Annotated in this window: 56 protein-coding genes and 1 tRNA gene (2 of these 57 only partly in view); 17 read left to right on the top strand and 40 right to left on the bottom strand. The window is 45.3% G+C overall.

The window, feature by feature from the left end:
* Positions 1–301, bottom strand: the beginning of a protein-coding gene (locus D0X99_RS03445; RefSeq protein WP_147392180.1) for a hypothetical protein. It extends 374 nt beyond the left edge of the window; the window shows 301 of its 675 coding nt (coding positions 1–301); its start codon is at positions 299–301; its stop codon lies beyond the left edge, outside the window.
* A gap of 345 nt (positions 302–646) precedes the next feature.
* Here D0X99_RS03445 and D0X99_RS03440 point away from each other — a divergent pair, with 345 nt between their 5' ends.
* Together D0X99_RS03440 and D0X99_RS03435 are read left to right on the top strand one after the other, a co-directional pair.
* On the top strand, positions 647–1,036 hold the full coding sequence (locus D0X99_RS03440) for a VOC family protein (protein ID WP_119476227.1): 390 nt from the start codon (positions 647–649) through the stop codon (positions 1,034–1,036).
* Positions 1,037–1,102: 66 nt separating this feature from the next.
* The gene (locus tag D0X99_RS03435; protein WP_119476226.1) at positions 1,103–1,345 is read left to right on the top strand and encodes a VF530 family protein; all 243 of its coding nucleotides are present in this window, start codon (positions 1,103–1,105) and stop codon (positions 1,343–1,345) included.
* A gap of 90 nt (positions 1,346–1,435) precedes the next feature.
* Here D0X99_RS03435 and dnaN read toward each other — a convergent pair whose 3' ends face one another.
* The 5 genes from dnaN to D0X99_RS03410 all read right to left on the bottom strand — a co-directional run bounded on the left by dnaN (position 1,436) and on the right by D0X99_RS03410 (position 6,962).
* Positions 1,436–2,560 (bottom strand): DNA polymerase III subunit beta, encoded by a 1,125-nt coding sequence (gene dnaN, locus D0X99_RS03430; RefSeq protein WP_119476225.1) that lies wholly within the window; start codon positions 2,558–2,560, stop codon positions 1,436–1,438.
* A 117-nt stretch (positions 2,561–2,677) separates the two neighbouring features.
* Positions 2,678–4,366, bottom strand: coding sequence for a gliding motility-associated ABC transporter substrate-binding protein GldG (gene gldG, locus D0X99_RS03425; RefSeq protein WP_119476224.1), 1,689 nt, complete (start codon positions 4,364–4,366; stop codon positions 2,678–2,680).
* Positions 4,363–5,082: a gliding motility-associated ABC transporter permease subunit GldF gene (gene gldF / locus D0X99_RS03420; RefSeq protein WP_119476223.1), complete on the bottom strand. Its 720-nt coding sequence runs from the start codon at positions 5,080–5,082 to the stop codon at positions 4,363–4,365. Before gldF ends, gldG begins: the two co-directional genes overlap by 4 nt.
* A gap of 85 nt (positions 5,083–5,167) precedes the next feature.
* A complete protein-coding gene (gldA, locus tag D0X99_RS03415; protein WP_119476222.1) occupies positions 5,168–6,079 on the bottom strand; it encodes a gliding motility-associated ABC transporter ATP-binding subunit GldA in 912 nt (303 codons plus the stop codon).
* Between the two features lie 181 nt (positions 6,080–6,260).
* The gene (locus D0X99_RS03410) at positions 6,261–6,962 is read right to left on the bottom strand and encodes an SDR family oxidoreductase (RefSeq protein WP_119476221.1); all 702 of its coding nucleotides are present in this window, start codon (positions 6,960–6,962) and stop codon (positions 6,261–6,263) included.
* A 264-nt stretch (positions 6,963–7,226) separates the two neighbouring features.
* Between D0X99_RS03410 and D0X99_RS03405 the strand changes: the two genes are divergently transcribed.
* Together D0X99_RS03405 and D0X99_RS03400 are read left to right on the top strand one after the other, a co-directional pair.
* Entirely contained in the window at positions 7,227–8,519 is a 1,293-nt protein-coding gene (locus D0X99_RS03405; RefSeq protein WP_119476220.1) for an amidohydrolase, read from the top strand.
* A 134-nt stretch (positions 8,520–8,653) separates the two neighbouring features.
* Positions 8,654–9,940 carry an amidohydrolase gene (locus D0X99_RS03400; RefSeq protein WP_119476219.1) on the top strand — a complete coding sequence of 429 codons (1,287 nt, stop codon included), beginning with the start codon at positions 8,654–8,656 and terminating at the stop codon, positions 9,938–9,940.
* 76 nt (positions 9,941–10,016) lie between these two features.
* On the opposite strand, the gene D0X99_RS03395 is transcribed toward D0X99_RS03400, so the two are convergent.
* Both D0X99_RS03395 and D0X99_RS03390 read right to left on the bottom strand, forming a co-directional pair.
* Positions 10,017–11,114 carry a DUF4249 family protein gene (locus D0X99_RS03395; protein ID WP_119476218.1) on the bottom strand — a complete coding sequence of 366 codons (1,098 nt, stop codon included), beginning with the start codon at positions 11,112–11,114 and terminating at the stop codon, positions 10,017–10,019.
* Positions 11,107–13,524, bottom strand: coding sequence for a TonB-dependent receptor (locus tag D0X99_RS03390; RefSeq protein ID WP_158587671.1), 2,418 nt, complete (start codon positions 13,522–13,524; stop codon positions 11,107–11,109). The genes D0X99_RS03395 and D0X99_RS03390 overlap by 8 nt, the downstream gene beginning before the upstream one ends.
* Positions 13,525–13,624: 100 nt before the next feature.
* On the opposite strand from D0X99_RS03390, the gene D0X99_RS03385 reads away from it, so the two are divergent.
* Complete coding sequence (locus tag D0X99_RS03385) at positions 13,625–14,092, top strand: hypothetical protein (protein WP_158587670.1); 468 nt, start codon at positions 13,625–13,627, stop codon at positions 14,090–14,092.
* On the opposite strand, the gene D0X99_RS03380 is transcribed toward D0X99_RS03385, so the two are convergent.
* Positions 14,089–14,907 carry a purine-nucleoside phosphorylase gene (locus tag D0X99_RS03380; RefSeq protein ID WP_119476215.1) on the bottom strand — a complete coding sequence of 273 codons (819 nt, stop codon included), beginning with the start codon at positions 14,905–14,907 and terminating at the stop codon, positions 14,089–14,091. The two genes, D0X99_RS03385 and D0X99_RS03380, sit on opposite strands and share 4 nt — an antisense overlap.
* A gap of 97 nt (positions 14,908–15,004) precedes the next feature.
* On the opposite strand from D0X99_RS03380, the gene D0X99_RS03375 reads away from it, so the two are divergent.
* Positions 15,005–15,529 carry an NADPH-dependent FMN reductase gene (locus D0X99_RS03375; protein WP_119476404.1) on the top strand — a complete coding sequence of 175 codons (525 nt, stop codon included), beginning with the start codon at positions 15,005–15,007 and terminating at the stop codon, positions 15,527–15,529.
* Positions 15,530–15,532: 3 nt separating this feature from the next.
* Here D0X99_RS03375 and ftsZ read toward each other — a convergent pair whose 3' ends face one another.
* The 16 genes from ftsZ to D0X99_RS03295 form a co-directional block, all read right to left on the bottom strand.
* Positions 15,533–17,167, bottom strand: coding sequence for a cell division protein FtsZ (gene ftsZ / locus D0X99_RS03370; RefSeq protein WP_233553636.1), 1,635 nt, complete (start codon positions 17,165–17,167; stop codon positions 15,533–15,535).
* Positions 17,168–17,276: 109 nt separating this feature from the next.
* Positions 17,277–18,584: a cell division protein FtsA gene (gene ftsA / locus D0X99_RS03365; protein WP_119476213.1), complete on the bottom strand. Its 1,308-nt coding sequence runs from the start codon at positions 18,582–18,584 to the stop codon at positions 17,277–17,279.
* A 9-nt stretch (positions 18,585–18,593) separates the two neighbouring features.
* Positions 18,594–19,349, bottom strand: a complete 756-nt coding sequence (locus D0X99_RS03360; protein ID WP_119476212.1) for a cell division protein FtsQ/DivIB — start codon at positions 19,347–19,349, stop codon at positions 18,594–18,596.
* A complete protein-coding gene (gene murC / locus D0X99_RS03355) occupies positions 19,346–20,752 on the bottom strand; it encodes a UDP-N-acetylmuramate--L-alanine ligase (RefSeq protein ID WP_119476211.1) in 1,407 nt (468 codons plus the stop codon). The genes D0X99_RS03360 and murC overlap by 4 nt, the downstream gene beginning before the upstream one ends.
* Positions 20,749–21,858, bottom strand: a complete 1,110-nt coding sequence (murG, locus tag D0X99_RS03350) for an undecaprenyldiphospho-muramoylpentapeptide beta-N-acetylglucosaminyltransferase (protein ID WP_119476210.1) — start codon at positions 21,856–21,858, stop codon at positions 20,749–20,751. The genes murC and murG overlap by 4 nt, the downstream gene beginning before the upstream one ends.
* Positions 21,859–21,869: 11 nt before the next feature.
* A complete protein-coding gene (locus D0X99_RS03345; RefSeq protein ID WP_119476209.1) occupies positions 21,870–23,045 on the bottom strand; it encodes an FtsW/RodA/SpoVE family cell cycle protein in 1,176 nt (391 codons plus the stop codon).
* A complete protein-coding gene (gene murD / locus D0X99_RS03340; RefSeq protein WP_119476208.1) occupies positions 23,042–24,397 on the bottom strand; it encodes a UDP-N-acetylmuramoyl-L-alanine--D-glutamate ligase in 1,356 nt (451 codons plus the stop codon). Before murD ends, D0X99_RS03345 begins: the two co-directional genes overlap by 4 nt.
* Before the next feature lie 7 nt (positions 24,398–24,404).
* Positions 24,405–25,616: a phospho-N-acetylmuramoyl-pentapeptide-transferase gene (gene mraY, locus D0X99_RS03335; RefSeq protein WP_119476207.1), complete on the bottom strand. Its 1,212-nt coding sequence runs from the start codon at positions 25,614–25,616 to the stop codon at positions 24,405–24,407.
* Between the two features lies 1 nt (position 25,617).
* Positions 25,618–27,081 (bottom strand): UDP-N-acetylmuramoyl-L-alanyl-D-glutamate--2,6-diaminopimelate ligase, encoded by a 1,464-nt coding sequence (locus D0X99_RS03330; protein ID WP_119476206.1) that lies wholly within the window; start codon positions 27,079–27,081, stop codon positions 25,618–25,620.
* The gene (locus D0X99_RS03325) at positions 27,082–29,190 is read right to left on the bottom strand and encodes a penicillin-binding protein (RefSeq protein ID WP_119476205.1); all 2,109 of its coding nucleotides are present in this window, start codon (positions 29,188–29,190) and stop codon (positions 27,082–27,084) included.
* Entirely contained in the window at positions 29,187–29,570 is a 384-nt protein-coding gene (locus D0X99_RS03320; RefSeq protein WP_119476204.1) for an FtsL-like putative cell division protein, read from the bottom strand. Before D0X99_RS03320 ends, D0X99_RS03325 begins: the two co-directional genes overlap by 4 nt.
* Complete coding sequence (rsmH, locus tag D0X99_RS03315) at positions 29,567–30,478, bottom strand: 16S rRNA (cytosine(1402)-N(4))-methyltransferase RsmH (RefSeq protein ID WP_119476203.1); 912 nt, start codon at positions 30,476–30,478, stop codon at positions 29,567–29,569. Before rsmH ends, D0X99_RS03320 begins: the two co-directional genes overlap by 4 nt.
* A 5-nt stretch (positions 30,479–30,483) precedes the next feature.
* Positions 30,484–30,918: a division/cell wall cluster transcriptional repressor MraZ gene (gene mraZ / locus D0X99_RS03310; protein WP_119476202.1), complete on the bottom strand. Its 435-nt coding sequence runs from the start codon at positions 30,916–30,918 to the stop codon at positions 30,484–30,486.
* A 405-nt stretch (positions 30,919–31,323) separates the two neighbouring features.
* Positions 31,324–33,246 carry a M56 family metallopeptidase gene (locus D0X99_RS03305; RefSeq protein ID WP_119476201.1) on the bottom strand — a complete coding sequence of 641 codons (1,923 nt, stop codon included), beginning with the start codon at positions 33,244–33,246 and terminating at the stop codon, positions 31,324–31,326.
* 2 nt (positions 33,247–33,248) lie between these two features.
* On the bottom strand, positions 33,249–33,617 hold the full coding sequence (locus tag D0X99_RS03300; protein ID WP_119476200.1) for a BlaI/MecI/CopY family transcriptional regulator: 369 nt from the start codon (positions 33,615–33,617) through the stop codon (positions 33,249–33,251).
* A gap of 112 nt (positions 33,618–33,729) precedes the next feature.
* Positions 33,730–34,530, bottom strand: a complete 801-nt coding sequence (locus D0X99_RS03295) for an SDR family NAD(P)-dependent oxidoreductase (RefSeq protein WP_119476199.1) — start codon at positions 34,528–34,530, stop codon at positions 33,730–33,732.
* 111 nt (positions 34,531–34,641) lie between these two features.
* Here D0X99_RS03295 and D0X99_RS03290 point away from each other — a divergent pair, with 111 nt between their 5' ends.
* From D0X99_RS03290 to D0X99_RS03280, 3 genes are read left to right on the top strand one after another with little or no spacing between them, the layout of a single operon-like run.
* The gene (locus D0X99_RS03290) at positions 34,642–35,751 is read left to right on the top strand and encodes an alkene reductase (RefSeq protein WP_119476198.1); all 1,110 of its coding nucleotides are present in this window, start codon (positions 34,642–34,644) and stop codon (positions 35,749–35,751) included.
* A 52-nt stretch (positions 35,752–35,803) separates the two neighbouring features.
* Positions 35,804–36,568, top strand: coding sequence for an NRDE family protein (locus D0X99_RS03285; RefSeq protein WP_119476197.1), 765 nt, complete (start codon positions 35,804–35,806; stop codon positions 36,566–36,568).
* Between the two features lie 6 nt (positions 36,569–36,574).
* The gene (locus D0X99_RS03280) at positions 36,575–37,552 is read left to right on the top strand and encodes a YpdA family putative bacillithiol disulfide reductase (protein WP_119476196.1); all 978 of its coding nucleotides are present in this window, start codon (positions 36,575–36,577) and stop codon (positions 37,550–37,552) included.
* A 49-nt stretch (positions 37,553–37,601) separates the two neighbouring features.
* Here D0X99_RS03280 and guaB read toward each other — a convergent pair whose 3' ends face one another.
* The 4 genes from guaB to D0X99_RS03260 all read right to left on the bottom strand — a co-directional run bounded on the left by guaB (position 37,602) and on the right by D0X99_RS03260 (position 41,688).
* Complete coding sequence (gene guaB, locus D0X99_RS03275; protein WP_119476195.1) at positions 37,602–39,080, bottom strand: IMP dehydrogenase; 1,479 nt, start codon at positions 39,078–39,080, stop codon at positions 37,602–37,604.
* A 142-nt stretch (positions 39,081–39,222) separates the two neighbouring features.
* Positions 39,223–39,993, bottom strand: coding sequence for a hypothetical protein (locus D0X99_RS03270; RefSeq protein ID WP_119476194.1), 771 nt, complete (start codon positions 39,991–39,993; stop codon positions 39,223–39,225).
* Complete coding sequence (locus D0X99_RS03265) at positions 39,986–40,423, bottom strand: ABA4-like family protein (protein ID WP_119476193.1); 438 nt, start codon at positions 40,421–40,423, stop codon at positions 39,986–39,988. Before D0X99_RS03265 ends, D0X99_RS03270 begins: the two co-directional genes overlap by 8 nt.
* Before the next feature lie 77 nt (positions 40,424–40,500).
* A complete protein-coding gene (locus tag D0X99_RS03260; RefSeq protein WP_119476192.1) occupies positions 40,501–41,688 on the bottom strand; it encodes an RsmB/NOP family class I SAM-dependent RNA methyltransferase in 1,188 nt (395 codons plus the stop codon).
* A gap of 98 nt (positions 41,689–41,786) precedes the next feature.
* Between D0X99_RS03260 and prmC the strand changes: the two genes are divergently transcribed.
* The gene (gene prmC, locus D0X99_RS03255; protein ID WP_119476191.1) at positions 41,787–42,647 is read left to right on the top strand and encodes a peptide chain release factor N(5)-glutamine methyltransferase; all 861 of its coding nucleotides are present in this window, start codon (positions 41,787–41,789) and stop codon (positions 42,645–42,647) included.
* Between the two features lie 64 nt (positions 42,648–42,711).
* Positions 42,712–43,101, top strand: a complete 390-nt coding sequence (locus D0X99_RS03250; RefSeq protein WP_119476190.1) for a DoxX family protein — start codon at positions 42,712–42,714, stop codon at positions 43,099–43,101.
* A gap of 701 nt (positions 43,102–43,802) precedes the next feature.
* Here the strand turns inward: D0X99_RS03250 and D0X99_RS03235 are convergent.
* Positions 43,803–43,875, bottom strand: a tRNA-Met gene (locus tag D0X99_RS03235).
* 67 nt (positions 43,876–43,942) lie between these two features.
* Here D0X99_RS03235 and era point away from each other — a divergent pair.
* The 4 genes from era to D0X99_RS03215 all read left to right on the top strand — a co-directional run bounded on the left by era (position 43,943) and on the right by D0X99_RS03215 (position 47,111).
* A complete protein-coding gene (gene era, locus D0X99_RS03230) occupies positions 43,943–44,836 on the top strand; it encodes a GTPase Era (protein ID WP_119476187.1) in 894 nt (297 codons plus the stop codon).
* 2 nt (positions 44,837–44,838) lie between these two features.
* Complete coding sequence (gene der / locus D0X99_RS03225; protein ID WP_119476186.1) at positions 44,839–46,152, top strand: ribosome biogenesis GTPase Der; 1,314 nt, start codon at positions 44,839–44,841, stop codon at positions 46,150–46,152.
* 76 nt (positions 46,153–46,228) lie between these two features.
* On the top strand, positions 46,229–46,423 hold the full coding sequence (locus tag D0X99_RS03220; RefSeq protein WP_119476185.1) for a PG1828 family lipoprotein: 195 nt from the start codon (positions 46,229–46,231) through the stop codon (positions 46,421–46,423).
* Positions 46,424–46,487: 64 nt separating this feature from the next.
* A complete protein-coding gene (locus tag D0X99_RS03215; protein ID WP_119476184.1) occupies positions 46,488–47,111 on the top strand; it encodes a SprT-like domain-containing protein in 624 nt (207 codons plus the stop codon).
* A 7-nt stretch (positions 47,112–47,118) separates the two neighbouring features.
* On the opposite strand, the gene scpB is transcribed toward D0X99_RS03215, so the two are convergent.
* The 4 genes from scpB to D0X99_RS03200 all read right to left on the bottom strand — a co-directional run bounded on the left by scpB (position 47,119) and on the right by D0X99_RS03200 (position 51,091).
* On the bottom strand, positions 47,119–47,679 hold the full coding sequence (scpB, locus tag D0X99_RS03210; RefSeq protein WP_119476183.1) for an SMC-Scp complex subunit ScpB: 561 nt from the start codon (positions 47,677–47,679) through the stop codon (positions 47,119–47,121).
* A gap of 2 nt (positions 47,680–47,681) precedes the next feature.
* Positions 47,682–48,065 carry a TraR/DksA family transcriptional regulator gene (locus D0X99_RS03205; protein ID WP_119476182.1) on the bottom strand — a complete coding sequence of 128 codons (384 nt, stop codon included), beginning with the start codon at positions 48,063–48,065 and terminating at the stop codon, positions 47,682–47,684.
* A 262-nt stretch (positions 48,066–48,327) separates the two neighbouring features.
* Entirely contained in the window at positions 48,328–48,498 is a 171-nt protein-coding gene (locus tag D0X99_RS20370) for a hypothetical protein (protein WP_158587669.1), read from the bottom strand.
* A 70-nt stretch (positions 48,499–48,568) separates the two neighbouring features.
* Positions 48,569–51,091 carry a lamin tail domain-containing protein gene (locus tag D0X99_RS03200; protein WP_119476181.1) on the bottom strand — a complete coding sequence of 841 codons (2,523 nt, stop codon included), beginning with the start codon at positions 51,089–51,091 and terminating at the stop codon, positions 48,569–48,571.
* 157 nt (positions 51,092–51,248) lie between these two features.
* Between D0X99_RS03200 and D0X99_RS03195 the strand changes: the two genes are divergently transcribed.
* The gene (locus tag D0X99_RS03195) at positions 51,249–52,238 is read left to right on the top strand and encodes an aspartate-semialdehyde dehydrogenase (RefSeq protein ID WP_119476180.1); all 990 of its coding nucleotides are present in this window, start codon (positions 51,249–51,251) and stop codon (positions 52,236–52,238) included.
* Positions 52,239–52,279: 41 nt separating this feature from the next.
* Positions 52,280–53,425: a class I SAM-dependent methyltransferase gene (locus tag D0X99_RS03190; RefSeq protein ID WP_233553635.1), complete on the top strand. Its 1,146-nt coding sequence runs from the start codon at positions 52,280–52,282 to the stop codon at positions 53,423–53,425.
* Positions 53,426–53,441: 16 nt separating this feature from the next.
* Here D0X99_RS03190 and D0X99_RS03185 read toward each other — a convergent pair whose 3' ends face one another.
* From D0X99_RS03185 to carB, 6 genes are all read right to left on the bottom strand, one after another.
* Entirely contained in the window at positions 53,442–54,050 is a 609-nt protein-coding gene (locus D0X99_RS03185) for an alpha-ketoglutarate-dependent dioxygenase AlkB family protein (protein ID WP_119476178.1), read from the bottom strand.
* Positions 54,026–54,274 (bottom strand): Ada metal-binding domain-containing protein, encoded by a 249-nt coding sequence (locus tag D0X99_RS03180; RefSeq protein WP_119476403.1) that lies wholly within the window; start codon positions 54,272–54,274, stop codon positions 54,026–54,028. Before D0X99_RS03180 ends, D0X99_RS03185 begins: the two co-directional genes overlap by 25 nt.
* Positions 54,275–54,289: 15 nt before the next feature.
* A complete protein-coding gene (locus D0X99_RS03175; protein WP_119476177.1) occupies positions 54,290–55,003 on the bottom strand; it encodes a 2OG-Fe(II) oxygenase in 714 nt (237 codons plus the stop codon).
* Between the two features lie 10 nt (positions 55,004–55,013).
* Positions 55,014–55,862, bottom strand: coding sequence for a methylated-DNA--[protein]-cysteine S-methyltransferase (locus D0X99_RS03170; RefSeq protein ID WP_119476402.1), 849 nt, complete (start codon positions 55,860–55,862; stop codon positions 55,014–55,016).
* 138 nt (positions 55,863–56,000) lie between these two features.
* Positions 56,001–56,255, bottom strand: coding sequence for a DUF4834 family protein (locus tag D0X99_RS03165; RefSeq protein ID WP_119476176.1), 255 nt, complete (start codon positions 56,253–56,255; stop codon positions 56,001–56,003).
* Between the two features lie 26 nt (positions 56,256–56,281).
* Positions 56,282–57,671 carry the final stretch of a carbamoyl-phosphate synthase large subunit gene (gene carB, locus D0X99_RS03160; RefSeq protein ID WP_119476175.1) on the bottom strand. It continues 1,430 nt past the right edge of the window, so only the last 1,390 of its 2,820 coding nucleotides appear in the window; its start codon lies beyond the right edge, outside the window — the gene reads right to left on this strand; the stop codon is at positions 56,282–56,284.

Genomic DNA, 57,671 nt, shown 5'->3' with positions numbered 1-57,671 from the left:
GAAAGCCAATCGTCGCTAAAAGATTTTGCTTTCTGAACTCTTGGTAAGTGTAAAATTCTTTAGTGGTATTTGTGGTGTTGTTGGTTGTCTGGTATCCCAATCTTGACCTTAAAAACGCTGGTTTTTCCCCGCTTGGATTGATCCAATACCTACCAAAAAGAGAATAGGCGGGAAGCGAATTCTTGTCAAAAAGAGAAAGAACATCCAAACCCACCTCCAATCGGGAGGAATTTGGGTTTTGTTGGGCAGTTAAAGGAAGGGCCAATAAACAGCACCAAAGAATTAATAATTTGAGTTTCATATTCGAGACTAACGCTTAATCAATTATTTTACCTATACATTTATCTATTTTACTAAGATTCATTTTTTCTGATCCCGAAACAGGGAGATACATCCTCAAGATTTTCTTTGTTTTTCATTCCTTGCCCAAAACCTTCCAAAGATCATTCTTTAAAAAATAGCCGTAAATACCCTATTTAGGGTATATTTTAGGATTTTCGTTAATTTTTTGAACCCTAGACTGCATCCAAATTAAGCATTGGAAGGAACGTTTGTCACTAATTGAAATCAGGTTTTTGCCCGGCTTAGATCTGATTCCCATGTAGGTCTGCTTTTTCCGTTTCGTCATATCTCTTACTTTTGATCCATGCCCCAGCAACTCGGCCAACTTTCCCTCCTTGTCAGAGATTACGATGAAGCAATTCGCTATTACACCGAGGTATTGGATTTTGAACTCCTGGAGGATACAAAGATGAGCGAAACCAAACGTTGGGTGAGAGTTTCACCTCCGGGTTCGACCTGCCACCTTCTTCTCGCGAAAGCCGCCAACGAACCACAGGAAAAACAGATCGGCCTTCAGGCCGGTGGTCGGGTATTCCTTTTTCTTTACACCGATGATTTTTGGAGAGACTATAACAAATACACTTCCCGTGGGGTGGAGTTTATCCGGGAACCTGCCCAAGAGGCCTATGGCACAGTTTCCGTCTTCAAAGATCTATATGGAAATTTGTGGGACCTGATCGAGCCGAAGCAATGAGTAATAACCAATTGATAATAAATTGTGAGCAGTAACCAATAATCAATTCTCAATAACTCTTTTCCTTTGGAACACCAACCCAAAAATCCCCTTCACGGACTTCGACTTGACACCATTTTGGAGCAATTGGTAGCGCACTATGGTTGGAAAGAACTCGGAGAGCGCATTACTATCCGTTGCTTCACCCACGATCCCTCGATCAAGTCGAGCCTTACTTTTCTGCGAAAAACCCCCTGGGCCCGAGAACGGGTGGAAGGATTGTATCTGAAAATGTTGAGGGATTTAAACAAAGAATTAAAACACAACTGATTTCAATTGGAAATATTTTTACCCAATTCAACAACGAAAAAAGCCCGAATCGACGATCCGGGCTTTTCATTTTATGGTTTGTGGTTAAAATTATACGTAGTTATTAAGCATCACCGGCATTACCAACATCAGGATATCTTCGTTGGCGTCCTGCTCAGCAGGAAGGATCAAACCTGCTCTATTGGGTGCACTAAATCTCAGACTTACTTCTTTGCAAGAGAGGTTGTTCAGCATCTCCACTAGGAATTTGGCATTGAAGCCGATTTCGATGTCCTCACCTTCGTGATCGCAGGACAATCTTTCATTCGCCTCATTGGAGAAATCCAAATCTTCAGCTGAAATCATCAATTCGCTACCGGTCAGTTTCAATCTTACCTGATGGGTGGTCTTGTTGGCATAGATCGCGATACGTCTGAGTGATCCCAGCAACTCCAATCGATCGATGTTCATTCGGTTTGGATTGTCCACCGGGATGACGTTTTCATAATCCGGGAACCGCTCGTCGATCAGACGGCAGATCATTTTGATGTTGTTAAACTTGAAGTAAGCGTTGGACTGATTGAACTCCACAGTCACTGGCACGTTTTCGGAAGGCAAAGTGGACTTCAACAGGTTCAGCGCTTTTCTTGGAATAATCAGACTGGCACCGTTTGGAGAAGCCACGTCCACTCTTCGGTACCGGATCAGTCTGTGACCGTCAGTCGCTACAAAAGTCGTATTGGTCGCGCTCAGGTTGATGTAAACCCCAGTCATAGCAGGTCGGAGTTCGTCGGAACTCGTTGCAAAAATGGTATTGGAGATGGCAGAAGAAAGCACTTCAGTAGACATATCCACCGTGGTGGCATTGTTTACAGTCGGGATTTTAGGGAAGTCAGTAGCATTCTCACCTGCCAATCGGTAACGACCGTTGTCCGAGCTGATTTCCACGGCATAGGTATCGTGGTCAATGCTGAAAGTCACCGGCTGCTCCGGAAGGTTTTTCAGCGTTTCGATCAGAATTCGTGCAGGTACTGCAATATTTCCATCCTCCTTTGCCTCCACATGAAGCTGAGTCATCATGGACGTCTGCAAATCAGAAGCTGTAATGGTCAAAACAGAGTCTTTGATCTCAAAAAGGAAGTTTTCCAAAATGGGAACCACCGGATTGGTAGTCACGACACCGTTGATGGCCGAAAGCTGCTTCAGCAAAGCAGAAGAGGAAACAATAAATTTCATATAGTAGGGCTTAGTATTAGTTTAAATCCAATGGGGTAAATTTATAAATAAAATGCTAATTCGAGGGGTCAGAAATGGCTTTCCCGAAAATTTTCTAGGGTTAGTTTTTCTGGCTAATCAGCCTGTTTTTTTTGAATATCGAATCTTCCTGAAATAAACAATAACCCCTCCTAAAATGCTCAAAATCAGAACAGGAAGCACCACGTTTACTCCTTGCCAATAGCTTTTTTGAGCTGCAATCTTCACTTTGTCCAACGGGCGTATTTGCAAAGTCCGGTTACGAGCAGCGATGATTCCTTCCGGATCACTGAGGTATTGGACCAGATTCTGAAGTAACTGCTTGTTGGCATAGGTCGTCTGGGCAAAAGGATCCTCTCCTAAAATCAAGGGTTGTTTGCCTTCCAGGTTAAGTTGGCTTTGGAAGACCGAACCATCACCAAAAACCACCACTTTTCCGCTTCCGCTTTCTTTAAAATCAGCTTTGGAGAATCCATCGGGAATAAATCGGTTTTTAAAAAGGGAGGTAAATTCTCCTTCGAGCAAATATGCCAAAGGCAGATTTTTCAGGCCAAATTCTTCGACATTAGGTTCCTGCTCAATTTCCGAAAAAGCCACCCGTGCTGGAGCAGGCAAAATCCGCTCATACTCCGATCCGAAAATAAGAGGAGTCTTGATTACTCCTTCTGCCAAAACGGTATCCAGGCTGCTGGCAAATCGGAAATTGACCTGATCCAAGGCTTTGGTAATCGGATGTGGATTTACCCTTCCTGCATTGAAATAGAACGGCCAAGGCAGCGGTACAATTTGCTCCTGATTCCCAAAATTCCCACCCATCACCGGGATATAGCTGAAATTCAAATCCTGAATCAGGTCTTTGTTGATCCGGATCCCGTAGCGGAAAAGCAAGCGGTCCAGTTCATTTTCCAATGGAAAAGAGAAAGTACCTTCTCCCCCTGCCTGTGTCATATCCACATCAACTCCTTCTGCTGCGACTACGAGATTCCCTCCTTGAAGCACATATTGATCCAGTAAGTATAGCTCACGCTCCGTGTAGCTTTGCTTTGGCCCCAAAATAAAAATCGTGGAAAATGAGCTGAGATCCTGGACAGTCTTGGCTTGATCCATTGGAACCTTGAAGACTTCATAGTTGCCGTCCAGTGCTTCTACCACCCCAAACCCTTCATCCTCGGAAAGCTCCCCGTGTCCGATAATCATGGCAATTGCACCCTTTTCAGGATTCACCAATTTTCGGATCGCATTGCTGAGTTCAAACTCCAGATTTTCGATCGAAGTATTCAAAATTTGATCAGGGGACATTCCCCGTTCCCCTTTTAAAACCAAAGCTCCGGTTTCAAATTCATCGTCACTGACCAAAACTCCAGGAAAAATCAACTGGGCATTTTGGCCGGAATTCTGATTGACAAAGAGGTTAGTCGGATTGATCCCATAATCCGCCAAAGTGTAAATGAAATCTTCCTGTAGGGAATCCACGACCGTGAGTGGATCGAAATAGGATACGGTTATTTTTTCCGCCGAGTAGGCATTGAAGGTTCGGACAGTTTCCTCAATGGATTTCTGCAGGCGGCGCATGCCTCCCGGAAGATTTTCTCCAGTCAACAAAATATCCACATGAAGCGGGCGATCGATGGTTTCCAAGAGTTCCTTGGTGGCGGGATGCAGCGAAAAGCGCTTTTCTTCGGTGAGATCGATCCGGAAACGGAGAAACTGACCCAGCAAAACAAAACCTGTCAGCCCAAGTATCAGGATCAAAAATGGCTTGGCGGTATGGATTCCGATTTTTTTCATTTATTTCTCAATGCCAATACTGATCCTCCCAAAAACACCCAAATCATCCCCAAAAGGAAAAATAAATCCCGGCTGTCCACCACCCCGCGACTGAGGCTGTTGTAGTGGTAACTCAGACTCAATTCTTCCACGAGGTAGGAAACTTCCCCGGTCAGCAATTCTGCCAAAGCCGTAAATCCAAAATACAGGACAAAGCAAAGAAACACACCCAAGACAAAAGCGACCACTTGTTGCGAAGTCAATGCGCTGGCAAAAAGTCCAACCGCTGCAAAAGCTGCTCCGATCATCAGCAAACCAATCCAACTTCCAAAAAAACCTGCCAAATCCAGATTTCCCACCGGATCTCCCAGTTGAACAATACTGTAGGCATACAACAACGTGGGTAAAACTGCCAGAAAAACCAAGGCTAATAGAGCCAGGTATTTAGCCAGGATAATCTGAATCAAGGAAAGCGGAGCAGTCCGAAGCAATTCCCAGGTTCCGGTCTTCCGCTCCTCGGAAATTGCCCGCATGGAAATCGCGGGAACCAAAAACGTGAATACATAAGGCGTATAGGAAAAGAGTGCCTCCAAATCCGCAAAACCATACTCCAACACCGAACTCTCCGGAAAAACCCACACGATCAACCCCAAGGCAACCAGAAACAAGGCCAAAACCAGGTAGCCGGTCAAGCTCCCAAAAAAGGCATTGATCTCTTTCAAAAACAGGCTTTTCATCTGGTTAAGATTTGATTATCAATGGTCAGATGGAATCTTGCATCTTTGAATTTCACAAAGTTTGGTTTGGTAGATCCGCTCGATTTCATGCGTTTTGGGTGATTTCTCTAAAGAGTGTTTCCAGATTTTTCCTGGATTGCGTTAGGCTTTTTAGGCTTAAGGAACGGTCGGATACAAGCAGCATCAGGGCCTTTCGGGTTTCTACCGGATCCTCCGTTTCAATCACTAATTCCCGGTCACCTTTCCCTCCAAATCTCACCTGTCCCAGGGATTCAAACCAAGCCAGTTCCATTTTTTCTTCGGTTTCCAAAATCAGTTCGGTTTTCCCCGATCCAGCCTGAAGTTCAGAAATAGGACTGGCAGCCAGAATTTTGCCTTTATTGATGATCACCACATCCTGACAGATTGCCTCCACCTCCTGCATGATGTGGGTGGAGAAAATCAGGGTTTTATTTTCCGCTATTTCCCGGATCAGATTGCGAATGTCCACGAGCTGATTGGGATCAAGACCTGTGGTAGGTTCATCCAAAATCACCACCTGAGGATCATGAATCAAGGCTCGGGCAAGTCCAACACGCTGTCGGTAACCTTTGGAAAGCTGCCCGATTTTCTTGTGCTGCTCCGGAGAAAGGCCTGTTTTTTTGACCAGTTCATTGACTCTTTCCTGGACGACGGCCGACTTCATCCCATAGAGCCCACCAGAAAATTCCAAAAACTCCCGCACGTACATGTCCAGATAGAGCGGGTTATGTTCTGGCAGGTAGCCGATTTTGGGACTGACTTTCTTTGGACTTTCAAGGGCATTTTCCCCCAGAATTTTAACTTCCCCCGAATCGGCAGACAAATAGCCGGTGATGATTTTCATGGTCGTGGATTTTCCGGCGCCATTGGGACCAAGAAAACCCAAAATTCTGCCGGGTGCAGCCGAAAAGCTCACGGCATCGAGTGCTTTTTGAGTTCCGTAAAGTTTACTGAGACGGGAGACTTCGAGTGACATAAAAAGGAAGGACCAAAGAGAAAATCACCCGCATGGCAGGGGCAAAGTCCCCTTTGGTCAGGCTGGACAAAAATAGGGAATGAGGCTTGAAAGGCAAGGTTTCAGTTAGGAGTTTTCAGTGAACAATTGGCAGACCTGATACCTGCCAACTGATTACTGCCCACAGCTAACTGCCTTCTGATCATTGCTTCTTCCCTTTTGGTCTCAGCGGTCGGCACTCCACATCTGCGATGAAGTAGTTGGGGTGGGTTTCCAGGGTCTGCACGATAGTTTGAGCCACATCGATCGGACGCATCATATTTTCATGCGCCTGCATTCCGGGTATGTTGTCAAAGAAATTGGTCTGGATCGAGCCGGGATAGATCGTGGACACTTTGATTCCAAAATTCCTCAACTCCATGTACATCGAATGGGAAATTCCCCTCACGGCATGCTTGGTTCCCACATATCCGGCAAAGTTGGCTACTCCGTTGAGCCCGGCAATGGAAGCAACATTGACAATATGCCCCTCATCAGCGGCTTTCATGGCAGGAACGAGCCGTTTGCTCACATAGAAAATCCCATGCACATTGGTGTCAAACATGGACTTCCAGTCTTCCGAACTCATCGTCTCAAAAGCCCCGGCCACACCGAAACCTGCATTATTCACCAGAATCCGGATATCCGAACCCAACTTGGCGACTGTTTCCTGATAGGCTTTTTCAACCTGAGCCTCCTGAGCGACATCACAGGTGAAAAAGTGGAAATTGTCATGCGCAAATTCGGGCTTATTCCTTCCCCAACCGGCGACTATCGTTCCTTTTTCAAGTAAAAGTTTGACCAATTCCAGTCCGATTCCTTTGCTTACCCCGGTCACCACCGCGATTGTATTTTTGAGCTCCATAGATTTTGCTTTCTTTTCTTAAAGGAAAAAACTCAGGAAGAGTTCTCCAAAAGGTGATTTTCTTCCGCCAATTCCATTTTTTATACTTGCCCAAAAGCTAATTTCATGTGTTTAAACTTGTTTTTTATTCGCCACATAGCCTGTCCCGAACTTGATTCGGGAGAGTGCCCTGGATAATCATCCCTGTGCGTGAGAAGCTTTTTCTCATGGGCATTTCATACCTTTAAGGAATTCCGAAAAACTATCCATCAACCAATTTATCGAATGAAAAAATTCATACTTCCCCTTGTTTTGCTCAGTGGAGTGGCCCTTGGACAAACCAAACTTCGCCCCGAAATAGATAAAAAAGCAAGCTCCATCGAGACCAAAGTCATCGAATGGCGGCGTGACATTCACCAGAATCCGGAACTCGGAAATCAGGAAACACGAACTGCAAAAAAGATAGCGGATCACCTTCGGTCCTTGGGAATTGAAGTGCAGGAAGGGGTAGCGGTAACCGGCGTTGTGGGTGTACTGAAGGGCGGAAAGCCTGGCCCAACCGTCGCGCTTCGTGCAGACATGGATGCCTTACCTGTAACAGAGCGAGCTGACCTTCCCTTCAAATCCACCGTCACCACTACCTACAACGGACAGCAAACCGGTGTCATGCATGCCTGTGGGCACGACACCCACGTGGCCATCCTAATGGGAGTCGCTGAAGTCCTTGCCAGCATGAAAAACGAACTGCAAGGAAATGTCAAATTCATCTTCCAGCCCGCCGAGGAAGGCATCTACGAACCCGGAGTCACCACTTGGGGTGCCAAGCAAATGGTGGAGCAGGGTGTGATGAAAGATGTGGATGCGATTTTTGGGCTTCACATTTCTTCCCAAACCGAAGTCGGAAAAATCGGCTACCGCTCCGGCCCAGCACAAGCAGCAGTGGATAATCTCGAAATCATTGTCCACGGGACACAAGCACATGGCGCATCGCCTTGGTCAGGGGTCGACCCGATTGTGACCGCTTCCCAGATCGTTACCGGCTTGCAGACTATTCTTTCCAGAAGTGTCAATGTCACCCAAAACCCAGCCGTGGTGACCGTAGGCGCCATTCATGGCGGTATCCGACACAACATCATTCCTGAAAAAGTAGAGATGATCGGCACCATCCGAACCTTCGGCGATCAGCAGCAGGAACTGGTCCATCGCCGCATCACGGAGATTGCCACCAACATTGCAGAAAGCGCAGGTGCCAAAGCTGAGGTAAACATCACTAAGCTGTATCCTACCACAGTCAACGACCCAACGCTCACTGCAGCTATGGTGGCGACAATGGAAGCAGCCGCAGGCAAGGATAACATCAACTACAATCCGCCGGTAACAGGCGCGGAAGACTTCAGCTTCTACCAGCGTGAAAAACCGGGATTATTCATTGGTTTAGGAGGCATGAAAAAAGGCGGCGACCCGACCAAAACTCCTTCCCACCACACCCCAGACTTCTACATCGATGAAGGTGGATTTGTCCTGGGCATGAGAGTGCTGAGCTACTTTGTGGTGGATTACATGGGGATGAAAAAATAGGTTTCAAAAAACAGTTTCGAACCATAAGTAAAAACGCTTCCTAAAGGATATCAGGAAGTGTTTTTTATTTTCATCCCAAGGTTTTCCACATATCTGGCTCATTTACTTACTTTTGGTTGCAACCAATTTCACCCATGAAAAAAATTATCCTTCCCCTGCTGTTGATCTCTGCTTCCGCAGTGGGTCAATCTAAGCTTCGCCCTGAAATAGACAAAAAAGCCACTGCCATTGAACCAAAAGTCATCGAATGGCGGCGCGACTTCCATCAGCACCCTGAGCTCGGCAATCAGGAGGTTCGCACCGCCAAGATCGTCGCCGATCACCTGAGGGCGTTGGGCATGGAAGTCACCGAACAGGTGGCTGTCACGGGAGTAGTCGGGGTATTGAAAGGCGGTAAACCAGGACCTATGGTCGCCCTCCGCGCGGACATGGATGCACTTCCTGTGACCGAGCGGGTGGATGTACCCTTCAAATCCACAGTTACCACCACCTTTGCCGGTCAGCAGACGGGCGTCATGCATGCCTGCGGACACGATTCCCACACCGCCATCCTGATGGGCGTGGCTGAAGTCCTTGCCGGAATGAAAGATCAACTGGAAGGATCGGTTAAGTTTATCTTCCAACCTGCCGAGGAAGGAGTAAGCGATGTGGACATGGCTGGCGCTGAACTCATGGTAAAAGAGGGCGTGATGAAAGACGTCGATGCCGTTTTTGGACTTCATATCTGGGCGCAGGTGGAAGCCGGAAAAATCGGTTACCGACCGGGTCCGACCATGGCTGCCGTGGATATTTTGGGAATCAACGTAACCGGTACCCAAGCACATGGGGCATCCCCCTGGTCCGGAGTGGATCCAATCGTCACCTCTTCCCAGATTGTGACCGGACTACAGACCATCCTTTCACGCAGTGTCAATGTGACTGAGAATCCTGCCGTGGTAACTGTAGGTTCCATCCATGGTGGTATCCGTCACAACATCATCCCGGAAAAAGTAGAAATGATCGGTACCATACGAACCTTCGGAGACGATCAGCAGGCTTTGGTTCACCGCAGAATCAATGAGATCGCCACCAATATCGCCGAAAGTGCGGGAGCAAAAGCCGAAGTCAACATCACCAAGCTTTACCCCGCCACCGTAAACGACGAAGCCTTGACTGCTAAAATGGCCCCAACCATCGAGGCTGCTGCCGGAAAAGGCAACGTGGTCATCATGGATCCAATGACAGGTTCGGAGGATTTCAGCTTTTTCCAACGGGAAAAGCCGGGCGTATTCATCTTCCTAGGTGGCATGAAACCGGGAGCTGACCCACTTAAAACTCCTTCCCATCACACTCCGGATTTCTACTTGGACGAAAGCGGCTTCACCCTTGGCGTGAGAGTCCTGAGCTACTTTGTGGTGGATTACATGGGGATGAAGAAATGATCAGACCATAGCATATAGACGAAAGTCAATAGAAAACCCCTCCTGAAGGATTTCGGGAGGGGTTTCTTTTGTTATCTCATTGATCAAACCACCACTTCGGCATCACATTGGTACTGTTGGGAAAGGCATTGCAGCTTAGGCAGGTAGGCTTGTACTCTGTGGCCCGCTTGCCAGGGATATATGCACAGATTTCTTCCAAAAAGAAAGGGACATCGGCCCTGGTGGTGTAGATCCGGGTCACATTTGCTTTTGCTACTTCAAAATAGCCCAAAACCACTTCCTCGGGATCATTGACATTAAATAGGTTTCCTCGAATCGGTGCCGGTGGTGTGTCAAAAACCGACCCGGTGTTGTTGACCAATTCCCGGACTTTTCGCCAATACTCGTATCCCTGTTTGTCAATGCTCAGCTGTCGTACATTGAAGTAATGCCGACTGAGGAAGGATTGGTCCACCAGGCGCTTGGCCAGAATCTGGCTGCTTTTCCCACCGGGTTTATTCAGCAAATCTCCGTTGACCAAGGTAATCCGCTCCGCATCCGACACTTCAAACACATAACAGGGCGGAGGCGGTGTATTAAACGGGTTTGGGAAAAAGGTCAAATCCCAAAAGTATGCTTCATCCACTGCCCAACGCAGGTAATACCCTCCCACTTGTTCAGGTAAAGTTGCTTCCGTCCGAATCACCACTTGGGCAGCTTCCGGATTATCATCCAAGCGCGTCCGCTCAAAGCTAAAACTCAGGTCATCGGCACCGATGACTTCAGGCATTTTCTGCGGAGTGGAGCGATAGGTTTTATTGGCAACTTGTATTTCAAGAAAATAGGTCAATCCCTCCCGAATCGCATAATCTCCCTCCAATTCATATTGTCCTGGCTTCACTTCCCGGTAAAGCCAACTCCCATTTACTTCCGGAGCGAGCAGATACACCTGCGCATTCTGTACTGGGCGAGGCTTATCATCCAAGGTAAAGTACCCCCCGGAAAAAAGCGGCTGCCTGGCCTTGGAAGTAGTCTCCGACAACAACACAGTGTGCTTTTCGTCCAAATCCGTAAAAGTACCCGAGACAATTAAACGCTCGGTTTCCGGTTTCTCGAGTGGGAACGTGATCTGCTCCACACAGGAATTAAAGGCCAGTAAAACAGCCAGAAGTCCGATAATTCTTAACCTATTCATCACCACCTCCCCATTGAATGCTGTAGGTAATTGACGGAAAAATCGATCCCAAAATCGCCAGTCGATACGGCCTCAACTGTTGAGAATCCCCGTCCTTTTGCCAAAAAACCGAGTAAGCATTTTTCCTTCCCAGCAAATTGTAAATGCTGAAATTCAGGCTATCCCCCTTTTTGGAAAAGACCTTTTCCACAGTGTAGGAAACATCAACACGGAAATAATCCGGGATTCGATACTGGTTTCGGGCGGAATAATCCGGCACGACCAAGCCTCCGTTTAAAATATAAGAGGCATTGACTGCGCTGACCGGTCGGCCGGTGGAATAATTAATCGACAGATTGAAGAGACCACGAGGATACATTTTCCGACTCAGGATAAAATTGACTTCATGTGGTTGATCATAGTTGGAAGGAAACCACTCATTGCTGTTGATTTGCTCTTCTTCAAAGGAACTTTGGGATCGGAAAAAAGAACGTGAATAGGTGTAAGCCAGCCATCCGGTCACCACTCCCAGGTTTTTCTTGATCAAAAACTCAGCGCCATAAGCCTCTCCCTCCCCAAAAACCAACTCAGTCTCCATGTGAGGATTGAGAAAAATCTGTGCAAAATTTCGGTATTCGACCTGATTTACACTGGTTCGGTAAAAAGCATCAATGGAATATTCCCAACTGTTGTCTTTGGAGTTTTTGAATAATCCCAAGGAAAAATTATCCGACCGCTGCGGAGGGATGTAGGTAGAACTCAACTGCCAGAGGTCTATGGGTGTCGGCCCGAAGGTGTTGGAAATGGACTGGATGTATTGGAAAAGTCGGGCATAGCTAAGCTTTAGCGACAAACTAGAATTGAGGTTTTGTCTCAGGGAAAACCGAGGTTCCAATCCTGAATAGGATTTGATTTTTCCGGAGTTATAATACGTCTCTCCGGTGATTTCACCTTCTTCAATCGGGGAATTGGGATTGTATTGGTACACGGTATCGGGGCCCAACTGGGAATAACCGGAATACCGAAGTCCGGCCACAAATCCGGTATTTTCCCCCAACTCATACTCAGCGGAAAGGAACCCTGACAGTTCTCTGCCCCTTTCTTTTCCGACCTGCTCTTCCTGGATCGCGGATTCCTCATTGTAGGGTGAAATCCGTTCAGGCTTTCCCCGGTAATAGATTCCCTCCAGTCCTCCGGTGACCGCCAAGTTCTCATTTGCCCAAGTGGCGGAGATTTTACCTTGCTGGTAGCGCATCCCGTTTTGAACCCGGGCAGCATCTACGCCCTCGGGATCATAAAAGGCATTGTCAAAGTTGCCATCAGCCAGCAATCCAGTGATGGAAATTTGCTCACCCAAAATTCCTTTGTACCGAAGTGAACTGATCCGGTTGGCCCAATCGTAGCCAAACTGGTCAGAAAACTGAAAGTCATCTCCCGTTACCAGGGTGTTTGATTCCAGTTGATGACCGTTGGCAATTTCCCAGTTCAGGCCTAGGTATCCGTCGTAAAAATTCAGTTTGCTGTTTTGGATATCCAGATCTCTGGCTTGATTAAGCAGCCAATTGACATTGGAAAGTCGACCGCCAAAAATGAGGGAAACCTTGTCTTTCAAAACAGGCCCTTCCACCAGAATTTTCCCATTGGAAGTCCCCAATCCCAGTTGTCCCTGCCAGCTTTCCTTGCTTCCAGGTCTCATCAAAATGTTAAGAGCCGATCCCGCCCTTCCTCCAAAAGTGGATGGGAGATTGCCTTTGTAAAGTGTAAAAGTCTCCGTCACATCCGTGTTGAAACCCGACAAGAACCCAAGTGCATGATTGGAACTAAGCACCAAGGCCTCGTTCATCAAGAGCAGATTTTGGTCAGCCTTGGCACCACGAACGTTGATTCCGGAAGTTCCCTCTCCCATGGAACTCACTCCAGGCAGGAGCTGGAGTCCTTTGAAAATATCTGCTTCGCCGAGAAACGCAGGGATGGCTTTCAATTCGCGCGTGGTCAGTTTGGTAACCCCGGTAATTGGATTTCTTACATTCCGGTCAGGTTCATCAGACATCACGACCACCCCTTCGAGTTCAAAATTTTTCTCCTCCATTTCCAGGTTGACCACCCCATTTTCATAAAGCAGGATTCTGGTGAAAACCGGGATGTTGGAAATGTGACGAAAGGCCACCCTGTGATCTCCGGGAGCCACCATCACAAAGTATGTCCCAAACTTATCCGTACTGACTCCTGTAAACAGCCCATCCACATGAATACCCACTCCCTGAATCGGATCGCCACTGTCTTTGGAAGTGATTTTACCAGTCAACACATAGGATTGGGGATGATTGCCTTCCATTTTTCCAAAAGAAAAAGTCAGGGAATCAGTTTGGCCAAATCCGGAGAAAACAGAAATGAAAAAAAAGAAAAATACGCCGGCACAAAATCTCATCATAGGACTTTCAAGAAACTTAATTTTTTCAAAAAATTGCAATACAAATTGATAAACGATCCAAAACCTTTCACGTTTTCTTAAATCAAAAACGTTTGAAAAAATGAAAAAGCTACCCTTCATCATGCTGTTAGTGGCACTTTTTGCCGGATGTAAAGAGGAAGAAGAACCCCAGGCAGATGCTTTTATCTTCGGAAAATGGAACCTCCTCTGTGAAAGCAACTGCATTCAAATCTACAAATTGGACAAAGGGAAATTGTATGTGGACAATATGAATTCCTTTCGGGATGCACCTATCATTACCTACAAATCAACCCCACTCGGGAATGAATTCGCTACGTTGGCCCAAGACCTGAGAACAGCTTTTCCAGAATCGTATCTGCTTCCGAGAGGCCTTGATTTTATTGCATGCCCGGACTGCGCCGAGCAGGGTGGCTATTACCTTGCTTTTGAAAACGAGGACGGTGTTCTGTGGTGGCAAGTTGGAAATATCCCAGAGATCTGGCCGGAAGAAATCAAACCTTTTATGCAGAAGTTGATCACAACGATGGACCAACTTCCTGAAAATTAAAGCTGGGCGACCAACTCCCTCATGATTAAACTCATGACGGGTTCGGCTTTACCGGCTGCCTTGATCACATCCTCGAGGGAAACTTTGTGGATTCTGCCTTCAACGCCCAAGTCGGTGATTGCCGAAATCCCAAATACTTCCATTCCTGAGTGTCGTGCTACCAACACTTCCGGCACGGTACTCATGCCTACCGCGTCACCGCCAATTATGCGCAGGTACTTGTATTCGGCAGGAGTTTCCAGATTGGGCCCTTCCACCCCACAATACACGCCGGTATGTAGGTTGATTCCCTCTTTCTTACCGATTTGAAGGGCTTTTTCAATCAGTCTCCTGGAATAGGCGTCACTCATATCCGGAAATCTAGGGCCCAACTCGTCGAAATTTTTACCACGAAGTGGGTTTTCAGGGAATAAATTGATGTGATCAGAAATGATCATGACTTCTCCCACTTCCTGTGCAGGATTCAATCCTCCACAGGCATTGGAAACCAACAGCGTACTGACTCCAAGCTTTTTCATCACCCGTACCGGAAAAGTCACTTCCTTCATCGAATAACCCTCATAGTAGTGGAATCTGCCTTTCATGGCGACCACTTTCTTCCCGGACAAGGTGCCAAAAATCAATTTTCCCGAATGGCTTTCCACCGTGGAAACAGGAAAATGAGGGATGTCCTTATAGTCAATTTCCAACTCGGTTTCGATTTGGTTGCCGAGGCTTCCCAGTCCGGTTCCTAAAATTATCCCGATGGAAACAGAAGTAGGATTCAACTTTTGAATGAAAGTGACCGCTTCTTGAATTTGCTTGAGGTAGTCCATGATTTTTGGCTGATTTACGGGCAAAGATAGAATTTTGGATCAGCCTTAGAACTTTTCACCCTACTTGCTTGTAATAGGAGTCAGAAAAACCACCCACATGATCAAAATCATCGTCGGCACCAACCGCAAAAACTCCGTATCCAAAATCGTCGCGGAATTGTATCAGTCCATTCTACTGGAAAAAGGTCAGGAATCTGAAATTCTGGAGCTGGCTCACTTGCCGGCAGATTTTGTCGAAACTGCCCTGTATGAAAACAACGGGAAGAATGCCGGTTACAATGCTTTTCATGACCGTGTCAAAGAGGGGAAAAAGTTTGTGTTCATTGTCCCTGAGTACAACGGTTCTTTTCCCGGCGTCCTGAAAACATTCATCGACGGGATGACCTATCCGAATACCTTCCGGAATAAAAAATGTGCTTTGGTGGGAATTTCATCCGGAATAGGCGGGGGTGGCATCGCATTGAGCCACCTCACCGACATCTTCCATTATCTGGGTATGCATGTCCTCGCTCTCAAGCCGAAGCTTGCCAAAATCGAGCAAAATATGTCAGATAACCTGCTCACCAACAGGCTTTATGTGGACTTACTGCAAACCCAGGCAGACATGCTGCTTGAGTTTTAGGACTTAGTCCACATTGTCATGCAGAAATCTGTTATTGCCGAGAATCTCGTTCTCGTCATTCAGATTGTACTTGCTGATGGCAGGCTCTGAACTGTGCTGTGGTTCATTGAGTACCACGTTCTTGCGCTGATAGGCAGGTACATTCATTTTTTCTTTCAAATCTTCCGGACTAGGGTTAAAAGCTCGGTTGCCCTTCAGTTTTTCAAACCGCTCGTGCGCGCGCTGAATCGCCTTTTGCTTCATTTGCTCATAGTAATCGTTGGCAAATACCTGTGGCATTGGCTCAGATTCCTTTGGAAGTTTTTCTACTTTGCTATCAGCTTGTTCGTAAAGGTTGTGAACGATTTTTTCAGGCTCAGCTGCTACAAAAGTCGGCTCGGATTTTTCTTCCTGAATCGGATTCACATGGAATACAAACTCATCCTTTTCCTCTTCAACAGGCTTGGCTGGTGCTGATACAGGCACCTTTGGCAGGTTGAAAGTATAAGTGGCCCCACCGGAAATCGGTTCTTCTTTCACTTGCTGGCTCTTTCCTGAATCAAGGTTGATTACAGTTTTTACTACTTCCGGAGTAGGAACTGGGGTGCTGGCAACGGGATTTGCAAAAGCAGAAATCGGAGCAACGAATTCTCTGTTTCTTGGCTTTTCAGAAAGCTTATCCATTTCGAAACCTGTAGCAATTACTGTTACGCGGATGGCTTTGCCCAATTCCGGATCGATACCCTGACCAAAAATCACTTCGGCATTGTCACCGGCTTTCTCCTGGATGTATTCCGTGATTTCGCTCAATTCGTCCATGGAAAGTTCTTCTTCCTCACCGGACATGATGGAAAGGAGGATTTTCTGAGCACCCTTAATGTCGACATTGTTCAGCAATGGAGAAGAGATCGCAGCACCTGCAGCACGAATGGCACGGCCTTCACCTTCTTCTGTTGAGGAACCCATTACGGCTGCACCGGCGTCTTTCATCACGGTCTTCACGTCTTCAAAGTCGACGTTTACATCCTGGTGGATGGTGATGATTTCAGCGATGGATTTTGCAGCAGTAGTCAGGATATCGTCTGCCTTGCTGAAGGCGGTACGGATAGCCAAGTTACCGTAGATTTCTCTCAGTTTGTCATTGAGGATCACGAGCACGGTATCGCAGTTTTCTCTCAAGGACTCAATACCCGCCTGAGCTACGGCCATTTTCTTTTTACCCTCAAACATGAACGGGGCAGTCACGATACCTACCGTCAGGATGTTAAGTTCTTTGGCAATTTTAGCCACCACGGGAGCAGCACCGGTTCCGGTACCCCCACCCATTCCGGCAGTGATGAATACCATCTTGGTATTGTCCGCCAGGAGTTCACGGATTTCATCCTGGGATTCGAGCGCAGCACTTCGGCCTTGCTCCGGGTTGGCACCTGCACCGAGACCTTCGGTCAAGTTGGCGCCCAACTGCAATCTCAAAGGCACCGGACTGGACTTCAGGGCCTGAGCATCGGTATTGACCACGACAAATTCCACATCTTTGATTCCTTGGCCATACATGTGGTTTACGGCGTTGCTACCGCCGCCACCTACACCAATGACTTTGATGATGGATTTTTGGTTTTTTGGGAGGTCAAATCTGTAATCTTTCATGTTATCTGACATATTTTATGGTTTGGTGAATATTTTTTGGTTGTTGATTTTTCTTGAAAAAAGGGTAAGGAAGGAAGTAATCCGCAAGGCTGATTACCTCCCCAATCATAAGCCCTAGTAATTAGTATTCTTCTCCGACGTCATCGGAGATCAATGTTTTTAGCCGATCGGTTATTCCTTTGAAGAAGTTGTTGGCAATAGCTTCCCGCTTGACCATAATTTTGGGTTTGGCTCCCGAATTGGCTTTTCGCTTTAGATAGCCTTCCTCCCGGTTGTCCAGGGATTTGAATCCTGCCAAAACCAGACCCACAGAAGTGGCGTACATGGGGCTTTTTACATCTTCGATGACGGACTTGCCCAGATGCTCATTGGGGAATCCAATGCGGGTATCCAAACCAGTCATGTATTCGAACAGCTGAGAAATACACTGCAGCTGTGATCCACCGCCGGTCAGTACAATCCCGCCGGCCAGTTTTTTGTAGTAGCCACTTTGCATGATTTCGTTCTGGACGATTTCAATGATTTCTTCCATTCGGGCCTGAATGATGGAAGCCAGATTACGGATGGAAATTTCTTTTGCCGCACGTCCCCGGAGCCCAGGAATTGATACGATCTCATTTGGATTTGCCTCTTCAGCGATTGCTTTTCCGAATTTGGTTTTGAGCAGTTCGGCCTGATTCTGCATCAGCATGCAGCCTTCCTTGATGTCTGAGGTGATGATATTTCCACCCAAAGGAATCACAGCCGTATGTCGGATGATGTTTTCGTAGAAAATCGCAATGTCAGTCGTCCCGCCACCGATATCAACCAGGCAAACTCCCGCTTCTTTTTCGTCGTCACTCAGGACGGAAAGAGAACTCGCCAAAGGCTCGAGAATCAGTTGCTTGGATTCCAGATTCGCTCGCTTGACGCATTTGTTGATGTTGTGAATGGCGGTAGTTTGTGCAGTGATGATGTGGAAATCCGCCTCCAATCGGGTACCGGCCATCCCAACGGGATCCTTGATACCTCCTTCATAGTCGACGGTATAGTCCTGCGGCATCACGTGGATGATGCTGTTACCCGGAGGCACGACGATGTTGTGCATGTCTGCGGACAAACGCTGCACATCTTCCACCGTGATTTCATCCTCGGTGGGCTGACGCATGATGCTTCCGTGCATGATTTTGCTCTGAATGTGCTGTCCGGCTATTCCGACAATGACCTCCGCGATGTCCACATCTGCCATATTGGAGCAATCTTCGACGGCTTTTTGGATTGCGTTGACAGTCTTCTCGATGTTGGTCACGATGCCGCGATCCACTCCATCAGAAACTGCCTTGCCCATACCAAGCACTTCGAGTTTTCCAAATTCATTTTTGCGTCCGATGATCGCGCAGATTTTCGTTGTCCCAATGTCCAGACCTACGATTAGTTTGTCGTTTTCCATATCCAAGCTTTATTCACAAACAATTTGATTTTTAAACTTCACGCTGATTCGCTCATAAGCATTCCAGCCTTTTCTCGGTAAAATCTCCTGATAGAGCACATCGATTCGTTTGAATTTGCTCTCAAAATCATGGGCATCTCCAAACTCAATCACCTGCTTTCCGACCTGCTGGTGCAGACGGATGTCGTCCTTTTTATTGATTTCCAACTCAGTCACCTGAGCACTCCAAAACTCATCTTTGGTAATGAACTGGATCAAAGGCATCAGTTCCGGCATGGCATTCACGCTTCCCTGATCCATCAACTGCTCTGCGTATGCCCCTTCCAAAATCAGCACGCGGCTGGTGTAAGTCGGAGAGGTAGGGATGATCAATCCTTCCGTAGTAATGTAGCCGTCAGCTGCCATCGGTCGGGCAATCCGTGCGATTGGCTCGTGTTGTTGGATGCTCACCTTCAAAATTCCTTTTTGCTCGATGGACGCCTGTACCGACTTAATGAACGGATGACCCGCAAGTCGCTTTTCCACTGCTGCCAATGGAACTTCTGTAGCTGGCAGACCTGCTTTTAATTCTGGAAATGCAGAGCTGATGATCTGTTCGACTTCTTTTTCCTCAACGAAATACACGCCGCTTACTGCCTCCAAATCAATCTCCAATCCCTCATAGGTTTTGAGTTGGGATTGCTTTTCCACAAAGCCGATGAACCCTACCAAAACGAGGCAGAGGGTCAAAAATCCAAGCACTTTTTTCAATTTGGTCTTGTTCATGCTTCCCCGGATTTAGTTCGTGAATTCGTCCAAGCAGCAATGCCCGGCACCAATCGATCAATATCTCCTGCTCCCATGGTCACGAGGACTTGGGGCTGGGATTCCTTCAGGTAGTCCATGACCTGAGCTTTGCTGATGAGCGTCTTTTTATCCGCATGAATTCCCTCAAGTAGCATGGAAGAGGTAACACCTTCAATCGGAAGCTCACGGGCCGGATAGATATCCAACAGCACCACCTCATCTGCCAACGAGAGACTTTCAGAAAATCCGGGTGCAAAATCCCGAGTTCGGGTAAATAGGTGAGGCTGGAAAATCACAGTCAGGCGGCTGGCCGGATACATCGCCCTAACAGAACTCAGGCAAGCCTTGATCTCCTCCGGATGGTGGGCATAATCGTCTATATATATGTGGCCCGGTACTGAGGAATGAATCTCAAACCGGCGCTTCACCCCGCGGAAAGATTTGATTCCGGTACGGATTTGATCCTCGGTTACTCCGTGATCCACGGCAATGGCGATAGCGGCCAAGGCATTTTCCACATTGTGGAAACCCGGAATGTGCAACTCCAGTCCTTTGATTTGGACCTTGGTGCCGATGTAGTCAAAAAGGAAAATTCCAGGCTTGGCAATGATATTTTCCGCATGAATGCCTGAAGAGCGCAAGCCATATTCTCTGATTCCAGCGCTGATGCCCAGATTTTCACCCAACCGGTACCAAGCATGGGTCTGGATGTAGAGCTTGCCTTTTCGGTCCAACAACTTGATGAAATCACGGAATCCGTTTAGGATCGTGGCCTCGTCACCGTAAATGTCCAAATGATCCGGATCAGCACTGGTGACCACAGCTTCGTTGGGATGAAGTCGAAGGAAAGATCGGTCAAACTCATCCGCTTCAACCACGACGAGCGTGGCTTCTTTTGATTTGCCAGGCAGAATCAGGTTGCTGTTATAGTTCTGGGTAATGCCACCCAGGAAAGCTGCCACAGGTTTGCCCGCTGATTTTAGGAGGTGAGCAACCAAGGAAGAGGTACTTGTTTTTCCGTGGGTTCCGGCAACAGCGATAGTATAGAAATCCTTGGTAATCATACCCAGGACTTCAGATCGTTTTTTCAATTGATAGTGCGCCTGGAAGAAATTCAAAAGCACACTGTCTTTTGGAATAGCCGGGGTCCAAACCACCAAAACCTCATCTGGATTGGTAGTGAATTCAAAAGGAATATCTGCCGCAGAATCTGTGAAACTGATCAGCATGCCTTCTTTTTCCAGCTCTTCAGTCAAAGGAGAAGGAGTCTTGTCGTATCCCGCTACAGGATAGCCCTCATGACGGAACCAACGCGCCAAGGCACTCATGCCTATGCCGCCGATCCCGAGGAAGTACACCTTATTTATCCCTTTGAATGTCATTTGACCAGTTTTTCCAGTTCGCTTACAATAGCCAATGCCGCATCCGGCTTAGCCAACTTTTTCATGTTATTTCCAAGTGCAGCTGCCAACTCGGCATCTTGCATCACTTCATCTACTTTGATTTTCAATTGGCCCACCGCTCCTGAATCCCGGAGCAGCAAAGCTGCCTGATGATTCACATAGGCCATGGCATTTTTGGTTTGATGATCCTCGGCCACATTGGGAGATGGGATAAAAATCACCGGCTTTCCTACCAAGCTGAGTTCAGACACCGAAAGCGCACCCGCTCTCGACACAATCACGTCCGCTGCTGCATAGGCCAGATCCATTTCTCGGATGAATTCTCTCAAATGGATATGCTTTAGTCCGGACTCTTCCAGCTTAGACAGCATGTCTTTGAAATAAAACTTGCCACTTTGCCAGAGTACCTGATAGCCTGATTTCTCAAGCTTCTCCATGTCTGCAAGCACCGCTTGGTTGAGTGTACGAGCTCCCAAAGAGCCGCCCAAAACCAGAATCGTCTTGCGGTCTGCTGCCAATCCAAAATGTTCGAGCGCTTTTTCCTTTTTCCCAGACAAATCCAGAATGTCCTTTCGTACCGGATTGCCGGTGATTCTGATTTTGCCTGCCGGGAAAAACTTCTCCATACCCGGATAGGCCACACAGATGGTGGTGGCTTTTTTGGAGAGGAGCTTATTGGTCAACCCTGCATAGGAATTTTGCTCCTGCACCAGGGTAGGAATTCCTTTGCTTTGCGCAGCGTAAAGAACCGGGCCGCTGGCATAACCACCGACTCCCACTACCGCATCCGGACGGAAGTCCTTCACGATTTGTGAGGCAATTCGAAGGCTTTTCAAAAGCTTAAACGGAAAGCTCAGATTGTCCAAAGTCAGGCTGCGCTGAAGTCCTGCCACCGGCAAACCTTTGATCTCATAGCCTGCTTCGGGGACCTTTTGCATTTCCATTTTCCCGAGCGCACCCACAAACAGTACCTCACTGCCCGGATGCTTTTCCTTCCAGGCATTGGCGATGGCAATGGCGGGATAAATATGTCCCCCGGTGCCTCCACCGCTGATGAGAATTCGATATGTGTGCTGAGCGCTAATGGTTTTTGGGTTTATGCTGTTCGTAATCGGTTACTGCTTACTTCAGGCTGTGCACTTACCTCATCCGAGTGGTCTCCGCGACTCACACTCAGGATAATCCCCAGTGCTGTTCCGGTGAAAACCAAGGATGTTCCTCCCATACTCAGAAGTGGAAGTGGCAAACCTGTAATCGGCCCTAATCCCACAGCCACGGCCATATTGACCAAGGCTTGGATGACTAGGGCAAAACTCAATCCTGCGGAAAGCAAGCCTCCGAAGGCTTTATTGGAATTGGCCACGATGCGCATTCCTCTATAGAGAAGTGCGAGGTAGAGGAAGAGCACAGTCGCTCCGCCCACCAGGCCGTATTCTTCGATTATGATGGCGTATATAAAATCGGAGTAAGGATGCGGCAGGGAATTACGCTGTTCACTGTTTCCCGGACCTTTACCGGTGACTCCTCCGGTGGCAATAGCGATGTAGGATTGCTCTGCCTGAAAAGGAATCTTGCTATCGTCCTCCTTGGATTCCCAGAATGCCTCTATTCGTGACCAGAAAGTTTCGCCTCTTTGACCTGTGAAAACCGCAATGGTTAAACCCATCACCCCAACCATAACTACCAAAGCAAGGTATTTTACCGGCACCCGGCCGATGAACATGATCAATAAACAAGTGATTAAGAGCAGGATCGCTGTGGACATATTCGCCATTCCGATCAGCGCACAGATGAATCCGATGGAAAGAATGATTGGTAGGAATGTCCCTGTAAAATCCTGGATGTTGTTCTGACGCTTTGCCAACATCGCGGCAAGTGCAGCAATTAGGGAGAGCTTTGCCAAATCCGACGGCTGGAATGCCTGATTGATCACCGGAATGGTCAGCCAGCGGTTGGCGTCGTTGATATTTGATCCAAAGGCATAGGTAAAGGCCAACAGTGGAATCGACAAGTACATAAAAAGACGGGCATAAAGCGCATACTTTCTGTAAGGCATCTTGTGCGCCAGCCACATAACCACTAAGGAAATGAACACCAGGAAGGAATGACGGAACAGATACAGCTCGGTATTTCCACCTGCTGTTTTGTAGGCAAGAGTCCCGGTAGCAGAATACACCACCAGAATGCTGAACAAAGACAGCAAAATCACGATCGCCCAGATGATGGGATCGCCCTTAAACTGCTCGTCTATCCATGCCTTTAGCGTAGTCATGCTTCTTTTTTAGCTTTTAATTCCAATACCGCAGCGCGAAACTGCTCTCCGCGGTCTTCATAGTTTTTGAATAAGTCGAAACTTGCACAGGCCGGCGAGAGCAGAACCACCTCGCCTGATTTGGCCAAATCCTGACCCCAACTCACCGCTTCGCGGATATCCTGTGTTTCTTTGATCACTGGAATGATTCCGTTGAAAGCTTTCTTCAGCTTTTCATTGTCTTTGCCCAAGCAGATCAAAACCTTGACTTTACCGTCATTTACCAAGTCATTCAGGACTGAATAATCATTACCCTTGTCTACCCCTCCGGCTATCCAGATCATCGGATCGGTATAGCTTCCCAGAGCGTAGTAGGTGGATTCGACATTGGTTCCTTTGCTGTCATTGACAAATCGTACTCCGTCCACCGTGCGGATCAGTTCCATCCGGTGGGGTGCATTCTTGAAAATTTTATACCCTGCGATCAGTTGCTCCTGGGTCAATCCAGCCATCAAGGCTGCTGTACCGGAGCAAAGTGCATTCAAAATGTTATGCTTTCCTTGGATAGAAAGTCCGGAAACCGGAATGCTGGCTCGTTTTCCATTGGCGGAAATCTCCAACGTATTTCCATCGCTGTATCCACCTTTTACCTGCTTTGAAGCGAGCGAAATCCAGTGCAGATCCGCTTTTGGTTTTTTCAATTCCAAGCCCTTTTGAGAAAGCGGATCTTCCAGATAGAAAATAGACTTTTCCCGATGAGTCATGTTTTTGAACAGGCTCATCTTGGAGAGGATATAATTTTCGATTTGATAGTCGTAGCGGTCCAGGTGATCCGGGGTAATGTTGGTCAGAATAGCCACTTCCGGCTTGAAGCGTTCAATTCCGTCAATCTGAAAACTCGAAATCTCAATCACCCACCAGTCGTGATCCTTTTCCACCAGTTGTGCGGCCCAACTTTGACCTACATTTCCTGCAAGTCCTACATCAAGCCCTGCCTCTTTCAACAGGTGGTAAGTCAACAAAGTGGTGGTAGTCTTTCCGTTTGTACCGGTGATGGCTATGACTTTTCCAGCACTGTAATGACTTGCAAATTCCAGTTCATCAATGACCGGAATTCCTTCATTCATCGCCTTTTTCACCAAAGGAGCCTTGGTTGGAATACCCGGACTTTTAATGATCAGGTCTGAGGAAAGGATCTTCTGCTCGTCATGTCCTCCCTCTTCAAAACCAATCCCGGCAGTCTTCAGAGCAGCTTTTCTTTCCTCCGAAATCTGCCCCATATCAGATACCCAAACTCCATAGCCTTCCTTTCTGGCAAGCAATGCTGCTCCCACTCCACTTTCTCCAGCTCCAAGGATGGCAATCTGTTTCATTTTGACTTTATCTCAGTTTGAGGGTTGCGAGTGTAATTACTGCCAAAAGGATCCCTACAATCCAAAACCGGGTGACGATCTTGGCTTCATGGATTCCTTTCTTTTGATAATGATGATGCAAAGGTGACATCAGGAAAATCCTGCGCCCTTCGCCGTATTTCTTTCGGGTGTATTTGAAATAACTCACCTGAATCATGACACTGAGATTTTCGACCAAGAAAATCCCGCACATGATCGGAATAAGCAGTTCCTTACGAAGTGTCAGTGCCAAAACAGCTATCACACCACCCAACATCAGGGATCCTGTATCACCCATGAAAACCTGAGCCGGATAGGCGTTGTACCACAGAAATCCGATACAGGCACCGATAAATGCCGAGGCAAATATTACCAGCTCCCCGGAATTGGGGATATACATGATGTTCAGGTATTGGGAGAAAATGGCATTACCGCTCAGGTAAGCAAAAATCGCAATAGCCAATCCGATGATGGCTGAGGTCCCGGCCGCCAATCCGTCTATTCCATCCGTGATGTTTGCCCCGTTGGACACCGCGGTGATGATGAAAATCGCCACCAAGATATAAAGGACCGGAACCATGGACTCACCCATGAAACCCAGGATGTGTTCGTAATCCAGTTCGTTGTTTTTGACAAAAGGGATGGTGGTTTTCAAGGCCTTCACATCCTGGAAAGACGGCGTCTCCACCACTCCCTCCTCGATGGAAACCGGGGTGGAAAATTCCCGGATCACCACGTCATCATGGTAATAAAGTGTGGCGCCTACAATGATTCCAATGCCTACTTGACCTACAATCTTGAATCTTCCTTTCAACCCTTCCTTATTCTTGCGGAATACCTTGATGTAATCGTCCAAGAATCCGATCAGACCCAGCCAAATGGTGGAGATGAGCAAAAGGATGATGTAAATGTTATTCAGATTGGCAAAAAGAATGGTTGGGATCAAAATCGCCGCAATCATCATAAGACCTCCCATGGTAGGAGTCCCTTTCTTTTGAGACTGCCCTTCCAAACCCAAGTCACGGACTGTTTCTCCGATTTGTCTATTGCGGATCCAATCAATGATTTTGTGACCAAATGTGATTGTGATGATCAGGGAAAATACTGCCGCCATTCCCGCACGGAACGAGATGTAGCGAAACACGCCCGTTCCCGGGATGTCAAGCACTCGATCTAAGTAGTCAAAAATGGGATATAGCATATCAGGTATTAGTCAGTTGTTCTAAGATTTCGGATACTACTTCCGCATCATCAAAGTGATGTTTCACCCCTTTGATTTCCTGGTAATCTTCATGTCCTTTTCCTGCAATCAGAATGATGTCTCCCTTCCGGGAAAGCATAACTGCTGTTTTGATAGCCTCACGCCGGTCTTCGATGGTCAGTGTTTTTCTGACATCTGAAGGACTAACTCCAGCCTGCATATCCCGAAGGATATCCATTGGCTCCTCAAAACGGGGGTTATCAGAAGTGAAAATGGCTTTGTTGCTTTCAGTCACTGCGATTTTTGCCATGACAGGACGCTTGGTCTTGTCACGGTTTCCACCACAGCCTACCACAGTAATGAGTTGTTCATTTCCTGTTCGGACGCCGTTGATGGTTTTCAATACATTGTCCAACGCATCCGGCGTATGGGCATAATCGACGATGGCTGTGATTCCACCGATCGAAATCCGATCGAAACGCCCTTTTGCCCCACGGATTCCGGAAAGCGTTTGAAGGACTTCATCCTCATCCTCTCCCAGGAGCACAGCTACTCCGAGTACACCAAGCAAATTGTAGGCATTGAAAGCTCCGATCATCCGGAACCAAATCTGTTTGCCATGGATATCCAGTTCCAGACCCTCTAGGGTATTGGAAAGGATTTTTGCTTTGAAATCAGCGGAAGTTTTGAGTGCAAAAGTCTGATGAGTGGCCTTGCAGTTTTGGAGCATCACCGATCCTCGCTTATCATCCCCGTTTACCAGAGCGAAAGCATCCTTAGGCAACTCATCAAACAGCTTTTTCTTGGCCTTGATGTACTCATCAAAAGTCCCGTGATAATCCAGGTGATCGTGGGTAATGTTCGTAAATACCGCTCCAGCCAATTTCAACCCAGCAATCCGCTCCTGCACTATCGCATGTGAGCTTGCCTCCATGAAGCAATGTGTGCATCCTGAATCAACCATTTTGCGAAGCAGTGCCTGAACACTGACAGCATCCGGAGTGGTATGCGTAGCTGGGATCACCTCGGAATTGATTTTATTTTCCACGGTGGAAAGCAATCCGGTGCTGTAGCCCATCACTACAAAAAGCTGGTGCAAAAGCGTCACAGTGGTGGTCTTGCCGTTGGTTCCAGTGACGGCTACGACCTTGATTTTTTCCGAAGGATTGTCAAAGAAATTGGAAGCCATGATCCCCAAAGCCTTGGCAGAGTTGACCACCTGCACGTAAGTAATTCCCTCCTGAATAACTTCCGGAAGTCTTTCGCAAACAATGACGGTGGCTCCTTTTTCGAGCGCTGTGGATATGAACTCATGTCCGTCGACCTGAGTACCCGGAACTGCAACGAAAGCACTCCGCTCCTCCACTTTTCTGCTGTCAAAGACAATACCGCTCACCCTACGCTCCATGTCACCAATGGTCGAGGTTAGCGATACTTTGTATAAGATGTCCTTGAGTACTTTCATTTATCCTAATACCAGATTAATAGTTGCATTTGGGGTAAGTGGGGTACCGGGTGTCAGCGACTGAACCTGCACGCGGCCTTTCCCATTGTAATTCACTTTGAGTCCTTTATTCTCCAGGATAAAAAGCGCATCCCGAAGCGGCATTCCTGACACATCCGGCACGACTGGCTTTTCGGTGTCGTTGATTTTCAAATTGACCTTTTCGGCTACCGTTTCAGTTTTGACCCAATCTTCCGTGGTAGGACTTTTCGCGGAAATCTTCAATTCATCGAATATTTCCTGGAGCTCTTCTCCTTTTCCTGCACTGATGTAGGGCAGCTTGGATCCGAGATTTTCAGCCTGAAAAATTTTGGATTGGTCTACCGGATTCAACTCCATGTCCAATGCGAAAATGCGGTCCGCGATTTCCTTGAAAACAGGAGCAGAAACGTCCCCTCCATATGCCGCGAAGCCATTTGGACTGTCGATCACGACAATCATGCTATACTTGGGACGGTCAGCTGGAAAATATCCCGCAAAGCTGGTGTAGTAGGTCTCGGTATATTTTCCGTTGATGATTTTCTGGGCTGTCCCTGTTTTACCGGCGATTCTGTAGTCTTCGTTCAGGATGTTTTTTGCCGTACCTCTCAGCACCACCCCTTCCAAAAGTTCCTGAAGTTGTTTGATGGTTTTTTCGGAAGCGATTCGCTCGCGAACGACCTCAGGCTGATAAGTTTCCACCAAAGTATTTCCTCTACCAACCGCTTTTACAAACATCGGCTTCATCATGACGCCATTGTTTGCGACAGCATTGTAAAAAGCCAAGGTATGGATCGGGTTCAGTTTGGATTCATAGCCGATCGAAATCCAAGGCAAGGAAGTACCATACCAGGTTTTGGATCCCGGTTTTTTGAAGAAAGGCTTTCCTTCACCGGCCAATTGCAATCCAAATGGCTCAGATAAACCTGCTTTTTGCACATAGGCCATAAACTTGGATGGGCTGGAGCCAAAGTGCATATCCACAAGTTTGGAAATAGCCACATTGGAAGACTTCTCAAAAGCCTCACGAATGGTGATTGTACCGAAACCGCCATTTTTGGCGTCGTACATCGTCTGGTTATAGAACCGGTGGGCACCGTTTCCAGTTTCGATTTTTTCGTTGAGGCTGACTTTGTTTTCCTCCAGCAAAGCCAACATGGAAAGCAATTTGAATGTGGATCCAGGCTCAGTACTGCCGATGTCGCCTACTGCATAATTGTAGCTTTCAGAATAGCCTACTCCGCTTTTGTTGCGCTGAAGATTGGACATCGCTTTGACGTGACCAGTCTTCACTTCCATGACAATCACAGATCCAAAAGCAGCATTTCGGTCAGTCAGTTGTCTTCTCAAAGCTGTCTCTGCCACATCCTGAATGTTGACATCCAAGGTGGTAAATACATCATAGCCATTTTCCGGTTTGATGTCATCTGCATCAAACATCGGCTTCCAGCTTCCGCCTGAAAGCCGTTGAAAGAGTGCCTTTCCGTCTTTTCCTTTCAGGTAATTATTGAAGCTGTATTCGATCCCTGCGCCATATTGGTCTTCATTAAGAAAACCAACCGTACGGCTGGCAAGGGAATTAAATGGCCTGTATCGCTTCTCTACTTTTTCAAATATCACTCCGCCCCCAAGTCGACCTTCTCTGAAAATCGGCCAAGAGGTCATCTTCTGCATGTCCTGGTAGCCAATCTGCTTCCTGTTTAGGATCAAAAAACGCTTCTTGTCCACCCGGGCATCCTGAATCATCCGCTTGTAGGCCGTGGCTGATTTGTCCTTGTAAAAACCGGACAACAATCGGGAAAGTGAGTCGATTCCTGACTTGAATTTGGCTTCTTTAGCCATGGTCGGATCAATTGCTACCCGGTAAAAAGGTAAACTGGTAGCCAGCAAGCTGCCATCGGTCGCGTAAATGTTTCCACGCGTGGCAGGAACTTCCCGATATTGAAAATTGACCTGCTCTGCCTTTGCTCTCCACTTCTCCCCCTCCTTGAGCTGCACCACGGCGATCTTGTAAGGGATCGCACAGGCAGCCAAAGCCACCAGGATGAAAACCACCCTCACTCGGAGCACTATGGAGCGTTTGATGTTCACTTTTCTACCTCGATTTTGATCGGTGGCTGGTTCAATTCATAGATTTCAAGCTTGGCCACACGCTTAGCCACTTCGGACTGCATGCTGCTTTGCATATATTCTGCTTCCAGAGTGGTGACATCCGCACGGAGGTCTTCCACTTCCTGTTGAGCTTTTTCGATTTTCCGGGTCATACTTTCTGCCCGGTGGTTGCTGTAGATGTAGATCAGCGCAAGTATGACCAAGAATCCCACCGGAGGCACCAGCTGAACCGGAACGCCTTCACCGAGGATCCCTTTGACATCGAGCTTTTCTTCCATCCAGGTAAAAATGGTCTTTCCGGAACCTCCCTTTGGAGCGTTTCCGGCCTTTAGCTTTTTCTTAAAGGTGTTCTGACTCATTTCCCTACTTTTTTAGCAATTCTCAACTTGGCACTTCTTGCACGCGGATTAGCAGCGACTTCTGCCTCATCCGCTACGATTGCCCCTCTGGTCAAAGGCTCCAAAGGCCGAATCAGATTCCCGTAGAAATCCTTCTCAACCTCGCCTTGGAATTTTCCTTTCAGCATGAGGTTTTTGACCAACCGATCTTCCAGACTGTGGTAGCTCATCACAACCAATCTTCCTTCCGGTTTCAGCAAATCCACGGCACTCAGGAGCATCTCTTCCAATGCGCCCATTTCATCGTTCACTTCTATTCTCAATGCCTGAAAGACCTGAGCGTAGTATTTGAAATCTTTGCCACGCGGGGCAAATTTTTTCAGAAATGCTGTGAACCCCTCAGTCGTCTCAAATGGCCGTTGTGCCCGCTCAGCTACAATTGACTGCGCCAGAGTCTTGGCATTTTTTACTTCCCCGTAGATTCCAAGAATCTTATGAAGCTTTCCTTCGTCGTAGGTATTCAAGACCTCTTTGGCGCTTATCTCAGCAGATTGATTCATCCTCATATCGAGAGTTCCACTGAATCGGGTAGAAAAACCTCTCCCAGGTTCATCGATCTGATGGGATGAAATCCCCAAGTCTGCCAATATCCCATCTACCTTCTTGACCCCGTAAAGCCTGAGATAGCGTTTGATGTCCCGGAAATTGGCCTGCACAAAAGTGAAGCGGTCATCCTGAGGAGCATTGGCAAGCGCATCTTCATCCTGATCAAATCCATACAAATGACCTTTATCGAGATGCTTCAAAATCTCCCTGGAATGCCCACCTCCCCCAAAAGTCACGTCTACATAAATCCCATTGGGATCAATAGCCAAGCCTTCAGTGCATTGGGCGAGCATCACTGGGATATGATAAACAGACTCAGTCATAGCGCTTAGGAGAGATACTTTTCCATCAGGCCAGACAAGTCCGCCGGATCTACAATGATGTTTTTGAGGTAATTGTCAGGATTCCAGAGTTCGATTCGAGTGCCCATGCCAACGACAACTACATCCTTATCCAGACTGGCATAGGTTTGATAAAGCTTAGGAATCAGAAAGCGCCCGGTACTATCCAATTCCACCTCGACGATGGAATTGAAAAAAGATCGCTGCAGCATTCGCTGCTCGGGATTATTGATGTTGAGGGACTTGATCTGACTCTCCAGCTTTTTGTACTCCACCATGGGATAGAGTGCAAGGCATTTGTCTTCAGCCATGCGGAGCATGAGAGATACCCCATTAGCCTCCGGAATTGCCGCCTTAATTTTGGCAGGCAATACCAGACGCCCTTTGGGATCCAGCTTGCTATCGTATTGACTGTTGAACATATGCTAACTTCTATCAGGTAGAGTTTTTGGTAAAAACAAAAGTAATAAAATGACTTACACATTTTACCACTTTGCCCCACTTTTTCCCACTTTTGATTAAAAGTAGCCAAAAGTTTCATCCAAGCCAATATTTTCAAGAAAATTTCGTAGAAAATTTTACTGATATTCAGCGTCTTAGAAAGCAGGAAGTTTGATTTTAAAAAAGCCCAAAATGGGCCAGAATCGAAGATTTTATTATTGAAAAAGAGACATGAGCAACCTGAAAAATTTTGCTTGAGCAGAAAGTGGGAGATTTTCCCGGGAATTTGAAACACTATCCAAAAAGTGGGGGATTTTCCCGGGCGGACACAAAAAAACCTGCCCAATTGGACAGGTCTTTTTGAAGCATCAACACACAATTAATGATCAGTTTTCATCTTTTTTGAGTTCCTCCCGAAGCAGCTTTTGAAACTCCTCAAGCTTGGCTTCATGCTCTTTTTGCCAAACTTCCATTTTTTTCTGAAACTCTTCCATTTTTGGTTTTTGAGCAGCTTCCCACTCTTTCATTTTGAGTTCAAATTCCTTCATTTTTGGCTCCTGAGCCGCTTGCCATTCCTTCATTTTCAGCTCAAACTCCTTCATTTTTGGTTCAAACTCCTTCTTCCAAGCTTCCATCTTAGCCTCTCGCTCAGGCTCTCCTTCCTTCCATTTGGCCGCCCATTCTTCGGATCGTTTTGCAAATTCTTTAGCCTGTTCTTCGACGATTTTTGACCACTCATCTGACTTTTTAGCCATGTCTTTTGCTAATTTTTCTTTTTCCTCGGTGGTCATTTTTAAGGTATCGGAGAAGAAAAACTGAAAAGAATTGGGCCCGTCAAATTCAAATCCCATCGGAGGCATTGGAGGCATCGAAGGCATGGGCTCCATTGGAATCATTGCGAGGGCCTCAAATTCCATCGGAGGAAATTCAAGATTAAATTCAGGGACAGGGGCCATCTCGAATTCCTCAGGGAATACGGGAGGCATCGGGATATCCAAGTTTGGTACGTTTGGCATACCGACACTTCGAAATTGATCAAGCGCCAACTTGGTTTTACCGCTCAGGATAATGGTATCATTCCCTGAGAAAAGGGTGTCCTCTGAAATTCGGTATGAATTTTCTCCATCGGAGAAGACTATGACATGTTCCCCGAAGTGATAAAATCCCTTCTCATTAGGACCGGTATATTTCTTCTTGGTCAAGGTATCCATAGGGGTAGGTATGGATTCTGTCATCGGAATGATGGATTCCGGGGTTGATACTGCCTTGGGAGCATTTTGTTGCCCATTGGCCAATAGACCCAAGCTGAGCATAAGTGTGAACATCATAGGGATAGAAATAATAGGGTTTTGTGGATAGTTTTGAGCGGGGTAACCCAAGATTCGCTTGATGCGCTGAAGCGTCGGGTTTCTTTTTTTACTTGCCGCGAGGGCCAGTTCCGGTGGGTTTTGCTTTGCAAAATTGAGAACCTCCGCAAGACCAGTTGCCAGGTTTTTGGGCTCGATTCCTGCCTTAATTGCCAAGTCATCAGCGGCATTTTCACGAAGTTCTTTTACGGTTTGGTTCATCCACCAGTAGCAAGGATGATAAAAGAAAATCACTTCAAGTCCCGAAAGTACCAAGTTGATGAGGTAATCATTCCGCTTGACATGGGCGAGTTCGTGGGCAATAATTGCTTCCAACTGTACTGGAGACAGGTGAAAAATCAATCCTGCTGGCAAAAGAATAATTGGTTTGAATGTGCCAAAGGTCAATGGGGAAATCCCATAACGACTGATTCTCAACTGGACATCAATTTTGAGCCCCATTTTCCCAACCAATCGGTAGGCGATTTTTTGGAGTTGAAAATCAGAAACCGGAGTTGAAGATTTTCGAAGGCTTCTGATTTCAGAAAGGCTGTTTACCAATCGAAACAAAAACAAAAGGGAACCTAAAAACCAAGCGTTTACCAAGAGGGGAATATTCTGATTGATCCACCAAGTTGTTTTGACCATTGCGGCGTCTAATCCAACCTCAGTTGAGGAAATGGAGGGATCTGTATATAAAATCTGGAAATCGCTTGTGGAAAAAACCGGACGGGTTTCTATGGCATTGAATTCATATACGAATGTGCCCACCCCCGCGAAAATTGCAAGAAATAATGCACCTACCGCAATGGTGTATTTTACACCTGGAGCAGACCGATGAGCCAATTTCAAAACTCCCCAAAGGATGGCAGCTATCAAAACGAGTTGCCAAAGGGAGTGGACTAATGTCCAGCCTAATGCCTGGAGCAGGCTATCCGGTATCCAATCATTTAAAAGTCTCATGGTCAGTTGTTTTCCAGTTGGTCAAGAAATGCTCTAATCTCCTCTATTTCCGCCTTTGAGGGATTTTCCTGTCCCAAAGCTTGCATCACCAGTGACTTTGCCGAACCTCCAAAAGCGGTTGCCATGAGGTTTTTCACTAAGGACTGCTGCGTTTCGCCTTGCTTAATAGCCGGTCTATAGATATGAGTTCGGTTCTCTTCATCCCGGGTAACCATTCCTTTGGCATGCATGATTTGCATGATCTTTAGGGTAGTGGTATAGCCCGTGTCCTTAGTCTCGGCCAGGCGTTCATGAATTTGCCGCACGCTGGCTTCTTTCATCTCCCATAGGAGGGACAAAATCTCTAATTCTGCTTCAGTTGGTTTGCTCATGGCGATATTTACGATAGCTTTCGTACCAAAGTTATACGAAGTGTATCGTAATTTCAAAAAAAAGTACGACAATTATCGTATTAAAAAATGTTAAGGCTTGATTTACTGGTTTTTACTTGATTTTTTGAATAGCTCTTCTCCCTTTGGACTCAAGTGAATCGCGAAAAAGTTCTCCGATTTTTGGCCAGGCGCCGGCGATTTTTGCAAGGAATCCTCTAGTCTCGGGAATACAAACTTGGACTTTTGGCTTTTGCATCAATTCCAAAATCACCTTTGTAATGTCCTTGGGTTGAAGCACTTTTTCCGATCCACTAAAAGTAAGTTTGGACTCCTCCGGAAAATCCAATTGGGTAGTCAGCATGGGCGTATCTACCAAATCGGGACAAACAACTGAAACATCAACTCCATGCCCCAGGAACTCGGCAGCCACCGCCAAAGAGAATCCTCTCACAGCAAATTTGGAAGCGGTATACAAACTCAAGCCCGAAACTGGCGCTATTCCAGCAAGTGATGCAATATTGATAATGTGCCCAAACTCTTGGCCCTTCATTTCTTTTCCAATGATAGTGGTACCCAGCATAGTTCCTTTGGCATTCACATCCAGATGAAAATCAATGTCACTTAACTGGTAATCAGTCACAAAACCCGGACGGATGACTCCTGCTGAATTGATTAAGTGAGAAATGGGTAATCCCAAGTTTTTGGCGATTTCAATTGCCTGAAACCAGGTTTCAGCCTTTGAAACATCTCCTGAAAGGACTTGTACTGATGGGCGGCTCTTAAATTTCTCCAAAAGGCCAGTAATGTTGATGTCAATCAATAACAGCGGAATTTCCTTTTGTGAAAGCGCATCTGCCAAATTTAATCCAATGCCGCTGCCGGCACCGGTAATCAAAATCAGTGTTGGGTCCATTGTTTTTAACTGAGTCAGGATGGAAGATAAATTTTTTTTCTTTCTGAACTATCCCAAAACTAAATTAGTTGTATATACACGTAATAAGAATAATAAAAACCAACATTATTTATGAATAACACACAGCCGCTTTTGAAGCCTATTCAAGTAGGAGATTTGTCCCTTAAGAATCGAGTTTGGATGGCCCCCATGACTAGGAGCCGTGCCGCAAATCCAGAAAACAAAGTTTTTGAACTTCACGAAGAATATTATAGACAGCGCGCTTCGGCTGGCTTAATTATCACAGAAGGCTCCCAGGTTTCTCCGATGGCCGTTGGGTACATCAATACTCCAGGAATTTATTCTCAGGCACAAACTGAAGCATGGAAAGGGGTGACAAACGCAGTCCATGAGGAAGGGGGACATATATTTATACAGCTATGGCATGTGGGCAGAATGTCCCATCCTGATTTTCATGGAGGAGAATTACCACTTTCAGCCTCTGCTACCAATCCAAATTCAAAATCTTACACTCCTCAGGGATTCAAGGATACGGTCACTGCCAAAGAAATGACCTTGGAAGAAATTAAGCAGACCATTGCTGATTTTAAAAATGGGGCCAAAAACGCCATGGAAGCCGGCTTTGACGGCGTGGAAATCCACTCTTCAAACGGCTATTTATTTCACCAGTTTTTCAATGGGACTTCCAATCACCGAACTGACCAATATGGTGGAAGCATTGAAAACAGAGCTCGAATCTTATTTGAAGTGATCGATGCGATAAAGGAAGTAATGCCTGAAAACCGGATCGGTGTCAGATTGAATCCGTCACTTCACGGTGTCTTTGGAATGACCTTGGATGAGCAAACCATCCCAACATTTGACTATATCATTGATAAACTGAACGAGTACAACCTTGCCTACTTGCACCTTTCGGAGCCTTTTACCGATGTAAGTGAAATTCCTTTTGCTGAGCCAAACATTGCAAAACGGTATCGTCCTATTTACAAAGGCGTTTTGGTGATTAACAATGGATTTGACCAGGAAAAAGGGAATCAGGTAATAAAGGAAGGCTTGGCTGACGCTGTCGCTTTTGGCAAACCGTTTATTTCCAACCCTGACCTGCCTGAAAGATTTGCCCATCATGCACCTCTGACTGAATGGGACTCAACTACCTTCTATACGCCAGGAGAAAAAGGTTTTACAGATTACCCAAGTCTCGAGGAAGCGAAAGTTGGTTAATTCACTCAAAGGGGCTGTTTATTGAATAGCCCCTTTTCTTTACCTTTAAAATATGTGTCTAGTCGCTTTTTCCTGGAAAACCCACGAGGAGTTCCCACTGATCATCAGTGCAAACCGGGATGAATTTTTTGACCGTCCCACTGCAGCACTTCACCGGTGGGAGAACGGAGTAATAGCCGGCAAGGACCTTAAAGGAGGAGGTACTTGGATGGGATTTACTCCTGATGGAAAATGGGCCTTACTTACCAATTACAGGGACTTCAATAGCCTCAGAAAAGGAGAAATCAGCAGGGGAAAACTGGTTCAGAACTTCCTTGAGGGGGATTTTTCACCCGAAGTCTATTTGAAGACTATTTTCATGGAAAAAGAACGGTATGAAGGATTTAATCTTTTGGTTTCTGATGGAGAAAAGCTGTTTTACCTGAGCAATTATGCTGACCAAATTCAGGAAATCCAACCGGGGATTCACGGACTAAGCAATGGATTGATCAATGATCCTTGGCCTAAGGTTGAGTTGGCGAAAAGTCAATTGAGGAATGTCCTAGCTTCAGAAATTGATGAAGTGAATCTGCTTGGAATTTTGAAATCAAGCGAAACACATCCCTATGAGATCCTGCCCAGAACTGGCGCCACTGAGGCGATGGAAATCAAACTTTCGGCCCAATTGATCCGAATGGAACCGAACTATGGAACTGTTTCTGCAGCAGCAGTCATTCAAAACCAGAAAGGCGAAACTACCATCCGGGAGCGGACTTTTCAATGGACTCCATCCCAATACACAGACAGAAGGATTCACTTTCAAACCTATAAACATTAATTATTCATGGAAAAGATTTTTGATCTGATCATTATTGGAGGTGGGCCTATTGGTCTTGCATGTGGAATTGAAGCCCAACATAACGGATTGGACTACTTGATCCTGGAAAAAGGTGCCCTGACCAATTCCATCTACAACTATCCGGTCAACATGACCTTTTTTTCCACTTCAGACCGACTGGAAATGGCCGGTATTCCCTTTATGTCAGTCGGGGCAAAACCTACTCGAACCGAAGCCCTTGAATACTATCGAAGGATTTTCTTTCATTTCAAACTGAAAGTCAACCTGTATGAGGCTGTTCAAACGCTTAAGAAAGAAGTCGACCTATTTGAGATCAATACTACTAAGGGCCAATACCGATCCCGAAAAATCGTGTTGGCTACAGGCTTTTATGATCTACCTAACCTGATGAATGTACCGGGTGAAAACCTTCCAAAGGTGCTTCATTATTACAAGGAACCCTGGCCGTTTATCAATCAAAAAGTGTTGGTGGTTGGCGGTGCAAATTCTGCTGTAGATGCAGCTTTGGAAACCTGGAGAAAAGGAGCCGAAGTTAGTATGGTCTTGCTGGGTGACGAGGTAGACGAAAACGTCAAGTACTGGGTTCGTCCAGACATCATGAACCGAATTAAGGAAGGTTCGATCAAAGCATTTACCCGATCAAAGGTGAAAGAAATCCGCGAAAAAGAGGTAATCCTTGAAACTCCAGACGGTGAAACAATCATCCCCAATGACTGGGTATTGGCCATGACAGGTTATAAACCTAATTTTTCGCTACTGGATCAGCTCGGAGTGGAGTTGAGCCTTGACGAAAAGCGGCAACCCTGTTACAATCAGACCAATCAGGAATCCAATGTGCCCGGAGTTTACTTGGCAGGTGTGGTTTGCGGAGGACTTAACACCCGGGAGTTTTTTATTGAAAACAGCATTATTCATGCAGAGTCAATCGTCAGAGACATTGTCCAAAAACTTACTCATAACTAGGCTGCTAAAAATTCCAATAAAAAAACCGGCCTGAGCCGGTTTTCAATTTTTAGGATTTCAAACTATAGTTTGGTGCTTCTCGGGTTACACTCACATCGTGCGGGTGCGATTCCTTGACACCTGCTGTTGTGATCTTAACGAATTTACCGTTTCTCTGAAGATCCTCAATGGTTTTGGTACCGCAATAACCCATTCCGGCCTGCAGACCACCAACCAACTGATATAAAACCTCCGAAACCATTCCTTTGTATGGAACACGCCCTACGATGCCTTCCGGCACCAACTTTTTGATATTGTCCTCAGCGTCTTGGAAGTATCGGTCTTTTGAGCCGGACTCCATAGCTTCCAAAGAGCCCATTCCCCGATAGGTCTTGAATTTTCTTCCTTCATATATGATCATTTCGCCCGGTGCTTCTTCTGTACCAGCTAAAAGGGAACCGATCATGATGGAACTTCCGCCTGCTGCGATGGCTTTTACCAAATCGCCGGAATAGCGGATACCTCCATCTGCAATAACCGGAACCCCTCGGTCTTTCAGTGCCTCTGCACATTCAAACACTGCTGAAAGCTGGGGAACGCCTACACCGGCAATCACCCGGGTAGTACAAATCGATCCTGGACCAACACCCACTTTGACCGCATCTGCCCCTGCATCAGCAAGGGCTATTGCCGCCTCAGGGGTGGCAATATTTCCGACAATAACTTCCAAATCAGGAAAGGCTGCTTTGATCTTTTTGCAAGTTTCAATCACTCCCTTTGAATGTCCATGAGCTGTGTCAATTGATACCACATCCACACCCGCATTTTTCAAAGCCTCCACTCGCTCTACGATATCAGCAGTGACACCAACTGCAGCACCTACACGAAGGCGGCCGTATTCGTCCTTACAGGCATAGGGTTTATCTCTCCTTTTAAGAATATCCTTGTAGGTGATTAGTCCTGTAAGCTTATATTCTTCATCCACGATGGGAAGCTTCTCGATTTTATATTCCTGGAGGATTTCTTCAGCTTGTTCCAAAGAAATTCCGGATTTGGCGGTGATCAGATTGTCTTTGGTCATGATCTCCCGAATCAATCGATTTTGATCCTTGATAAATCTCAAGTCGCGATTGGTGATGATTCCTTTCAGTACCTTTTCTCCGTCTACAACCGGAATGCCCCCAATATGATATTCGCGCATGATGGTTTCTGCATCCCGCACTTTTGAATCAATATGAAGCGTAATCGGATCCAGAATCATCCCCGCCTGAGACCGCTTTACTTTCCGTACCTGGGCAGCTTGCTTCTCGATAGACATGTTCTTATGAATAAATCCAAGTCCACCTTCTAGGGCAATCGCAATAGCCAATTCAGCTTCAGTTACCGTATCCATTGCTGCGGATACCAGTGGAATATTCAGTCTGATTTTTTTGGTGAGTTGGGTCGAAGTGTTTGTCTCGCGAGGGAGCACTTCTGAATAACCCGGAACAAGAAGCACATCATCATAGGTGAGTGCTTCGTAGAGGAACTTCGAGGAGTTTCGATTCATGGCAAATATTGGTTATAGGTAACCCTATTTGCCCGCCAAAGTTACACACAAAAACCAATGCCATCCCAGCGAAAAACAAAAATTAATGTCGATTTGAAGTTATTCTGGAAAGGATTTTAAAATAAGTTTTGGTAATGGGGCGTCAAAACCATTCCGCTATTCCCTTTCCCTGAAGAGCCATCCAAAATGTCCCAAAGCTCAAAAGAAAATAAACCAAACCAAACGTAAGAACTTTCTTCGGGTCATTTCTAAGAAATAGCCAAGCCACTATCGGAAGAACCTGTAAAGCATGAAGCCCTAAGAAATGGAAAATTCGAAGATCTCCATATTCTTTTGCCCAGCCCAAAAACGGCAATCCCTCCTGACCATCCACTGCTCCAATGGTATGCTTTAAATTAACAGACATGACAAAACCTTCGAATCCGGCGACCAAAAAAATCAGCAAACCTAGTCTGATGCCCATAAGATATCCAGGAGGCAAATCATTGATTTTTCTGAATCTTAGGAAAACTAAAATCACCAAGACAGAATTCAGAACAATGGCAACTCCCATAATCTGGAAAAGAATCCCATCAAAAAGGCTCGAAATATTAAAATGAGAAAGCTTCCCAAGTGATGCCTGATAAGTGATGATCACAAGCTCTATTAACATCAAGATCCAAATCCCCCAACTGATTCGTTTTACAAAATTCCGATTCTGAAGGTATTCCATCAACCATCCTATAGTCCAAAAATATATTCCGACCGAAAAGAAAAACTTGGCTGGTTTGGTCCAAACATAAGCACCTTGAAGCTCTCGGGGATCTACCAAGGGAAGGAAAATCAAAAGGACCCCCAAGAGAAAACAAAAACCTCCTGACTTGGCAAGGAGCATATTTCGATTCTGAAGCTCTGTGTACCAGCTTCTAAGCATATGGGTCTTGGGGGAATTTTCTAAGGTATCCGACACGAATCAAGACATAAAGCAAAAGACCCGTAGGTCCAAGCATAAAGGTCAGCAAAAGACAAGGCAATAAAATCCAGCGATTGATTCCTCTTTTGTCTGCATCGCTGCAAATCCACATTCCGACAAAAAGATCAAACACCAGGTAATGAATCCAGCCTGCAAGGACGGCTTCATCTTTGGAAAAGAGGAGTTTTACATTGGCCAGAGTGTCAAATCCTCCCGGCGAATCGCCTCCTATTCCCTGTAGAATGAAAATGAGGTAAACTACTGCCATTCCGGTGAAAACAAATGAAAAAAGCGCCCGGTAAACCCAGCGCTTTTGATAGAGCACAAACAATAATATCCAGCACAAAAATGCTGTTGAATTTGCGATCGAAAAAATCAGTTCCAGGTTCATTTCAAGTATCTATTCTCTGAAAATAAAAATAACCTGCTGATTTTTAGATTAATGCAACGTTAAATTTTCAGATTCGGCTATTTTTTGATCAATCGGGCAATATAAAAACCGTCAAATCCGCTTTCTTGTGCTAGGACTTTTTTGTCCTCTATCAATTCAAAGTCCTTCCCCGCATCGCTTTCTAGGAATTTTTTCACCTGAAGCTCATTTTCGGAAGGTAAAATGCTGCATGTTGCATAGACCATTTGTCCCCCCTTTTTCAGCATGGAAGGATAGGATTGAAGAATTTCCTGCTGGGTTTGGTGGACCTTATCTATAGACTCGGGGCTGAGTTTCCATTTGGTATCCGGGTTTCTTCTCAATACGCCCAAGCCGGAACAAGGCACATCCAAAAGCAGTCGGTCTGCTGATTCCTTGAGCCTTTTGATCGTTTTGGTGCCTTCAATGACCCGAGGCTCGATAATTGAAACTCCATCTCGGCGTGCTCGAAGCTTGGTTTGTTGAAGTTTCCATTCCTCCACATCCATGGAAAGGATTTTCCCTTTGTTTTCCATCAAAGCCGCCAAGTGAAGAGATTTTCCTCCGGCACCTGCACAGGCATCGATTACCCTCATTCCAGGTTCTACCGCCAAAGAGGAAGCGACCAACTGAGAACTGGCATCCTGTACTTCAAATAATCCTTCTTTAAATGCAGGATGACGAAAAACATTTTGTCGCTCTTCCAAAACCAAAGCATCCGGATAGCCTTTGACTACATAGGTATTTATCCCATCCTCAGCCAGTTGATTTTTTAGTCTTTCCCTTGTTGTTTTTAGCGTATTGACACGAAGTACTACTTCAGCCTCCTCATTAAGGGCATGAATTTCTTTCTCCCACAATCCGCCCAATTCTTTTTCTCCCAGTTTTTGCAACCAGTCCGGAATAGATTCCAAAAGTGCCGGATCATGAATGGATTCGTATTTTCCCTTTAGTTTGTCAGGATTGATTCTTGCAAATTCCTCCCACTCCGGAAGGGGATTTCCTTGCATCAGCCAATAGGTCCCAAAAAGATCCCAATAATCCTTCGATGGGCTCAAATAATTAATAAGTCTCCACCAGCGCACCATTTCGTAGGTAGTCTCTGCTATAAATGAACGATCACGCGCACCCCACTTCGGGTTGGATTTAAGGGTTCGCTCGATGACTTTATCAGCATATTGCCCCTCTTCAAAAATTGCCTGAAGGGCTGTATGTACGCCTCGGATGGTGTTATTATGTAACTTCATGTGGGGAAAATTCTTGCACAAAGGTAAGGGGAATATCTTGGAGGATGGCTTTCCTGAATTTTTCTGCCAAAAAAGAGCAATCCCAATTACCTTTGCGCATGTCAATTTCATATCAGGAACTCTCTCGAAAAATGGCCAAGGAACTCTTGCCTCATTATTCTGAGGTAGAGGCAGCCACCTTGGTAGATTGGCTTTTGGAGCATCATCTCGGAATGAGAAGAGTGGACATGATGCATTTTTTGGAGGAAAAGGATCTACCCAAAGACCTTAAGACTGATTTTGATCGATTGAAAACCGGGGAACCGATTCAATATATTTTAGGTCATGGGCCATTTTATGGTAGGGATTTTAAGGTAAGTCCAGACACCCTTATACCAAGAAACGAAACCGAAGAACTCGTTCATTTGATCATCAAGGAAAATCCACAAGCTGAATTGGTGATTTTGGACGTCGGAACCGGTACAGGATGCATTCCAATCACCTTGAAACTGGAGTTGAATAATCCAAAAGTATTCGGACTCGACGTGTCAGAGGAAGCTCTTGCGGTTTCGATTGAAAATGCAAATACTCTCCATGCGGAGGTAAAATTTCTGAAGTGCGATATTCTTAAGGAAATCCCAGATTTGCCCCCTTTGGATATTATAGTAAGTAATCCTCCATACATTCCGCTTAAAGAAAAAACAGAAATGCACCGGAATGTGGTGGATTTTGAGCCAGAATTGGCACTTTTTGTTCCCAATGAAGATCCGTTGATTTTTTATAAGGAGATCGCAGAAAAAGGAAAAAAACTATTGAAGTCCACCGGTAAAATATACTTTGAAATCAATGAGCGCCTTGGCCCACTTGTGGTAGAATTACTCCAAACACTGGATTATCAAAAAGTAAGATTGATCAAGGACCTCAATGGTAAGGATCGAATCGTAGCTGCTCAGATTACCGGACAAAGTGCCAAAGCCTGATTTGGTGTAAAGAATTTTTCAACAGGTCCATTCCAAAATTAAATTCAGAAAAATTAGTCGCCTTATGAAAAACACCCTTGCAAATGACTTATCCCTCTTGATCATCCGACTGGGTTCGGGCGGGATGATGCTTACTCATGGATTGCCAAAGATCAACCGGTTTTTTGGTGATGGCCCGGTCAAGTTTTCAGATCCATTTGGATTGGGCCCTGAGATTTCTCTGGCTTTGGCGATTTTCGCTGAAGTAGTTTGCGCCACATTGGTGATGGTTGGCTTCAAAGTAAGACTCACCACAATTCCCTTGATGGCTACTATGCTAACCGCAGCATTTTACGCCCATTGGGATGATCCGTTTGTCAAAAAAGAACTTCCTCTGCTTTACTTTCTAGTCTTCCTAAGCATTTTAATTTTAGGGCCCGGCAAGTATTCGATTGACTCCTTAAAAAAACTGTAAAGCAGTCATAATTTCTATTATAGATAAATTTCAACAGAGAATAGAAAACAAGTTAATTTTTCATTCACAAGCCAAATCTGCTTTTTGAATACAAAAATATTGGTGTTCCCAACAGAAAATACCCAGTACTGGGTATTTTGAATAACATCCAGATTCTTAGCTTTGTCGTATATGCGAAGTATGAGCAGGATTAGGATTTTTGGCATGAAAAGGAATGAAAACCCAACTTTTTTGGAAGATTCATCGGGAAATTTTCTTGACGGCCTGATAAAAGGAGAAAACTCCAAGCCTAAATCTGGAACTTCTTTTCAAGTTATAAACCTCGACTTGCCACTGAACCGGTGTAGTGTTTGCATTAATGCAAAGAAAAAAAGGTACTTGGTTAAGCTGTATCTTAAAAAATCAGAAGTAAAAAACAATAGGATTTTACAACTCCGAAAGGAAAAACTTGAGAAATACAGAATCAATTACATGCCACTATGCTCAGATGAGGATTGGGAAATGATGGCTGCTTTTTATGCTAAAAAGTCGGAATAACTTCACAACTTTTCTCAGGCCTGAATAAATTCAGGAGAACGATTTTTTGAATTTATTGCCAGCATTACATGAGTAAAAAGTTAATGATTGGCTAATCAAAACACCTGCTAACTTCCTATTGGAAAATAAAAAAGCCTTACACTGTTCATGTAAGGCCCTTCTTGTAGCGGGAACAGGACTCGAACCTGTGACCTTCGGGTTATGAGCCCGACGAGCTACCAACTGCTCCATCCCGCGATATTGTGATGCAAAGGTAAGGACAAACTCTCCAAAATCAAGTACCTTTGCAAAAAAATTATAAAAAATGCTCCCGCAAACTCATAAAGCCGGATTTGTAAACATTGTGGGTAAGCCCAATGTAGGCAAGTCCACACTCATGAATTACCTTGTGGGTGAGCGGCTTTCCATTGTTTCTTCTAAAGCCCAGACCACGCGCCATCGAATCCTTGGTCTGATCAATACTGATGACTACCAGATTGTATTTTCGGATACCCCGGGGATGCTAAAGCCAAAGTATGAACTCCATAAAAGTATGATGGGGTTTGTCAATCTTTCTTTGGAAGATGCCGATGTAATCGTTTTTGTGACGGATCTCTTTGAGAATGATGAGGAAATCGAAGAAGTAATTACCAAGATTAACGAATCCGGGGTACCGGTTCTACTAGTAATCAATAAGATAGACCTAGCGAAAGAGGGCCAATTGGAAGAGGTGACCAAGTACTGGACTTCCAGAATCAAATCCGAAACAGTAATCCCAATTTCCGCACAGGAAAAATTCAATACCGAACGTATCCTTCAGGAAATAGTCGACAGACTGCCTGTTCACCCACCTTTTTATGACAAGGAGGAACTAACTGACCGGCCTGAACGGTTCTTTGCCTCCGAGATCATCCGTGAGAAGATTTTTACCAATTACAAAAAAGAGATCCCTTACAGCACCGAAGTAGGTATTGAGGATTTTCATGAAGACGAGAAAATCATCAGAATTCGGGCGACAATTTTCTGCGAACGAAACAGCCAAAAAGGCATCATCATTGGTGACCAAGGCAAAATGCTGAAGAAAGTTGGGATTGAAGCGAGAGAGGAATTGGAGAAATTTTTCGGAAAAAAGGTCTTTCTGGAAACCTTCGTAAAAGTTGAACAGGACTGGAGGAAAAATAAATTGAAACTTAAAAAATTTGGGTACGACCCATCCTGATTATGGCAAATATAGTAGCAATTGTAGGTAGACCAAACGTGGGTAAATCCACGCTTTTCAACCGACTGGTAGAGGAGAGAAAGGCTATCGAAGACAATATGAGTGGGGTCACCCGTGACCGTCACTATGGTCATGCCCAATGGTCAGGTAAATTTTTCTCAGTCATCGACACTGGTGGATATGTTACTGGCTCAGATGATGTTTTTGAGGCAGAAATACGAAAACAAGTTAAACTCGCAATTGAAGAAGCCGATGTAATCCTTTTTGTGGTGGACTGTATTGACGGACTGACCGATTTGGATATGGAGTTTGCCAATGAACTCAGAAGCTCCAAAAAGCCAATTTACATAGTAGCCAACAAGGCCGACAATAGGGAAAAGGCCATGATGGCTCATGAGTTTTACTCTTTGGGAATCAGTGATTTCGAAATATTCCCAATTGCAGCTGTGAGTGGAAGCGGAACAGGAGATCTTCTGGATCAAGTAATCACACATTTTAAAGATGAAGGTGAAGAAGATCCTGATGCTGGTATCCCAAAAATATCCATACTTGGCCGCCCTAACGTTGGAAAGTCCTCTTTTCTAAATGCCCTTTTGGGTCAGGAAAGGTCTATCGTTACGGATGAGGCCGGCACGACAAGGGATGCTATTCACACCCGGTATAAACTTTTTGGTCAGGATTTCATCATCACCGACACTGCCGGAATCCGAAAGAAAGCCAAGGTAAAGGAAGATGTCGAATTTTACTCTGTTATGAGATCACTCAGAACATTGGAAGAATCCGATGTCGTGATTGTCATGGTAGATGCCACTCGAGGTCTCGAGGCCCAAGACATCAACCTAATCAGCTTGGCTATCAAAAATAACAAAGGGGTAATGATCATGGTGAATAAATGGGATATGATCGAAAAAGATCATAAAACCATGAATAAAATTAAGGAGGACATGCTTGACCGATTGGGTGAAAACAAATGGATCCCAATCATTTTCACCTCAGTGATTGAAAAACAGCGCATATTCCAAGCTATCGAGCTAGCGGTGAAGGTCTATGAAAATAAAACCCGAAGAGTTCCAACTTCCAAATTGAACGATGTCCTTCTGCAGGAAATTGAAAAATATCCTCCTCCTGCTTGGAAAGGAAAGTACATCAAGATCAAATACGTGACTCAATTACCAACCAAAAATCCGGTATTTGCCTTCTTTTGTAACCTTCCTCAATACATCAAGGATCCCTACACCAGATATCTTGAAAATAGAATTCGTGAAAACTTTGATTTCGAGGGGGTTTCGGTAAAAATTGTTTACAAAAACAAATAAAAAATATTTGATCACCACTTGCACAATTACAAATAATACTAGTACCTTTGCACCGTAATTAAGAAAACCATAACAAATGAAAAAGGTATTTGCAATTTTCGCAATCGCTGGCTTGATCGCTACATCTTCTTGCGGTAGCAAGTCTACTGAAGAAGCTACTACTGTTGATTCTACAACTGTAGTTGAAGAAACTCCTGTTGTTGAAGAGGCTCCAGTTGTTGACTCTGCAGCTGTTGCTGCTGACTCTACTGCTGCTACTCCAGCTCAGTAATTGATCCGAAAAAGGAAAAATTAAGAGTCCCGGTTTCGGGACTCTTTTTTTATTTTTAGGCCAGATGAATTCCCCAGATCAACTTAGGTCAATTTTCCAAATCCATTTGCCCCAAACCGCAATCCCATATTGCATTAGTCTTTGGCAAAAAATTCCATTTTCTTTTAAAGTGCTTAGGCCTAGAACATCCAAACTAGGAGATTTTCGGTATCGAAAGGACCGGAAAATTCAGACAATTACTATTAATGCGGATTTAAACCCTTTTCAATTTTTGCTTACCTACATTCATGAAGTGGCGCATTTGCATGCTTTTGAAAAGTATGGAACAACGCATTCTCCTCATGGAAAGGAATGGAAAAAAGAGTTTCAAATCTTGATGGAGCCAGTTTTGATTGACTCGGTTTTCCCAAAGGACATCCTGATCCCTTTAAGATCTCACATGAGGAATCCATCTGCCAGCTCGGCTCGGGATCTATTCCTTATGAAGGAAATGAGCAAATATGATACGCCAACTCTTTCTAACGAAGAAGAAATTTTTCTCTCAGATTTGATGCCCGGCAGTCAGTTCACTCTTTCAGGAAGAAAATTCAAAAAGGGAGAAACTCGCCGCACTCGAGTGCTTTGTGAGGAAGTGGACTCCGGACGAAAATACCTCGTATCAAGGCTGGCGAAAGTCAAACCACTTTAAATCTTTTTTATTCCCGTTCTTCCCCGATTTGATTTTCTGGTTGGGAGAAATCCTTGGGCTGTGGCAAATCCTGAATGGAATTGATCCCAAAGTATTCCATAAATTTTGCTGAAGTACCATAGATTAGCGGCTTTCCCACCCCATCAGATTTCCCTTTGATCTCAATGAGTTCCTTTTCCAAAAGCTTCTGAACGGAATAATCGCTATTAACTCCACGGATTTGTTCTACTTCACTTTTGGTTATCGGCTGCTTGTAGGCAATTATTGAAAGGGTTTCCAGCTGGGCTGTCGACAATCTTTTTTGAGATTGCTGCCTTAGGAGAATACTGATACTGATCTGATAGGCAGGCTTGGTCAAAAATTGATACCCTCCTCCCAGGTGCTCCAAGGAAAACGAAAAATCTTCTTGATTGTACTTTTTCCTTAAATCATAAATAGCCGACTCAAGGTGGTCAAGTGGTACCTCTGCACCAAACATCTCATTGAGGCATTTTGAAATTTCACTTACCGGAAGGGGTTCCGGCGAACAAAAAATCAACGCCTCAATATGACGATGCAGAAAGTCCACCCTTACTTTTTAGCAAGTTTAGCCTCAATGGAATGCATGGTGTGTGGGACAGCCTTCAATCTTTCTTTTGAAATCAATTTCCCCGTATCCACACAGATGCCATAAGTACCATTTTTGATCCGGATCAGCGCATTTTCAAGATTAGCGACAAACTTTTGCTGGCGGGCAGCAAGTTGACTCATACTCTCACGCTCGAGGGTATCGGCACCGTCTTCCAAAAGCTTTGAGGTAGAGGCAGTGTAATCAGTCCCGCTGTCATTTTTTTTACTCAGGGTCTCTTTCAATGAATGAAGTTCTTCTTTAGCAATTGCAAGTTTCTGAAGGATGATTTCTTCAAATTCTTTCAATTCGTCCTGAGAATATGCGGTTTTCTCTTCCTGGCTCATGGTAAAAGATGGGTTAAAATAAAGTACTGGGATTGATTTTAAAGGATTCGATCTCTAAAATACGGTGGACTTTGATAATTGCAAAAATTAAAAAAATATGGATTATGAAATGGTTAACCCAAAATTCAAGGGACCAGTAAGCCCCCAAGTTTAACCTCTTATAATCAGATCATTACAAATCCAATGATCGCACTTTATGCCTTTTTCAGTATAAGATAGAATTTCGAATGTTTAATCCGATTAGGAAAAAATTAAAAAGCCATTATGCAACGGCTTTTTCAGTTTGGAGTATTTTCTCCAAGCGCTTTTTCAGCACCAACTCATCAGCGTCCAACCGGTACCTCATTCTCAAATATTGCTGGGCTTCTCTGAGGTCTTTCCCGTCTCGCAGGACAATTTCTTGAAGGGTTATGAAAATCAGATCTCGTTCCATAGCAAACAGGGCTTATTTGGTATTAAAATACTGATCTTTTAGCATTTAACCCTGCAGATTTTCTGAAATTTTATAAGCGGTCAGCCACCACAATTGTCTTTTTAATCAGATTAGTTCTTCCGCTTGGCTCATATAGCTCCACTACTAAAACGTAATATCCCATCCTGACCCGGTTACCCGCAGAATCTGTTCCTGTCCAGGTAAAGATTCCGCTTGTTCCCAAAACTTGGTTTTGAGCCAAAGTCTGAATCAGTTGGCCTCCTACGGAATAGATTTGGAATGTACCGACCCATCCAGTTTGGTCCAGTTGGTATTGAATGCTGGCAAAAGCAGGACCCGAACTCCCCTCTGGATCAAAAACTTCAGGTTCAATCTGAATCATATTTCCATTCAAATCGCCTTCAATAATTTGGGAATTTTTTCGTCCAGGGGTCCCAAAGTCTTCATTCCCCGAGGCCGATTGCCAGTTGGATGGTAAGGATGCCTCAGAGAAGTGGGAAATTCGCTCCAGTGAAACTCCCTTTGAATCTCTCAAAAGAGGATGGTGAAAATCCTCATTGTAGGTAAAGGTTTCGAATATTTTTCCTTCGGGAGAAATCAAAACTACTGTACCACCGGAAATTGGATAACTGGGCAATAATGGAATCTGAAGCAAGTTTCCAGAGGCAGATTTAGGATAGGAAAGTTTTAGGCGGTTGATATCGGTGGAGATGGCTAAATAGCCTTCCGGATTAAGAATCAATCCTTCTTTCCCAAATTCTCTAATCTGGTCTGGCTTACCGAAATCGTCAAAATTAGCCAGAGCCCAAGAATCAAGATTCAGGAATTTCTTGCTGGTATTTCGAAGTTCCACGAACTTAGGATCACCGGATTTAGGATCAAAAAGCACCTCATTTAGGATGACATCACCTGGCTGAGGCCTGGAAGACAGGATTAATTTCGAAATGCCAACTTTGTCGAGATCATTTCCCCAGCAGTCCTTAATCCCAGAGATCTCCAACCGATAAATTTCAGATTCTTTAGCAGGTGATTTTAAATAAATTACAAGTCTGTCACCTGCCGAAAAGTAAGTGGAGTCAATTTCCAGCGAAGGAGAAAAAACAATGTTTTTCTTTTCTATTCGGGAAAAAACCGGTTCCGAAAAGGTCAAATTGACCGTAAGGGAATCTTGAAACCATGCATTCTCCAAAACTGGAAGAGGAGTAACTTCATTTCCTTTACGTACAGAATTTTGCTTTCCGGGAGTTCCTCTGACAGAGTCGATCGAAGGCATTAATAGGACTGAATTATCACACTGGTAGTCGGAATTTGGTACCTCGAGGCTAAACCCACCGTTTGCAAATTCACTTTCTCGCCAACTTGCCGTAGAATAAGAAATCTGATCAATCAAAGAACCTCCAACAGCTTTGAGAGTCAAATGGTCTCCTGAATTCAGTAAAGTTGGCCATTCCCTTACCGGAAAAACTTTCCCATACTGCCTCAAAAGGACAGCCTGATTTTCAGGAGCAAGAACCAAATACTCACCGGGTTTCAGCCATAAATCATCTAAAATCGTCTCAGACCGGGAATTGGAAAGCCGAATTCCTTCTAGTCGGACCTCATCATCGCCTGCGTGATAGATTTCAATATATTCTACATTCGGAAGGTCCTGATCCGCTCTTGGGGCAGGCATGAGTTCATTAAGTACTAAGGTCTTTTCCGGAATTTCAGTGGGATCATAAAAGGAAAACTGAATAGTAGTATCCTGAAGGAAATTTCCTTCCAAATCCGGAATCTGCCGAACGGTAATCCCATAGGATTTTTCGTCTTGCAGGTCATTTTCCATCATTAATACAGCAACGGAATCGGCTTTCAGCTCCACCTTCTCAGGATTCTCACCTCCCAGTTCATAAGCTAGAGGAAGAATGGAAAAAACCGGGTCAACTGGTTCACTGAAGGAAACCAAAACCGACTTTGGACCAAAACCCCTGGCTTCCTGGATTTGGGGAGGGAGCTCATCTGTTATTATATCCCCAAATTCAAAATCATCCATCATCCATCGGGCAGCACTTCCAGACCCCGGACCATAACGAATTTCCAAACGCAGAAAGATTTCCGTTTTGCCAATTAATTCCATCGGAACAGGCAAAGTAAATCTTCGATAATCCTGATCATCATTGGCAAATTCAGCATCGGAACCGATTTGAACTAAATCTGAAAACTCACCATCCAGTTCTTCGCCCCAAGCGAAAAACACCTGTGCGGGACGGCTCCCGGTGCCATTCCGACTAGACTTGGCAAAAAATATTGCTTGGGGATTTTCAAATTGGGCAGGGGTCAATTTTATCCAAATTACCCCATTAAACGTACTGATCGGCTGAACCGATAACGATTTGCTACCACTTCTTCCAGAGTTAGAATCCTGAAAAATTCGAGAAGTGGTGCTTCTGATTTCATTGCCAAACCAACCCGGAAGAAATTCCTGTGGATAATTCAGAATCTGGAAGGGCTCTTCAAATTTTTGGCTTTGGGCAAAAACTGTTTCTATCCCTATCAAAAGGATTATCCAAACGGGAAAAATCACCCGCAAAACCGACAAAAAATAAATTTTCATTAAAAAAATAGAAAAAGAGTCACCTAAATAAATAAAATCAAGTGGTTTTAACAATCGACCTTTTACAAAATCAGTTGAAATTTTTCCGTCACAATCCTGAAAATGAACGCTTAGTCCGTACTTTTGCAGACCAAAATCAATTAAACCTACATTAAAAATGAAACTGGCTGTAGTAGGCGCTACCGGACTGGTTGGCTCCGAAATCCTTGAAGTGCTCGATGAGCACAATTTCCCTTATGACGAACTCCTTTTGGTCGCTTCCGAGCGCTCTGTAGGTAAACAGATCGAGTATAAGGGCAAAAAACATACGGTAATCGGTCTAGCGGATGCCGTAGCAGCCAAACCCGAAATCGCCATTTTCTCAGCAGGTGGCAGTACTTCCTTGGAATGGGCACCTAAATTCGCTGAAGTAGGCACTTTCGTCATTGACAATTCCTCCGCTTGGAGAATGGATCCAACCAAGAAACTGGTAGTGCCTGAAATCAATGCGAAGGAAATCACAGCATCCGATAAAATCATTGCCAATCCAAACTGCTCAACCATTCAAATGGTATTGGCTTTGGAGCCTTTACGTCAGCGCTATGGCATCAAGCGAATTGTAGTCTCTACCTATCAGTCTGTGACCGGAACGGGCAAAGCTGCCGTTGATCAGATGATGGCGGAGCGAGCAGGTGAAGTGCCTCAGATGGTATATCCACATAAAATCGACATGAATGTCCTTCCTCATATTGACGTGTTCCAACCCAACGGTTACACCAAGGAAGAGATGAAAATGATCAACGAGACTAAAAAAATCTTTGGAGACAACTCCATTCAGGTGACTTCTACTACAGTCCGTATTCCTACCATGGGAGGTCACTCCGAGGCGGTGAACGTGGAGTTTAAGCAGGATTTTGATCTGGCAGAAGTGAGAAGCCTCCTGGAATCTGCTCCCGGAGTAATCGTGCAGGACGATCCGACCAACTTCATTTATCCTATGCCAATCACGGCACACAAAAAGGACGAGGTGTTCGTAGGACGTCTGAGACGAGACGAATCTCAACCCAATACGCTGAACATGTGGATTGTAGCCGATAACCTGAGAAAAGGTGCCGCTACCAATGCCGTTCAGATTGCAGAATACCTGTTGGAGAAGGGTCTGGTTTAATGGACTTCAGCGAGTATCATAGCGCTGAATTCAGACAATTTGTGCAGGATCATCTTAATGAAGATCCTGCACTTTTACTTTTTAAATACCAGGGCAAAGTGAGTTTTGACCTGAAAATGGCTGTTCAGCAGATTGGGGCAAGACAAAGAGCCGCAAAAAAACTTTCCGCTTGGTCAGCTGATCCGCAGTTGCTTTTCCCTGCCACCATTTCCCTGGAGCAGAGCTCCAGCGAGGAGACGGCAAAATTCAAATCAAAAGGAATGCATGGAAAGCAGATGATCGACCTGACGGGCGGCTTTGGAGTGGATTTTTTTTACCTGAGTCAGGGATTTGAGTTGGGAATTTACTGCGAAAAGCAGGCTGAACTTTTTGAGGTTGCCCGACACAACCTGGAGCTTTTAGGCCCTGGAAAATTTCAGTTTGTGGAAGGAGACGGGCTCGAATATTTGAAAACAACCCCGCTGCATTTTGACCTGATTTATGCCGATCCGGCCAGGAGGGGCATCAGCAACCAAAAGCTCTATAAGCTGCAGGACTGTGAGCCCGATGTGGTCGGCGCCTGGGCTCTCTTGCGCAGCAAAGCTGAAAGAATTAGGATCAAAGCTTCTCCGATGACCGACATTTCCCAGGCCTTGAGTGAGCTACCCGACATTCAAAAAATCACCATCGTTTCGGTCAAAAACGAAGTGAAGGAGCTTTTGCTGTCCTGGGAAAAAGGAAAAGAAAAGACCTCCAAACGGATAGAAGTCGTGGATTTAGGAAGTAATTTTCCAAGGTTTGAATTTGGTGCGGAAGAGGAAGAAAAGGCAAATTCTCAATTCGGAGAGGCTGAAAAGTATCTCATTGAGCCATTGAGCGGAATTCTGAAAGCCGGTGCATTCCAACTTTTCGGGGAGCGTTTTGGATTGAAAAAACTGGAGAAAAATTCTCATCTCTACACGGGAAGCCAATTTACTCCGGAAATTCCAGCACGGATTTTCGAGGTATTGCAGGAAATTTCTCCCAAAAAACAAGAAATGAAAGCTCTTTTCCCCTCCGGAAAAGCTAATGTCATCTGCAGAAACTATGTTCTCGGTGCTGAAGACTTAAAAAAGAAACTCGGATTGAAGGACGGAGGAGAAGATTACCTGATCGGCACCAAATCAGACAGTGGATATAAGGTTTTTTGGTGTAGACGGCTAAAATAGTCTTGCTTTTATGTCCTCACTCCACAATGGTCCTGAAGGTAAGGTTCACATGGGGAGTAGTGATACGCTTGGTCGGCGGGAGGCGGTGCAGCCAAAACGTCTGAGTGGTGTCTTTCATCACTAAGAGACTGCCATGCTCGAGGACAAATTCCACCTTTTCCTTGCTCTGTTTATGCTTGAAAGCGAACTTTCTTTCCGCTCCAAAGCTCATCGAGCCAATGGCTCCGTTCTTTTTCAAATCGGCTTCCCCATCGCTGTGCCAGGCCATCCCTTCCTCCCCACTATGATACAGATTGAGCAGGCAGGAGTTAAACGTTTCACCAGTTTCCGCCTCGATGAGCTCTTTCAACTCCAGTAGCTCCTTCGTCCATGGAAGTGCGTGTTTTGTCGTATTTGAATAGGTATACTCAAATGGTTTTTCGCCATACCAGGCGACTTTCCGCTTGGTGATTATCTTCTTCCCGAAGATCACCGCTTCGTCATTCCGCCATTCGATGGTTTCCAAAAGACGATTGAAGTAGAAACCCGCCTTTTCCATCGGCAAAATCTTTCCATAATAATTTACCGTTCCCCCATAGGGTAACCAGTTCTTCTGCTGATCTATTGTTTCGCTAAATAAATCCATCTTTTGTATCCTTCTTTCATACAATGCCCACATGGTCGATAACCGTGGAAAATCGCTTCTTTTTCCGAGGAAAAAAACACCCGATTCTCCCGCTTCAGACGCTTACCTGTCGAGCAGGACAGCTTTCCGTAAATCCGCAACTTGCTGTTTCCTGCAAAGGTCAACTCCCTTTTTCGGATCAAGGTTATTAGTTCCCTATCACCCAAATCACTATGCCTCACCATAGTCATGCCCATTACCTAACTGATCGCATCGTGAAAAATGATCCCCAAGGTATGGCGGTGGCCTTCCCTCACTTCGCTTACGCCGTGTTTCATATTCACCCGATAATATCCCTTGGCTCCTTTTTCGGGTTTGAAATTGGTGGTAAAGATCAAGGCATCCCCTTTCTTGGGGTTTAATACAATAGCCTTGGACTGTGCTCTGGGGATCTGTTGCGTAAGGACAAATTCCCCTCCAGTAAAATCTATGTCCGGCTCATTTAAAAACAAGACGAGCTGTATAGGGAAATAGACTTCTCCATACAGGTCCTGATGCAAGGTATTGAATCCTCCCTTTCCGTATTTCAGGATCAACACGGTTGCTTTTTGTTGTCCGGCAATGTGGCATTGCTTAAGAAGCCCCTCATGATTTGGGGGAAATTGGATCCCCATCTTCAAAGCTTCAAACCAATCGTTGGCGATCGGTACGAGATGTGGATAGATGCCGGAACGAATCGTCTGAATAAGATCGGGTAAGGGGTAATTGAAGTATTTATATTCTCCCAAGCCAAAGCGGTGACGGGCCATGACGACCGTCTTTCGATACAATCCCTGATTCTTATATCCAGCTTTCAGGGCTTCGCACTGTTCATCAGTCAACATTTTGGGGAGGAGGGCATAACCGTCTCGATGCATTTCTTCTGTGATGCTTCCCCAAGCGGCACTTTCAATTCTTTGATAAACTGTCTGCATAATCTTGACCTTAGATTTCGGAATAGATCTTAGCCCCTTCCCAACCAATAATGGCGGCCTTCCGGGTGGCCCCCCACATATAGCCACCAAGCATGCCTGAAGATTGAATCACCCGGTGGCAGGGAATGAGGAATGCAACTGGATTGGTTCCGATGGCGGTTCCGACTGCACAGGAAGCCTTTGGATTACCGATCCGGTCAGCAATGTGGCCATAGGTCATCAGTTTTCCCATCGGGATTTTCAGCAGGCTTTCCCAGACTTTCAACTGAAAATCAGTTCCTTTCAGATGCAGTTTAATCTGGTTGAGTTTGCTCCAGTCATTCTGAAAGATGAATAGGGCATTTTGCTGTAGCAAATCGAGTTTCCTTAGGAAATCAGAATTGGGAAATCTCAGCTTCAGATCGTTCAGGGCTATTTCCTCTTCTTCTGCAAAAGCCAGATGGCATACTCCCTTTGGGGTCGAGGCTACGATCAAAGGACCGAAAGGGCTATCGGCAAAACTGTAATTTATCTTCAGACTTTTACCACCGTTTTTATACTCCGCAGGAGTCATCCCCTCGATGTTGACAAACAAATCATGTAATCGGCTGGTACTTGAAAGCCCAGTCTCATGAGCTGTTTCAGACACCGAAGCCTGCCCATCCTGAAGGATTTTCTTTGCATGCTCCACGCTGATGTACTGCAAAAATTTCTTTGGACTTGTCCCGGCCCATTCGGTGAACAGCCGCTGAAAGTGGAACGAACTGAGATGAACCTTTTCAGCTACCTCATCCAGATTAGGCTGAGTCTTAAAATTGGCGCGGAGGTATTCGATGGCTTCGGCGATCCGATGGTAATTGAGATCTGTCTGTGTTTCCATGGCTTTCAAAATTATATGACAAATCTTCAAAATTGCCTGTCTCCAAAAAATCCGAAAGTTGCGGAATTCAACTCCGCCATCAAACAAAAAGGTCTGTGCGGACACAGACCTTTTGTTTGATAAAAGTACGGGAAAGGATTATTCCTTCACTTCTTCGTAGTCGATATACTCCCCCCCCTCGAGGTCTTTTCTCCGTTTTTCCGCCTGATCACGCGGAACAAAATCCACATTCACATCGCTTTTGGATTGGGCCCGCTTTTGAGCCCGCTGCTGTTCCATGGCGGCTTCATTGACCTGCTTAGCAAACTGAGCCAGCTTGGATCGAAGAAAATAGCGGATGAGTTGGCCCAACAGCCAACCCACTCCAAGGAATATGAGAAGAAATTTGAACAATGCTTTTTAAGTTTAGTGGATTTGGTTTACCTACTCAGATAGATATTTCGCTCTGCGTATATCTTCAAGAAATAATCATCCATCAGGTCATCAATGAAGTAAATTGCCTCACCGGTGGATTTCATTTCAGGTCCCAATTCCTTGTTTACATTCGGGAATTTATGGAAAGAGAATACAGGTTCTTTGATGGCATAACCCTTTTTCACAGGTTTGAATTCAAAGTCAGTCACCTTTTTCTCCCCTAGCATCACCTTTACGGCATAATTGACATAAGGTTCCTGATAGGCCTTGCAGATAAACGGCACGGTACGGGAAGCTCTTGGATTGGCCTCGATGATGTAAACTTTGTCGTTTTTAATAGCAAATTGAATATTGATCAAACCAACTGTTTTGAGTGCAAGGGCGATTTTGTGTGTATATGTTTCGATCTGACGGATCACAAGGTCGCCCAAATTGTAAGGAGGCAATACTGCGTAGGAATCACCGGAGTGAATGCCTGCAGGCTCGATGTGCTGCATGATTCCGATGATGTAGACATTTTCACCATCACAAATCGCATCTGCCTCTGCCTCTATCGCCCCTTCCAGGAAGTGATCCAGCAGAATTTCATTGTTTGGAATATCTCTCAGCACATTGACCACGTGCTGCTCAAGCTCTTTCTCGTTGATCACGATCTTCATCCCTTGACCTCCCAAAACATAGCTTGGGCGCACCAAAAGTGGGAAACCGATGGTCTTGCACAACTCAAGTGCTTCGTCGGTATTGTGAATCGTTCCGAATTCCGGATAGGGAACATTCAGATCTTTCAGCAAGGTAGAGAATCGTCCTCTATCTTCTGCCAGATCCAATGCTTCGAAGCTGGTACCGATGATTTTGATTCCGTACTTATCCATTTTTTCCGCCAGTTTCAAAGCAGTCTGACCTCCAAGCTGAACGATAACTCCGATTGGATTTTCCTGAAGGATGATCTCGTAAATATGCTCCCAGAAGACCGGCTCAAAGTACAGCTTATCAGCAATATCAAAATCGGTAGAAACAGTCTCAGGATTACAATTAATCATGATGGTCTCGTAGCCGCATTCTTTGGCAGCCAAAACCCCATGGACACATGAATAATCAAACTCTATTCCCTGACCGACTCGGTTTGGGCCAGAACCCAGTACGACAATCTTTTTCTTGTCGGACCTAACCGATTCATTTTCTTCTCCGAAAGTTGAATAGTAATATGGCGTCTTGGCTTCAAATTCAGCCGCACAGGTATCCACGAGCTTGTATACCCGCTTGATTCCCATTTCTGTGTATCGCTTGTTGAAGACTTCGCTTTCCAAGCAATCCAACAAGTGAGCTATCTGACGATCTGCATAGCCTTTTTTCTTAGCCAGATCCATCAATTCAACTGGAATCGTATCAATTTTA

The organism is Algoriphagus lacus (genome assembly GCF_003583985.1).
In the GTDB taxonomy this organism is placed as follows: Bacteria; Bacteroidota; Bacteroidia; order Cytophagales; family Cyclobacteriaceae; genus Algoriphagus; species Algoriphagus lacus.
Note: the sequence above shows the minus strand (reverse complement) of the source record. Positions and strands in the feature narration are given on the sequence as shown.

Bases quoted from the DNA above. Each gene is read 5' to 3' on its own strand.
- D0X99_RS03395 (WP_119476218.1), bottom strand. From the start codon at position 11,114: ATGAATAGGTTAAGAATTATCGGACTTCTGGCTGTTTTACTGGCCTTT.
- der (WP_119476186.1), top strand. From the start codon at position 44,839: ATGGCAAATATAGTAGCAATTGTAGGTAGACCAAACGTGGGTAAATCC.
- D0X99_RS03410 (WP_119476221.1), bottom strand. From the start codon at position 6,962: ATGGAGCTCAAAAATACAATCGCGGTGGTGACCGGGGTAAGCAAAGGA.
- era (WP_119476187.1), top strand. From the start codon at position 43,943: ATGCTCCCGCAAACTCATAAAGCCGGATTTGTAAACATTGTGGGTAAG.
- murD (WP_119476208.1), bottom strand. From the start codon at position 24,397: ATGAAACAGATTGCCATCCTTGGAGCTGGAGAAAGTGGAGTGGGAGCA.
- D0X99_RS03345 (WP_119476209.1), bottom strand. From the start codon at position 23,045: ATGACTACGCTAAAGGCATGGATAGACGAGCAGTTTAAGGGCGATCCC.
- D0X99_RS03185 (WP_119476178.1), bottom strand. From the start codon at position 54,050: ATGGATTTATTTAGCGAAACAATAGATCAGCAGAAGAACTGGTTACCC.
- guaB (WP_119476195.1), bottom strand. From the start codon at position 39,080: ATGAATCGAAACTCCTCGAAGTTCCTCTACGAAGCACTCACCTATGAT.
- D0X99_RS03250 (WP_119476190.1), top strand. From the start codon at position 42,712: ATGAAAAACACCCTTGCAAATGACTTATCCCTCTTGATCATCCGACTG.
- rsmH (WP_119476203.1), bottom strand. From the start codon at position 30,478: ATGACTGAGTCTGTTTATCATATCCCAGTGATGCTCGCCCAATGCACT.
- D0X99_RS03270 (WP_119476194.1), bottom strand. From the start codon at position 39,993: ATGCTTAGAAGCTGGTACACAGAGCTTCAGAATCGAAATATGCTCCTT.
- D0X99_RS03170 (WP_119476402.1), bottom strand. From the start codon at position 55,862: ATGGAAACACAGACAGATCTCAATTACCATCGGATCGCCGAAGCCATC.
- mraZ (WP_119476202.1), bottom strand. From the start codon at position 30,918: ATGTTCAACAGTCAATACGATAGCAAGCTGGATCCCAAAGGGCGTCTG.
- D0X99_RS03215 (WP_119476184.1), top strand. From the start codon at position 46,488: ATGAATTCCCCAGATCAACTTAGGTCAATTTTCCAAATCCATTTGCCC.
- D0X99_RS03390 (WP_158587671.1), bottom strand. From the start codon at position 13,524: ATGATGAGATTTTGTGCCGGCGTATTTTTCTTTTTTTTCATTTCTGTT.
- D0X99_RS03265 (WP_119476193.1), bottom strand. From the start codon at position 40,423: ATGAACCTGGAACTGATTTTTTCGATCGCAAATTCAACAGCATTTTTG.
- D0X99_RS03220 (WP_119476185.1), top strand. From the start codon at position 46,229: ATGAAAAAGGTATTTGCAATTTTCGCAATCGCTGGCTTGATCGCTACA.
- D0X99_RS03295 (WP_119476199.1), bottom strand. From the start codon at position 34,530: ATGGACCCAACACTGATTTTGATTACCGGTGCCGGCAGCGGCATTGGA.
- murC (WP_119476211.1), bottom strand. From the start codon at position 20,752: ATGACATTCAAAGGGATAAATAAGGTGTACTTCCTCGGGATCGGCGGC.
- D0X99_RS03205 (WP_119476182.1), bottom strand. From the start codon at position 48,065: ATGAGCCAGGAAGAGAAAACCGCATATTCTCAGGACGAATTGAAAGAA.
- D0X99_RS03385 (WP_158587670.1), top strand. From the start codon at position 13,625: ATGAAAAAGCTACCCTTCATCATGCTGTTAGTGGCACTTTTTGCCGGA.
- D0X99_RS03300 (WP_119476200.1), bottom strand. From the start codon at position 33,617: ATGAGCAAACCAACTGAAGCAGAATTAGAGATTTTGTCCCTCCTATGG.
- D0X99_RS03290 (WP_119476198.1), top strand. From the start codon at position 34,642: ATGAATAACACACAGCCGCTTTTGAAGCCTATTCAAGTAGGAGATTTG.
- D0X99_RS03285 (WP_119476197.1), top strand. From the start codon at position 35,804: ATGTGTCTAGTCGCTTTTTCCTGGAAAACCCACGAGGAGTTCCCACTG.
- D0X99_RS03180 (WP_119476403.1), bottom strand. From the start codon at position 54,274: ATGGTGAGGCATAGTGATTTGGGTGATAGGGAACTAATAACCTTGATC.
- ftsZ (WP_233553636.1), bottom strand. From the start codon at position 17,167: ATGTCAGATAACATGAAAGATTACAGATTTGACCTCCCAAAAAACCAA.
- D0X99_RS03195 (WP_119476180.1), top strand. From the start codon at position 51,249: ATGAAACTGGCTGTAGTAGGCGCTACCGGACTGGTTGGCTCCGAAATC.
- D0X99_RS03320 (WP_119476204.1), bottom strand. From the start codon at position 29,570: ATGAGTCAGAACACCTTTAAGAAAAAGCTAAAGGCCGGAAACGCTCCA.
- D0X99_RS03360 (WP_119476212.1), bottom strand. From the start codon at position 19,349: ATGAACAAGACCAAATTGAAAAAAGTGCTTGGATTTTTGACCCTCTGC.
- D0X99_RS03400 (WP_119476219.1), top strand. From the start codon at position 8,654: ATGAAAAAAATTATCCTTCCCCTGCTGTTGATCTCTGCTTCCGCAGTG.
- mraY (WP_119476207.1), bottom strand. From the start codon at position 25,616: ATGCTATATCCCATTTTTGACTACTTAGATCGAGTGCTTGACATCCCG.
- D0X99_RS03200 (WP_119476181.1), bottom strand. From the start codon at position 51,091: ATGAAAATTTATTTTTTGTCGGTTTTGCGGGTGATTTTTCCCGTTTGG.
- ftsA (WP_119476213.1), bottom strand. From the start codon at position 18,584: ATGGAAAACGACAAACTAATCGTAGGTCTGGACATTGGGACAACGAAA.
- D0X99_RS03175 (WP_119476177.1), bottom strand. From the start codon at position 55,003: ATGCAGACAGTTTATCAAAGAATTGAAAGTGCCGCTTGGGGAAGCATC.
- gldG (WP_119476224.1), bottom strand. From the start codon at position 4,366: ATGAAAAAAATCGGAATCCATACCGCCAAGCCATTTTTGATCCTGATA.
- D0X99_RS03405 (WP_119476220.1), top strand. From the start codon at position 7,227: ATGAAAAAATTCATACTTCCCCTTGTTTTGCTCAGTGGAGTGGCCCTT.
- D0X99_RS20370 (WP_158587669.1), bottom strand. From the start codon at position 48,498: ATGGAACGAGATCTGATTTTCATAACCCTTCAAGAAATTGTCCTGCGA.
- D0X99_RS03280 (WP_119476196.1), top strand. From the start codon at position 36,575: ATGGAAAAGATTTTTGATCTGATCATTATTGGAGGTGGGCCTATTGGT.
- gldF (WP_119476223.1), bottom strand. From the start codon at position 5,082: ATGAAAAGCCTGTTTTTGAAAGAGATCAATGCCTTTTTTGGGAGCTTG.
- gldA (WP_119476222.1), bottom strand. From the start codon at position 6,079: ATGTCACTCGAAGTCTCCCGTCTCAGTAAACTTTACGGAACTCAAAAA.
- D0X99_RS03440 (WP_119476227.1), top strand. From the start codon at position 647: ATGCCCCAGCAACTCGGCCAACTTTCCCTCCTTGTCAGAGATTACGAT.
- D0X99_RS03330 (WP_119476206.1), bottom strand. From the start codon at position 27,081: ATGAAAGTACTCAAGGACATCTTATACAAAGTATCGCTAACCTCGACC.
- D0X99_RS03375 (WP_119476404.1), top strand. From the start codon at position 15,005: ATGATCAAAATCATCGTCGGCACCAACCGCAAAAACTCCGTATCCAAA.
- dnaN (WP_119476225.1), bottom strand. From the start codon at position 2,560: ATGAAATTTATTGTTTCCTCTTCTGCTTTGCTGAAGCAGCTTTCGGCC.
- D0X99_RS03380 (WP_119476215.1), bottom strand. From the start codon at position 14,907: ATGGACTACCTCAAGCAAATTCAAGAAGCGGTCACTTTCATTCAAAAG.
- prmC (WP_119476191.1), top strand. From the start codon at position 41,787: ATGTCAATTTCATATCAGGAACTCTCTCGAAAAATGGCCAAGGAACTC.
- D0X99_RS03305 (WP_119476201.1), bottom strand. From the start codon at position 33,246: ATGAGACTTTTAAATGATTGGATACCGGATAGCCTGCTCCAGGCATTA.
- D0X99_RS03260 (WP_119476192.1), bottom strand. From the start codon at position 41,688: ATGAAGTTACATAATAACACCATCCGAGGCGTACATACAGCCCTTCAG.